This is a genomic window from Rhodanobacter sp. FW101-FHT13A11 (genome assembly GCF_058790335.1).
In genome coordinates this window covers 1-57,671 of the sequence record NZ_JBYTCN010000011.1, presented here as the reverse complement: position 1 = coordinate 57,671, position 57,671 = coordinate 1, and the positions used below count along the sequence as shown (strand labels likewise).

Genomic DNA, 57,671 nt, shown 5'->3' with positions numbered 1-57,671 from the left:
TCAGCCTGTTCCATTACCGCAACCACGGCGCCGACCACGGCCGCATCCTGGTCGGCATCCAGGTACCGGCGGCCGAGCAACCGCTGTTCCGGCGCTTCCTCGCCACGCTCGGCTATCCGCATGTGGACGAGAGCGCGCACCCGGCCTATCGCCTGCTGCTGCGCGAATGAGCGCCACGAGCGGTGCCGCGATCGCCGGAGCGCGGGGCGGATGCCGCTGGCCCCGTCTGCATGAAGTGACCGGCGACGCCATCCGGCCATGGCCGGCACGCTAAACTCGGCGGATGGCTCCCTCTTCCCGCAAACACCAGCGGCGCAGCGCCGCGCCTTCACCCGCCGCCCGGCCACGACCCGCCGCCCGGCCGGCGCGCCCGGCCGACAGCTCGACCCGTGCCACGCGGGTGCTGGGCTGGCTGCTGCAGAAGCTGCCCGCGGGCCAGCGCGAGAAGGCGCTGGACTACCTGGTGCTGACCCGGATGGACCGCCCGATCGGCGCGCTGCTGCTGCTGTGGCCGACCTGGTGGGCGCTGTGGCTGGCCGCCGCCGATTTCCCGTCATGGAAGCTGCTGCTCATCTTCACCCTCGGCGTGTTCGCGATGCGCGCGGCCGGCTGCGCGATCAACGACTACGCCGACCGCAAGCTCGACCCGCAGGTGGCGCGCACCGCCGGCCGCCCGCTCGCCAGCGGGCGGGTGACGCCGCGCGAGGCGCTGCTCGTGTTCGCCGCGCTGCTCGCGTTCGCGTTCGTGCTGGTGCTGTTCACCAACAAGCTGACCCTGCAGCTGTCGTTCGCCGGCGCCGCGCTGGCAGCGATCTACCCGTTCACCAAACGCTGGACCTACCTGCCGCAGGTGGTGCTTGGCGCCGCGTTCGGCTGGTCGGTCCCGATGGCGTTCGCCGCGGCGACGAACACGGTACCGCCGCTGGGCTGGCTGTTGTTCATCGGCAACATCCTGTGGTCGGTGGTCTACGATACCGAGTACGCGATGGTCGACCGCGACGACGACCTCAAGGCCGGCGCGAAATCCACCGCGATCCTGTTCGGCGACGCCGACCTGCCGATCCTCGGCATGCTGATGGGCACCTTCCTGCTGGCGATGCTGTTCGTCGGCCAGCGCGCCGCGCTGGGCTGGCCGTACTGGCTGGCGCTGCTGGCCGCCGCCGGCCTGTTCGGCTACCAGCTGTGGCTGATCCGCGGGCGCGCCCGCGACGCCTGCCTCGCCGCGTTTCGCCACAACAACTGGCTGGGACTGGCGATCTGGATCGGCATCGCGCTGGCGCTGGCGTTGCGCTGAACGGCACGTGCCGCCAGCTCCGCATGACGCCGGCGTGCCGGAATACGCCATTTGGACGTCTAAATTTCAGCCCTGTCATGCCACCAGGCACCTAACTGTCACAGGCCGTCCCTAGGCTGCACGCCCATCAGAGCCTGTGATGGAAGCAGCGCATCCATAGGCAAGGACGCTTCTGCACGAGACAGCTACCGGCGATGCCGCGCCACCGCGGCGGGAAGGCCTCGCCGTCGTTTCGCACGCATTCCCCGCACGGCTCCGCGATTTCCCATCCTCCCCGGAGCATTCAACTTGCGTATTTCCCTCATCAGCCGATCCATCGGCATCGCCCTGCTTGGCAGCCTGGCGCTCGGCGTCGCCCTTTCCGCCCAGGCACAGGACAGCACCGCCACCCCGCCGGACACCGCCACGGCAAGCACCGACAAGGCCAGCACCGACAAGGCCAGGAACCTCGACAGCGTGGTGGTCACCGCGCGTTCCGGCGTGGCGACGCGGACCAAGGCCGAGACCAGCTATTCGATCACCACCATCGACGAGGATCGCCTGCGCATGCAGGCGCCGACTTCGGTCACCGAGGCGATGAAATCGGTGCCCGGCTTCTGGGTCGAGGCCTCCGGCGGCGAGGCCAGCGGCAACATCCGCGCACGCGGCATTCCGGTCGACGGCTTCGGCTCGGTCAACCTGCTGGAGGACGGCATCCCGGTGCAGCATGACCCGGCGCTCGGCTACCTCAACGCCGACCAGGCGTTCCGCCTGGACGAGACGATCGAGCGGATCGAGGTGGTGCGCGGCGGCCCGTCGTCGGTGTTCTATTCGAACGCGCCGGCCGGCGCGATCAACTTCATCCCGCGCCGGGTCGGCGACACGCCGGACGGCCTGGTCAAGTACACCGTGGGCGACTACGGGCTGAACCGCGCCGACTTCTGGTACGGCACGCCGGTCGGCAACGGCTGGAAGCTCGGCGTGGGCGGCTTCTACCGCGTCGACGACGGCATCCGCGACCCGGGCTTCCGCGCCAACGACGGCGGCCAGATCCGCCTGAACCTGGCCAGGGATCTCGAACACGGCCGCTTCAGCGTCGACGTCAAGCACATGGACGACAAGGTCGCGCTGTACCTGGGCATCCCGATGCGTACCTACCCGAACGGCAAGATCAAGGCGGTGCCCGGCTTCGACGGCAACTTCGGCACGCTGGCCGGGCCGGAGACCGAGCACGTGCTGATGAAGCAGGGCAACGGCAGCCTGTACAACTTCGACAACAGCGTGGGCACGCACGTGAAGCGCGACCAGCTGACGCTGAAGTTCGACCACGATCTCGGCGCGGACTGGAAGCTGGCCGAATCGATGCGCTACAGCGATACCAAGACCCAGCGCAACGGCATGTTCCCGAATTCGCTGATGGGCGCGAATGCCTTCCTGACCCGGGCGAAGCCGTTCCAGCCGGCTGGTGCGGCCGGCCTGCAGCTGCGCTACGTCGACAACCCCGCGCAGGTGTTCGACAACCAGAACCAGAACGGCAACGGCCTGGTGGTGATCGGCGGCCTGCGCGGCGTGACCATGCCGGTACAGGAATTCATCAACGATACCCGGCTGCTGCGCAAGTTCGACCTCGGTGGCCAGAGCCACGACGTCACGCTGGGTTACTACCACGCGCACTTCAACCAGGACTTCAGCCGCTACTCCTCCACCGCCCTGCTCGACGTGCGCGACAACGCGCGCCTGCTCGACCTGGTCGCGGTGGATGCCTCCGGCCAGCCGCTGGGCACGCTCACCGACCACGGCATCTACCGTTACGGCTACGAGTGGGAAAACGCCAGCGGCAGTTCGTCGACCGATGCGCTCTACCTGTCCGACGAGTGGCAGGCGACCGACGCGCTGCGCATCGACGGCGGCGTGCGCTGGGAGCGCGTGAACACCAAGGGGTGGGTCGAGCAGAAGCAGACCGTGAACCTGGGCACGCTGGCCACCTCGCAGATCCAGACCGGCACCGGCCGCACCGTGTCGTACGACCACAGCTTCAGCAAGCCGGGCTGGACGCTGGGCGCCAACTGGCAGTTCTCCGAACGCTCCGGCGTATTCGCGCGCTGGACCTCGGCGTTCCGCCTGCCGAACCTGAGCAGCTACATCACCAACGCGACCGCCACGCCGATCATCCAGACCATGAAACTGGGCGAGGTGGGCTACAAGTATTCCGACCGCCAGGTCGACCTGTACGCCACCGCGTTCTACACCAAGTACGACAACGTCGGCTTCAGCAACTACGTGTTCAACCCGAACAACAACACCTCGGTCGCGCAGCAGGGTTACGCCAGCACCAAGACCAAGGGCCTGGAACTGGAAGGCACCTGGTTCCCGACCAGCTGGTTCGACGTGCAGCTCACCGCCACCTGGCAGGACCCGCAGTACGAAGGGCTGCGCTACACCGACAAGGGCAGCACCGGCCCGGTCCTGCGCAACTACACCGGCAACCAGCTGATCCGCGTGCCGAAGCTGAGCTACCGCGTGGTGCCCGGGGTGAACCTGCTCGACGGGCAGCTGCGGCTGCAGCTGTCCTACGAACATGAAGGCCAGCGCTTCGTCGACACCGCCAACTCGGTGCGGCTGCCGTCGTACGACGTGCTCGGCGCCAGTGCGCGCTACGACGTGTCGCCCGCGTTTTCCGTGTACCTGTACGCCGACAACCTCACCAACTCGCTGGGCCTGACCGAGGGCAACCCGCGTGCCGGCGAGCTGCAGAGCGCGGACGCCGGGGCGAACACGTTCATCGCGCGGCCGGTGCTGGGCCGCTCGTACCGTGCCGCGGTGATGTACCGCTTCTGACCCCGCGCGGCCGGGCGGCATGCCGCCCGGCCGCTGCCGGAGTGTCGCCCGCACCCGACGGCCGCCGCCGACCCGCCACCGGCCGCGGCCGCACGCCATCGCACCCCCGCCACCGACCGCCATCGGAAATCCGCCATGAATCCGCGCCTGCGCCACCGCCTGACCCACCTTCTCGCCGGCCTGCTGCTGGCTGGCCTGATGCTGTTGCTCGGCATGGTGCAGGCCGCCACCAGCCGGGCCGGGCACGCGCAGCCCGACCTGACCTTGCATGGCGAACTGGACGGCACGGACAACCAGACCTACCGCATGCTGCCGTTCGAGGTGCCCGCGGGCACCAGCCGCATCACCGTGCAGTTCGACTACAGCGGCCACGACGACGAGCGCACCACGATCGACCTGGGCCTGCTCGGCCCGGACGGCTTCCACGGCCAGGACGGCTTTCGCGGCTGGAGCGGCGGCTCGAAGCACGTGTTCACCGTGTCCGCCACCGACGCCACGCCCTCCTACCTGCCCGGTGCGATCCGCCCGGGCCGCTGGAGCCTGCTGCTGGGCATCCCCAACATCCGCCGCAACAGCCGCTCCCGCTACACCGCGAACATCTGGTTCGGCCGGCCGGACGACCCCGCGTGGGAACCGGCCGTGCTGAATCCGCCGCTGCGCCGCGACGCGCGCTGGTACCGCGGCGACCTGCACATGCACGACGCGCACAGCGATGCCAGCTGCGCCAGCCAGTCCGGCCAGCGCGTGCCCTGCCCGCTGTTCCTCACCGTCGAGGCGGCGGCGCGGCAGGGCCTGGATTTCATCTCGATCACCGACCACAACACGGTGTCGCAGGCGAACCCGATGCGCGAGCTGCAGCCGTACTTCGACCGCCTGCTGCTGATCCCCGGCCGCGAGATCACCACCTTCAGCGGCCACGCCAACCTGTTCGGCAGCACCGCGCCGGTGGACTTCCGCGTCGACGGCCGCGAGGTGAAGGACTGGAACACCCTGCTGCAGCGGATCGCGCCGCTGCACGGCCTGCTCTCGATCAACCACCCGGTCCGCCCCAGCGGCGAGAACTGCATGGGTTGCGGCTGGACCGCCGTGCCGCCGGTCGACATGGCGCAGGTGCAGGCGATCGAGATCGTCAACGACGGCGACGCCGGCACGCCCCTCTCCGGCGTGCCGTTCTGGGAACAGCAACTCGCCCGGGGCTACCGGCTCACCGGCATCGGCGGCAGCGACAACCACGATTCCTCGCTGACCGCGGCGAAACCCGGTTCCAGCCTGGTCGGCCGGCCCACCACGGTGGTGCACGCCGCGGAACTGTCGATGCCGGCGATCCTGGCCGGCATCCGCGCCGGTCACGTGTTCGTCGACGTGGAAGGCAGTCGCGACCGGCTGCTGGAACTCGACGCGCGCAGCGGCGGGCAGCACGCCACGATGGGCGACGCCCTGCGCGCCGACGCGGGCGCGCAGGTCCACTTCGAAGTGCATGTCGTCCAGGTATCCGGGAAAAGGCTTGCCGTGCTGCTCGACGGCAAGCCGTTCGCCCCGGCCGTCGATGCCGCCATCGGCGATGCCGACCAGCGCATCGGCTTCGACTGGACCAGCGACGGCCGCGCGCACTGGCTGCGCGCTGAGGTCCGCGACGACGCCGGCAAACCCCTGCTGCTCGGCAACCCGGTCTATCTCAACCCTGCGCGCCGCTGACCCGCGGCGACGGCGCCCGCGCCAGCGCCCATACGTCCACCCGCTGCACGCCGGCGCGGCGCAGCACGCGGGTGCATTCGGCGAGGGTGGCGCCGGTGGTCATCACGTCGTCGAGGATCGCCACGTGCGCAGGCAGCACCACGCCCTGACGCAGGGCGAACGCGCCGTGCACGTTGCGGCGGCGACCGATCGCGTCGAGTTCGGTCTGCGCGCCGGTGGCTCGATGGCGCTGCAGCGCGTCCGGATGTACCGGCACGCCGAGCGCGCGCGCCAGCGGCCGGGCCAGTTCCAGCGCCTGGTTGTAGCCGCGCCGGCGCAGGCGGCTGCGATGCAGCGGCACGGCCAGCAGCAGCTGCGGTGGCTTGAGCGGCAGCCGTTCCCCCAGCCACAGCTGCGCCAGGACGCGGCCGGCAGCCAGGTCGGCCTGGAACTTGTAGCGCGATTCCAGCCGGTCCAGCGGCCAGCCGTAGCGGAACGGCGCCCATGCCGCATCCCATGGCGGCGCGCGGCGCTGGCACTCGCCGCACCATGCTGCCGGCGTGGCCAGCGGCAGGGCGCAGCGCGCGCAACAGCTGCGGTTGCGCGGCAATTCGTTCGCGCAGGCGGCGCACAGGTCGATGCCGTCGCCATGATGGCCGCCGCACAGCAGGCAGCGCGGCGGCAACACGAAGCGCTGCAGGCGCCGCCAGGCTGTCACCAGTGCATCCATGCCGGGCTCCGGCTCAACGGCCCGGCTTGTACAGCGCCGCGTCGAGGATCGACCACAGATGGATCAGCCAGCCGAGCAGGACGATCCACAGCGCCGCGGCCAGCACGAACATGACGACCGCCATCAGCAACCGCCCCTGCACCAGCTGGCCCAGCCCCGGGATGAAGAAACTGCAGATCGCCGCGATCACGTTGCCGGTACTGCCCTGTCCTTCGCTCATCTGGCCGACTCCCTCGGGTGGTGTGGTGGTTCGAGCGGCGATGGTAGCGGCAGGGATGCACCCGTGTCCCGTCAACCATTCGCACAAGTATCCAGTTGACACGCCCCGGAACGGCTTCCACACTTTCGCGCTTCCTGCAGGGAGTACCCGTTCCATGGCCGACACTGCCATCCGCCACGACTGGAGCCGCGCCGAAGTGGCTGCGCTGTTCGCGCTGCCGTTCAACGAGCTGCTGCATCGCGCGCACACGGTGCACCGCGAACACCACGACCCGAACGCGGTGCAGGTATCGACCCTGCTGTCGATCAAGACCGGCGGCTGCCCCGAGGACTGCGCCTACTGCCCGCAGGCGGCGCGCTACGACACCGGCGTCGCCGCGCAGAAACTGATGGATGCCGACGATGTGCTGGAACGCGCCCGCGCCGCGAAAGCCGCCGGCGCCAGCCGTTTCTGCATGGGTGCGGCATGGCGCGGCCCGAAGGACCGCGATATTCCCAAGGTGGCAGCGATCGTGCGCGCGGTGAAGGATCTGGGCCTGGAGACCTGCGCCACCCTGGGCCTGCTCGGCGACGGCCACGCGCAGGCGCTGAAGGACGCCGGCCTCGACTACTACAACCACAACATCGACACCGCGCCGGAGTTCTACGGCGAGATCATCCACACCCGCGACTACCAGGACCGTCTGGAAACACTGGAACAGGTGCGCGACGCCGGCCTGAAGACCTGCTGCGGCGGCATCGTCGGCATGGGCGAGACGCGCGAACAGCGCGCCGGCCTGCTGCAGGCGCTGGCCAACCTGCCCGAGCACCCGCATTCGGTGCCGGTCAACCAGTTGGTGCCGGTGCCCGGCACCCCGCTGGGCGACGCCGAGCCGCTCGACCCGTTCGAATTCGTGCGCGCGATCGCGGTGGCGCGGATCCTGATGCCGCGGTCGGTCGTACGGCTGTCCGCCGGCCGCCAGCAGATGGACGACGCCGTGCAGGCGCTGTGCTTCTTCGCCGGCGCCGGCTCGATCTTCTACGGCGAAAAGCTGCTCACCACCGGCAACCCGGACGTGGAGGCGGACCGCGCGCTGTTCCGCCGGCTCGACCTGCATCCCATGGAGGTGGTCGCGCCAGCGGGCACGGTGCACGCCGACCTTCTCGAAAACGACGCTGCCGGCTGCGGGCAGGACTGCGGCTGCAGTGCCGCGGCCTGACCTGCTCGAACGCATGGCCGTCCAGACGGCTGAACGTTCCCACGCCAACCTGTTGCGCCGGCTGCGCACGATCGACCACGCCGACGGCCCGTGGCTGGAAAGCGGCAGCCAGCGCCTGCTGTCGTTCTGCAGCAACGACTACCTCGGCCTGGCGCAGCACCCGCAGCTGGTCGCCGCGCTCATCCGTGCAGCGCGGGAGGAAGGCGTCGGCAGCACCTCGGCGCACCTGATCTGCGGCCACCGTACCGCGCACGCGGAGCTGGAGGAAGCGCTGGCCGCCTGGACCGGGCGCGAGCGAGCGCTGCTGTTCTCCACCGGCTACATGGCCAACCTCGGCGTGCTGCAGGCGCTGCTGGCGCGCGGCGACGCCTGCGTGCAGGACAAGCTCAACCACGCCTGCCTGCTCGATGGCGCCAGGCTCAGCGGCGCCGAACTGAAGCGCTATCCGCACGCCGACGTGGCGGCGGCGGCGCGCCGACTGGCGGCGAATCCCGCTGCGGCCGCGCTGCTGGCCACCGACGGCGTATTCAGCATGGACGGCGACGTCGCGCCGCTGCGCGAACTGGCGCAGCTGTGCGCGCGCGAGCGCGCCACCTTGATGGTCGACGACGCGCACGGGCTCGGCGTGCTCGGCGGGCACGGCGCCGGCAGCCTCGACGCGGCGAACCTGGGCCAGCACGAGGTGCCGCTGCTGATGGCCACGCTGGGCAAGGCGCTCGGCTGCAGCGGCGCGTTCGTGGCCGGCCCGGCGGCGCTGGTCGAGGGCCTGGTGCAGTTCGCGCGCCCGTACATCTACACCACCGCGATGCCGCCGGCGCTGGCCGCCGCCGCGCTCGAAGCGGTGCAGCTGGCGCAGTCCGAAGCGTGGCGGCGCGAAAAGCTCGCCGTGCTGATCGGGCGCTTCCGCCGCGGCGCCGGCGAACTCGGCCTGCCGCTGGCGGCCTCGCCCAGCGCGATCCAGCCGCTGCTGCTGGGCAGCGCCGACGCCGCGCTGGAGGCCGCGCAGGCACTGGAACGGCAAGGCCTGCTGGTGACCGCGATCCGCCCACCGACCGTGCCCGCCGGCCAGGCGCGGCTGCGCATCACGCTGTCGGCGGCGCACGAGGAGACCCACGTCGACCGGCTGCTGGGCACGCTGGAAACGCTGCGTCTGCCGCCGGCGCGGCAGGCATGACCGGACGACCACGTATAATCGCCGCCTGCTCTGCCGATTCCCCCGCATGTCGATCGTCAACATCTCCGCCTACAAGTTCACCAGCCTGGACGACCTGCCCGCGCTGCGCGAACGGCTGCTCGCGCGCTGCGAAGCACTGGCATTGAAGGGCACGATCCTGCTGGCGCCGGAGGGCATCAACCTGTTCCTCGCCGGCAGCCGCGCGCAAATCGACGGCTTCATGGCCGCCCTGCACCGCGACCCGCGCTTCGCCGACGTCGCGCCGAAGGAGTCGCTGTCCGACGTGGTGCCGTTCGGCCGCCTGCGCGTGCGCCTGAAGCGCGAGATCATCACCATGCGCCGGCCCGCGATCCGCCCCGAAGGCGGCCGCGCGCCGGCGGTGGACGCGCCCACCCTGCAGCGCTGGCTGGACCAGGGCCACGACGACGACGGCCGCGAGGTGGTGCTGCTCGATACGCGCAACGACTACGAGACCGATGCCGGCAAGTTCCCGCAGGCGGTCGACTATCGCCTCGCCAGTTTCACCGGCTTCCCCGCCGCGATCGCCGCCGACCGCGAACGCTACATGGGCAAGACCGTCGTCTCGTACTGCACCGGCGGCATCCGCTGCGAGAAGGCCGCGCTGCACATGCAGGACCTCGGCATGCAACACGTCTACCAGCTCGACGGCGGCATCCTGAAGTACCTCGAACAGACCGACGGCACGCACTGGCAGGGCGACTGCTTCGTGTTCGACGGGCGCGGCGCCGTGGATGCAAACCTCGCCCCTACAAATTCACCCCCTCTCCCCTACGCGGAGAGGGCGGGGGTGAGGGGGCACGCTGGCGATGTCGCCCACTCGATGCTCGCTCCGAGCGGTTTTCCCGCAAGCACCTGCCCCTCACCTCAATCCTCTCCCCAAAGGGGAGAGGAAGCGAACGTAAAAAGCGCCTCACTCCATTGGAGCGAAGCATGAGCCTGTACGTCGACCGGCGCGGCCACGGCCCCGTCCCGCTGGTGCTGCTGCACGGCTGGGCGATGCACGGCGGTGTGCTGGCGCCGCTGGTCGAGGCGCTGGAAGACCAATGCACGATGTACGTGGTCGACCTGCCGGGCCACGGCCGCTCGCGCGGTTGCGGCCTGCCGCTGGAGCCGCACGCCTGCGCCGCGGCGATCGCCGGGGTCACGCCGCCGGCGGTCTGGCTGGGCTGGTCGCTGGGCGGCACCATCGCGCTCACCGCCGCGCTGGAACTGCCGCGGCAGGTGCGCGCCCTGGCGATGCTGTGCGCCACGCCGAAGTTCGTGCGCGACGCGGGCTGGCCGCACGGCGCCGACGGCCAGCTGGTGCACCAGTTGGCCAGCGACCTGGAAACCGACTACCACGACACCATCGAGCGTTTCCTCACACTGGAAGCGATGGGCAGCGCCGACCCGCGCGGCGAACTGCGCCACCTGCGCGAACTGGTGTTCGCCCGCGGCGAACCGGACCTGCGCGTGCTGCAGGAAGGCATCCGCATCCTGGAAACCAGCGATCGCCGCGCCGCCTTGCCGGACCTGCGCGTGCCTAGCGCCTGGATCAGCGGCCGGCGCGACCGGCTGGTGCCGCCGCAGGCGATGCAGTGGTCGGCCAGCCAGTGCGGCGGCGGCTACACCGAGATCCAGCAAGCCGGCCACGCGCCGTTCTTCGGCCACGCCGACGCGGTGGCGCAGGCACTGCAGCCGCTGCTGGCGACCACCCAACTTGAGCAGGCGCGATGAGCGACTTCCAACTCGACCCCAGGCAGGTGCGCCGCCACTTCGGCCGCGCCGCCACCAGCTACGAACAACACGATGCGCTGCAGCGCGAGGTGGGCGATGCCCTGCTCGAACGGCTGGGCTTCTACCTGGAGACGCCGCTGCGCGTGGTCGACGTCGGCGCCGGCACCGGCCGCGGCACCGCGCTGCTGAAGCAGCGCTACCCCAAGGCCGAGGTGATCGCGCTCGACCTGGCGCTGCCGATGCTGCGCACCGCGAAGCAGCACAGCAGCTGGCTGAAGCCGTTCATGCGCGTGTGCGCCGAAGCCACCCATCTGCCGCTGGCCGACCACAGCGTGGACGTGCTGTATTCCAACCTGTGCTTCCAGTGGGTCGACGACCTGTCCGCGCTGTTCGGCGAGTGCATGCGCGTGCTGAAACCCGGCGGCTTCATGGCGTTCTCCAGCTTCGGCCCGGACACCCTGAAGGAACTGCGCGCGGCCTGGGCCGAGGCCGACCAGCAACCGCACGTGGGCCGCTTCCTCGACATGCACGACGTCGGCGACGCGATGCTCAACGCCGGCTTGCGCGACCCCGTGCTGGACGTGTTCCGCTACACCCTCACCTACAGCGAACCGCGCAAGCTGCTGGAAGAACTGCAGGGACTCGGCGCCACCAACGCCGACCGCGCACGCGCGCGCGGCCTCACCGGCAAGGGGCGCTACCGCCGCATGCTGGCCGCCTACGAGGCGATGCGCACGGACGGCCGCATCCCGGCCAGCTGGGAAGTGGTGAGCGCCCATGCCTGGGGCCCGCCCGTGGGCCAGCCGCGCCGCGTCGGCGGCACCGAGATCGCCAGTTTCTCGATCGACCAGCTGCGCGGCTCGCGACGGCGCTGACCCGGCGACGCCATAAAAAAAGCTCCGTGCACATGCACGGAGCCGGATGGACCGAAGTTCCCGGGCCGACCTTCGCGGCGCGCCATTGCGGCGGGCCGCGGGGTCGTCCGCGGTTTCCTCAGAAGCTGTACTTCAGCGACGCGCCCACGCCATAGTCCGGGCTGCCGTTGGCGAAACCGCCGAGCACGTAGGCCTGCAGGCGCAGGCTGTCGTTGAACTTGTGGTTCCAGTAGCCGGTCAGCTCGCTCTGCGGAGCGCCGCCGGTGGCGATCCGCTCGCGGTAGTAATAGTACGCACCGATGTCGTCGCTGCCGCCGAGCTTGTAGCCCATGCCGACGTTCGCGTTGAAACCGTTCTTCAGCTGGATGTACTGCGAGCTGGTGTACTTCATCCAGCCGACGCCGCCGAACGCGGTCCAGTCGCCCATCACCTTGTAGGTGTCGAGCGAGATACCGTAGTCGTTCTTGCCGGTGCCCAGGCCCTTGTTCTCGTCGGCGGTGCCGAACTTCACCTTGCCGGTGAGATCGAGCCCGGCGGTCCGGTCCGCGCTGGTGAACAATTCGTAGCCGGCCGAAGCGACGATGTCGCCGAGGCCCGATGCCGAACCGCTGGCGGTCGTGCCGGTGCTGCCGCCACCGCCGGGAAGGACGCCACCGATCACATGGCCGAGACCGCGACCACGCGGATTGCCATTCTTGACCTTGCCCACGCCGGGGATCACGTTGTCCGAGCCGCTGATGTTGATGTACGGCACGACCAGCTTGAACGTCCAGCGGTCGACGTCGTACTCGGCGGTGACCGGCACCGACCAGATGTCGGTGGTGTTGCTGGTTCCGTACTTGCCGCTGCTGTAGTTCGCGCCCGCGCTGAGGCTGAACTGGCCGCTGTCCGACGTGGCGGCATGGGCCGCCGGTGCGCCGATCAGCAGCAGGCCGCCGGCGAGCATCCATTGGTGAGAGTTGCGCATGAACAGGATTTCCTTGCGATGGTGGGAAATGGCAGCAGGCCCGGCTTCACACCGGGCCTGCAAAGACTAGCGTGTCCGGAGCGGATGGGCTCAGCCGCCCGGACGGCCGGTGTGGTCGGGATGCTCGGGGCGCTCCGGCTTGTTCGGGCGCTCCGGGCGCTCCGGGCGATCGGCCTTGGCCACGTGCTCGGGCTTGCCCGGGCGATCGACGTCATGGCCCTTGGCCTGCTCGACCCGTTCGACCTTCACGTGGGTATGCGCATGCGCGTCCGCCTTCGGCGAACGCATCACGTCGCCGAGCTTGAAACCCTCGGCCTTGGCGATCTGACCCCAGCCTTCGCCGGCGGCACGTGCGGCGAGGATGCCGTCGAGCTTGATGCTGGTGCCATTGGCCAGCACCAGGGTGCCGCCGTTGAGCGCGGCCTGCATCTCGGCGGCGGTCGGATCGGTGATGCCCGCCTTGGCCAGGCTGGCCTCGGCCAGCGACAGCGCGATCTTCACGTTGCCGTAGCCCATCGGGCCGGTGGCGGGCGTGAAGGTGGTGGACACCGTGGTCGTGGTCTTGACGCCGGTGGATGAGGTGGTGGTGACCGGCTCGCTGAGCGTGATCGCGGTACCGTCGCGCAGGCCCTGCACCAGCGACTGCGAGTTCGTGGTCGAACCGGCGAACGTGCTGAACTGGTTGCCCAGCGTGACCGATTCATGGGAGGTCGTGGTGGTGGTCGTCGTGGTCGTCGTGGTGCCGGTGGTCTGCGCCAGCACCGGCGACGCGGCCAGCGCGGTAAGTACGGCGGCACTGACCAGCTTGAGCATGAGGTGACGTGATTTCATTGAGTGCCTCCGAAAGTGTTGCGGTCAAAGATGACTGGACGTGGCCAGATGCGTTGCTATCCCCTGCGATGCTTCGATGCACGTCGCCACGCCCTGTGAATGCAACGAACGACCGGCCTCGACCTGCGCAGCTTCCATCGCGGAACAGGGAATTCACAAGTGCGCGCGCCATTCCATTCAGCACGCGTTTTGCCCGCATCACGGCAAGCGTTCAAATATGTCGCGTTAGTGTGAAAGAACGCACATTTTCCGCGCTGCGCGATGACTCGGCACGCAATTTCCTGCAGGGCAGGCAACGTCGCGATCACACCTGCCGGTGGCGGAAACAACCCGTCAGATGGTCGTTGACCATCCCTGTGGCCTGCAGCAGCGCGTAGCAGATGGTGCTGCCGACGAAGCGGAAGCCGCGCTTTTTCAGCGCCTTGCTCATGCGGTCGGACTGCTCGGTGCTGACCGGCACCTCGGCGCGGTCGCGCCAGCGGTTGCGCAGCGTCCTGCCGCCGACGAACGACCACAAATAGACGTCCAGACTGCCAAACTCGCCAATCACCCGCTGCGCGGCGACCGCGTTGTCGCGGACGGCCGAGATCTTCAGCCGGTTGCGGATGACGCCGGGATCGAGCAGCAGCCGTTCCAGCTCGCGGTCGCCCATCGCGGCGACCCGGTCGATCTCGAAGCGGTGGAAGGCCTTGCGGTAGTTCTCGCGCTTGGCCAGCACGGTGCGCCAGGACAAGCCGGCCTGGGCGCCTTCGAGGCAGAGGAACTCGAACAGGGCGCGGTCGTCGTGCAGCGGCACGCCCCACTCGGTGTCGTGGTAGTCGCGCATCAGCGCGTCGCTGCCGGTGGCCCAGTGGCAGCGCGACGGCTCGGTGGTCGTGGTCATCATGGCTGGCGAATGGTCGAAAGGGGCGCCACAAGCTAACCCACGCCGCTAGACTTGTCGCCTCTCCCCGGCCCGGCTTCCCATGTCTCCCTCGCCATCACGCGGCGCCCTGATCGCGCTGCTCGCCACCATCCTGATCTGGGCCTACAGCTGGGTGGTGATGAAACAGGTGCTGGCGTACGCGGGGCCGTTCCATTTCGCCGCGTTGCGCTACCTGCTCGGTGCGGCGGTGCTGTTCGCCGCACTGCTCTTGACGCGGCAGTCGCTGCGGCCGCCGCCGCTGGGACCGACGCTGCTGATCGGCCTGTGCCAGACCGCCGCGTTCCAGGGGCTGGAACAATGGGCGCTGCTCGGCGGCGGCGCCGGCCACGTGGCGCTGCTGGCCTACACCATGCCGTTCTGGGCCGTGCTGCTGGCGTGGCTGCTGCTGGGCGACCGCCCCACCCAGCGGCACTGGCTGGGGCTGGCGCTGGCCGCGTTCGGACTGGTGTGCATCATCGAACCATGGCACGACATGGGCAGCGTACTGAGCACCACCCTGGCGATCGCCGGCGGCGTCGCCTGGGCTGCCGGCACGGTACTCAGCAAGCGACTGTTCCACCGGCATGCACCGTCGGTGCTCAGCCTCACCGCCTGGCAGATGCTGCTGGGCGGCATTGCGCTCGGCGGTGCCGCGCTGGCGGTGCCGGAGCGCGCGATCGAGTGGAACTGGATCTTCATCGGCGGGCTGACCTACAGCGTGCTGCTGGCCTCCAGCCTGGCCTGGTGGCTGTGGTCGATCGTGCTGCAGCGGCTGCCGACCACGGTGGCCAGCGTGTCCAGCCTGGGCGTGCCGATCGTCAGCGTGCTGCTGGCCTGGCTGATCCTGCACGAGCGGCCGTCGCCGATGGAGGGGCTCGGCATCGTGTTCGTGCTGCTGGGACTTGCCGCGGTCAGCGGCGTGGGCGCGCGCCGGCGCAGCCGAGCCGGTTCGGGCTGAGCCGGTTCAGCCTGCGGACCCGGCAGCGGCGATAGAATGCGCCCCTACCGGATTCGCAGAAAAGCCGATGTTCGATCTCTCCCTGTGGTGGGCTCACCTGGTCAGCTGGCTGAGCGGCCATGCCGTGGTGCCGGTGCTGGATGCGCTGCGTCTGGACGGACTGACCGGCGACCCGCGCGACATCGCCGCCGCGCTGCTGATCGCCGCGCTGCAGATCGCCATCATCGGCTTCGTGTTCCGGCCGCTGGAGACCTTCTTCCCGGCGGAAAAGTGGGCGGACCGCAAGCTCACCCTGGTGGACCGCAACTACACGCTGCTGATGCTGCTGGGCATCTTCCCGCTGTTCACCTACCTGGTGCTGATGCCGTTCAGCCACCTGTTCGGCGGCGCCGACCCCGGCGCCACGGGCACCGGCTCGCCGCTGGCGCTGAAGGCGCTGGTGCCGTGGTTCAACGACCATCCGTATACGCTGTTCGCGGTGTACTACGTGGTCTACGACTTCACGTACTACTGGATGCACCGCACCCAGCACGCGCTGCCGTGGTGGTGGGCACTGCACAGCATGCACCACAGCACGCGCCAGATGAACTGCTGGACCAACGACCGCGGCAGCCTGGTGGACGGCTTCATCCAGTCGATGATCCTCGCCACGGTGGGCCTGGCGATCGGCGTGGACCCGGACGAGTTCGCCTGGCTGATGCTGATCGGCGAGCTGGTGCAGAACTTCTCGCACACCAACACCCGCGTCGGCTTCGGCCGGATGTTCCAGCGCGTGTTCGTCGACCCGCGCTTCCATCGCCTGCACCACATGCTGGTGGATCCGGAGCGGCCCGGCCTGCACAACTGCAACTTCGGCCAGGTGCTGTCGGTATGGGACGTGCTGTTCGGCACCGCGCTGTACGGCGAGCCGGCGCGCCCCACCGGCGTGGGCGATCCGGTGGTGGACGCCGACAACAACTACGGCCTGGTCGGCCTGCACTGGGCCGCGCTGAGGCGCTTCTGGGGCGCGGTGCGCACGCTGGACGGCTGGAAGCCGGGCGAGGTGGCGTTCGATCCGGTGAGCTATCGCCCGATCCCGGTGGCCCAGCTCGACCTGCACGCGCTGGCGCACCACCTGCCGGGCGGCAGCGCCCACCCCGCCCCGGCCGGAGTGGCCGCGGGCAACGCGGCCATCGAGGAATCCGCCACGGCCTGAGCGCCCGGATTCACCACGGCAGCGCGTCGAGATCCACGTTGCCGCCGGTCAGCACCAGGCCCACGCGGCGGCCGGCGAAGCGCTCGCGCTGCTGCAGCACCGCCGCCAGCACGGTGGCGCTGGACACTTCCACCACCTGCTTCAGCTCCGACCACAACAGGCGCATCGCGGCGACGGTTTCCGCGTCGCTGACGGTGATCGCTTCCACGCGGTGCGTGCGCAGCGCGTCGAGATTGCGCTCGCCGACCAGCGCGCGCAGGCCGTCGCAGACCGTGTCGGGCACCACGCGGGTGACCCGGCTGCCCTGCGCCAGCGAGCGCGCCGCATCGTCGGCACCGAGCGGCTCCGCGCCGAACAGCGCCAGCGCCGGGTCGACGCCGTGCGCGGCGATCGCCACGCCGCTGGCCAGGCCGCCGCCGCCGACCGGGGTGACCAGCGCGTCCAGCCCCGGCACCTGCTGCAGCAGCTCCAGCGCGAGGGTGCCCTGGCCCGCCATCACGCGGGTGTCGGCATACGGGTGCACCAGCTCGGCGCCGGTGGCGCGCTGCACCTCGGCGCACTTCGCCTCGCGCGCGGCCTGGGTCGGCGCGCAGCGGTGCAGCACCGCGCCGGCGCGCTCGATCGCCTCGAGCTTGGCGCGCACCGCGCCTTCCGGCACCACCACGTGCGCGGCGATGCCGCGGGTGGCGGCGGCCAGCGCCAGCGCGTTGCCGTGGTTGCCGGAGGAGTGGGTGACCACGCCGCGCGCGGCCTGCCCGTCGCTGAGCGACCACACCGCGTTGCAGGCGCCGCGGAACTTGAACGCGCCGCCGCGCTGCAGGTTCTCGCACTTGAAGTGCAGCTCTGCGCCGCTCAGGGCGTCCAGCATTGCACTGCGCAGCACCGGCGTGACACTGGCGTACGGCGCGATCCGCGCGGCGGCGTCGAGAATCTGCGCGAAATCGGGCAAGGCATCCATCACGAAACGATCTCCACGCCACAACGGAAGCGGCGCTCGGCGCCGGGTTCGAGCCGGACCGCCGCCGCGCACTCGGGCCGGTTGAACGCGTCGGCCATGCACTCCATCGGCTCCAGCGCGACCGCGCGCCGCGCATCGCGGCTCACCGTGTCGGCGGTGAACGCGTGCAGCACGCCGCGCTCCTGCCACACCGCGATGCCGAAGCCGCTGGCGGGGTCGCGCAGGCGGGTGCGGACGCGTCCGTCGGCATCGGCTTCGAGGTCGGTATAGCCCTGATCGATGATGCTGTCGCCGATCCGCCGCGGCTCGCGGAAATCCAGCGCCGGCGCATCGTCCAGCGCCACGTACGCTTCCGTCCCGTCCAGCGCGATCAGGTCGGCGCCGGTGCGAATCAGGGTCTGCGCGGGAATCTGCAGCTGCCAGTCGTCGACCTCGCCGTCGGCCACGCGGAAATACGGATGCCAGCCGAAGAAACACGGCGCAGCGCGATCACCAACATTGCGCATGCATGCCTCAAGGGTGAGGCCGCCGTCATCCAGGGTGAACGTCACGGCGAGGTCGATCGCATGCGGGTAGCCGGGCTGCGGGCGGATCGCGCGGGTGGCCAGGGTGGCCTGCGCGCGGCCGTCGTCCGCGTCCAGCGCCGCGATGTCGAAATCCACGTCGCGCACGAAGCCATGCCGACTGGCCCGCGCGGCGCCGGTCACGCCGGGCTGCAGATCCTGCAGTTGGCCATCGAAGCGGTAGCGCGCATCGGCGATGCGCCCGGCGAACGGCGCCATGATCGCGAAGCGCGAGCCCGCGCGGGCGGCGACTTCGGCCGCATCGCGGTAGCCGTCGGCGAGATCGCGCGCGACTCCGGCAACGTTCGCCTCGAAGCTGAGCAGGGCCGCTCCGCGTCGCGCGATGCGCACGCGCCGGCCGGCGCCGGCCTCGGCCAGCACCACGATTTCCCGCTCGCCGAGACGGTCATGTCCGGCGGCATATCGCGTCGCATCCACGGGGGTTCTCCGGCGGCTGAAACACCCCATGTTACCCTGACCAGTCCCCATTCCTCCGTGTTCTCCCCCCATGCATGCACTGCCGCAACCAGCCACTTCGGGCCTGATCCGCCTCCGCGACTACCGCGCGCCCGCCTGGCGGGTCGAGGCGGTCGAGCTGGAGGTCGACCTCGGCATCGACGCCAGCGAAGTGCTGGCGCGCCTGCAGCTGCGCCGAGACCCCGCGCAGGACACGCCGCTGCGGCTGGACGGCGAGGGCCTGCAGCTGCTGTCGATCGCGCTCGACGGCAGGCCGTTGCCCGCCAGCGCGTACCGCTACGACGGCAGCGTGCTGGAAGTGGACGGCGCCCGCGACGGCAGCGTGCTGGAGACCCGCGTGCGGCTGCGCCCGGCGGCGAACACCGCGCTGGAGGGCCTGTACCTGTCAGGCTCGCGCGAGACCGGCTTCCTGCTGACCCAGTGCGAGGCCGAAGGCTTCCGCCACATCACCTTCTTCGCCGACCGGCCCGACGTGCTGTCGCGCTACACGATCACCCTGCGCGCCGACCGCACCCGCTTCCCGGTGCTGCTGGCCGGCGGCAACCCGGACGGCGCCGGCGAGCTGGAGGGCGGCCGGCACTGGGCGCGCTTCGTCGACCCGCATCCCAAGCCAAGCTACCTGTTCGCCCTGGTCGCCGGCCGTCTGGAAGTGATCGAGCGCGACTACGTCACCGCCGACGGCCGCGCGGTCACGCTGAAGATCTGGGCCGAGGCCGACGCGATCGGGCGCTGCCACTACGCGATGGATGCGCTGGAGCGCGCGATGCGCTGGGACGAGCAGGCCTACGGCCGCAACTACGACCTCGACGTGTTCCACGTGGTCGCCACCCACGACTTCAACATGGGCGCGATGGAGAACAAGGGCCTCAACATCTTCAACGCGAAGTGCCTGCTGGCCGCGCCCGACTCGACCACCGACGAGGAGTACCGTCACGTCGAGGCGGTGGTGGCGCACGAGTACTTCCACAACTGGAGCGGCAACCGCGTCACCTGCCGCGACTGGTTCCAGCTCAGCCTGAAGGAAGGACTCACGGTGTTCCGCGAGCAGAGCTTCTCGGCCGACATGAACTCGGCGCCGCTGAAACGGATCGAGGACGTCGCCCTGCTGCGTCGCGCGCAGTTCCCCGAGGACGCCGGCCCTCTGGCGCACCCGGTGCGTCCGGCGCAGTACAGCGAGATCAACAACTTCTACACCGCCACGGTGTACGAGAAGGGCGCCGAGCTGGTGCGCATGCTGGCCGGCGCGCTGGGCCGGGACGGCTTCCGCCGCGGCATGGACCGCTACTTCGAGCGCAACGACGGCCGCGCCGCCACGTTGGAGGATTTCCTCGGCGCGCTGGGCGAGGCGAACGGCACCGATCTCACGCCCTACCTCGCCTGGTACGCCCAGGCCGGCACGCCGCGGCTGAAGGCGCAGGGCCGCTACGACGCGGCCAACCACACCTACACGCTGACGCTGGCCCAGCACATGGCCGGCGTAGCCGCGACCGAAGCCCGGCCGCCGTTGCCGATCCCGGTGAAGCTGGCGCTGTTCGCGCCGCACGGCGGCATGCTGCCGCTGCATCTGGACGGCCAGACGTCCAAATCCGTCACCGAGCAGGTGGTGGTGCTGGACCGGGCCGAGCGGAGCTTCGTCTTTACCAACGTCGCCACCGCGCCGGTACCGTCGCTGCTGCGCGGCTTCTCCGCGCCGGTGATCCTGGAATGCGACTACACGCCGGACGAACTGGCGCTGCTGCTGGCCCACGACGTCGACGGCTTCAACCGCTGGGAGGCGGGCCAGCAGCTGGCCACGCGCGCCTACGAGAACCTGCGCGACGGCAGCGACGACACCGCCCTGCAAGCCTGGTGCGATGCACAGGCCCGGCTGTTCGGCAACGCCGTCATCGACGACGCGTTGCTGGCCGACCTGCTCACCCCGCCGGGCGAGATCGAGCTGGCCGAACGCGAAACCGCGATCGACCCGCAGCGCATCCATCAATTGCGCCAGGAATTGCAGCGGCGGCTGGCCGAGCGGCTGGGCGCGGAAGCCTTGCGCCGACGGTATGCCGCGCTGGCCGCGCACACCGGTATCGAGCTCGACGCATCGAGCCAGGCGCGCCGCCGACTGAAGCGCCGCATGCTGGAACTGCTCGCCCTGGTCGACCACGCCGGTGCCGGCGAACTGGCCGCCGCCCAGTACCGCGACGCGCCTGGCATGACCGACCGGCTGGCCGCGCTGGCCGTGCTGGTGCGCAACGACGCGCCGCAGGCCGCCGCGGCGCTGCGCGACTACCGCGAGCGCCACGCCGGCAACGCGCTGGCGCTGGACAAGTGGTTCGCGGTGCAGGTGCAGTTGCCGGGCGAGCCGGCGCTGGAGCGCGTGCGGATGCTGGAGCGCGATGCCGCGTTCACGCTGAAGAACCCGAACCGGGTGCAATCACTGCTGGGCGCGTTCGTGCGCAACAACCCCAGCGGCTTCCACCGCATCGACGGCGCCGGCTACCGCCTGCTGGCCGAGCGGCTGGTGGCGCTGGATGCCCTGAACCCGCAGGTGGCGGCGCGGCTGGCCACGGCGTTCAATGGCTGGCAGCGGCTGGAGCCGCGGCGGCGCGAAGCGGCGCATGCGGCGATCGCGGAACTGGCCCGGCACCATGGACTCTCCCGCAACCTGGCCGAGATCGTCGACAGCGTGCTGAACCACTGAGCGGCCGCGGCGCCATCGGGCCGCTGCGCAGGCCCGTGGCGCCCCGCTCACCCATGCGGCGGATGGCCGGATTCAGACGGCCAGATGATCGAGGGCGTCGAGCAGGCTCTGCATGCGCGACTCCAGGTCCGGCTGCAGCGCGTTGCGCTCGCTCTCCTCGCGCCCGCCCAGACCCTCAATGGCCATCTCGACCTGGCCGAGTTCGACCAGCAGGTCGTGGTACGGATAAACCGGTTGGAAATCGCGGCTGGTGTCCATGGCGAACCCTCGCTAGGCTGACGAGGAAACGGATGCAACCGCCGTGCCATCTGTGACGTCCATCACGACCCGTCCGCGCTATTCATCACGCGACTGACGCAACACGTCATCAGCTGCCGCGATCGGGCAGAAAATCCCTTTTCAGTCACCCCATGTTCACGCATTCGCGGCGATTATCGCTTCCACGTTCCGCGGCAATACGGCGGTGCGCGCCAGCAGATTTCCGGTTTCTGGCGCTCGGCAATACGGTCATCCTGGATTCCCCCTGTTCCTGAGACCGCCGGGCGCCAGATCTACAAGCACGAGGCCCCGCGGCTGCCAAGCCGCGGGGCCTCGTCTTTGTGGCGTTTGCCGGATTCTCCGGCGGCACAAAATGGCGACGGCACCCCGAAGGGTGCCGTCTTGCTTCCTTTCCTGGTACGCGATCGAACCCCTGTCCGTCCGATCTCGGCGCGCGTGGTCGCGCAGCGTCTGCCCATGAAAGTGCTGACTTCCTTGAAGCAGGAAGCGTGCCAGTTGCCCGGATCAGCTCGCAAGACCTTGATGGCGCTACCATGGCGCCCCGTTTCGTCACTTTTTGCACGCCCAGGTCAGCCCGATGCGCCACCCGACCCACTACGACGTCATCGTGATCGGCGGCGGCCACGCCGGCACCGAGGCCGCGCTGGCCGCCGCGCGCGCCGGTGCGCGCACGCTGCTGCTCAGCCACAACATCGAGACGATCGGCCAGATGAGCTGCAACCCGGCGATCGGCGGCATCGGCAAGGGGCACCTGGTGAAGGAAATCGACGCGCTGGGCGGCGCGATGGCGCACGCGGCCGACCGCGCCGGCATCCAGTGGCGCACGCTGAACGCGTCGAAGGGCCCGGCCGTGCGCGCCACCCGCTGCCAGGCCGATCGCGCGCTGTACAAGGCGGCGATCCGCCGCATGGTGGAAACCCAGCCGAACCTCGAACTGTTCCAGCAGGCGGTGGACGACCTGGCCATCGAGGGCGGCCGCGTCTGCGGCGTGGTCACCCAGATGGGACTCTCGTTCGGCGCAACCTGCGTGGTGCTCACCGCCGGCACCTTCCTCGCCGGCAAGATCCACATCGGCCAGGCGCAGTACGCCGGCGGCCGCGCCGGCGATCCGCCGGCCAGCACGCTGGCGGCGAAACTGCGCGAGCTGCCGGTCGCCGCCGACCGCCTGAAGACCGGCACGCCGCCGCGTATCGACCGGCGCAGCATCGACTTCAGCGGACTGGAAGAGCAGCCCGGCGACGCGCCGGCACCGGTGTTCTCCTACCTCGGCGCGCGCGACGAGCACCCGCGCCAGGTCAGCTGCTGGATCACCCACACCAGCGAACGCACCCACCAGATCATCCGCGGCGCGCTGGACCGCTCGCCGCTGTACACCGGCCAGATCGAGGGCGTCGGCCCGCGCTACTGCCCCTCGATCGAGGACAAGGTGGTGCGCTTCGCCGAGAAATCATCGCACCAGATCTTCATCGAGCCGGAAGGGCTGGACACGTTCGAGATCTACCCGAACGGCATTTCCACCTCGCTGCCGTACGACGTGCAGCTTGCGCTGGTGCAGTCGATCAGGGGCTTCGAGCACGCCCACATCACCCGCCCCGGCTACGCGATCGAGTACGACTACTTCGACCCGCGCGGACTCCACCCGTGGCTGGAGACGAAGGCGATTACCGGCCTGTACTTCGCCGGCCAGATCAACGGCACCACCGGCTACGAGGAGGCCGCCGCGCAGGGCCTGGTCGCCGGCCTCAACGCCGCGCTGGCGGTGCAGGGCAAGGCGCCGTGGCATCCGCGTCGCGACGAGGCGTACATCGGCGTGCTGATCGACGACCTCACCAGCAACGGCACCATCGAGCCGTACCGCATGTTCACCTCGCGCGCCGAATACCGGCTGCACCTGCGCGAGGACAACGCCGACCTGCGCCTCACCGAAAAGGGTTTCGAGCTGGGCGTGGTGCCGCAGGTGCGCTTCGACGCGATGCGCGCCAAGCGCGACGCGGTCGAACGCGAACTGCAGCGCCTCGGCGCGTTGTGGGTGGCCCCGGCGAACGCACGCGGCGCGGCGGTCGAGCGCCGGCTCGGCATCGCGGTCAGCCGCGAGACCAGCGCCATCGACCTGCTGCGCCGGCCCGAGCTCGATTACGCCAAGCTCGCCGGCGTGCCCGAGCTGGGCCCGGCGGTCGAGCGCGACGACGTCGCCGCGCAGGTCGAGGTGCAGGCGAAGTACGCCGGCTATCTCGAGCGCCAGCGCGAGGAGATCGAGCGCCAGCGCCGGCACGAGCACCTGGCGATTCCCGCCGGCTTCGACTACGACAAGGTGCGCGGCCTGTCGGCCGAAGTGCTGCTGAAACTGAAGCGCGCGTTGCCGGCCACGGTCGGCCAGGCCGCGCGTGTCGGCGGCGTCACCCCTGCCGCGATTTCGCTGCTGCTGGTGCACCTGAAGCGCCGCGACGCCGCCTGAGCCGCCCGCGCGGCAATCCGCTCATGGCATCATGCGCACCTTGACCAACACGGGAACGCACGCATGGAAATCTGGATCGGCCGCGACGGCGAACGGCATGGCCCGTACAAGGAAGACGACGTGCGCCAGTGGCTGCGCAGCGGCCAGCTGAGCCCGGCGGACCTGGCCTGGCACGAAGGCCTCGCCGACTGGCAGCCGCTGTCGGTGCTGTTCCCCGACGCGGCCGCCGCGACGCCTGCCGCCGCCAACCCCTACGCCGCACCGGCCGTCCCCCTGCTGCCGCAGACCACCGCCGTCGCGCTGGAGGACCATGCCGGCTTCTGGAAGCGCGCGGCCGCCTACATCCTCGACGCGATCGTGCTGTACATCCCGCAGGTGCTGATCGAGAAAGCCTTCGGCGGCGATGCCGCCAAGGCGGCGCTGCAGCAGGCCACGCTCGACGCAGCCGGCAACGCCGACGCCATGATGGCGGCGAACATGCACTACTACTCCGCGATGTGGCCGGCCATGCTGCTGATCCTCGTGCTCGGCGTGCTGTATTTCGCCGTGTGCGAAAGCTCGGCCTGGCAGGGCACGCTGGGCAAGCTGGCGCTGGGCATCCGGGTCACCGACCTGGAAGGGCGCCGGATCAGCTTCCCGCGCGCACTCGGCCGCTACTTCGCCAAATTCCTCAGCGCCATCATCCTGGGCGTCGGCTTCCTGATGGTGGCATGGACCCAGCGCAAGCAGGGTCTGCACGACATGATCGCAGGCACGCTGGTGCTGAACGGCCGCGCCAGCGAGTTCAAGCCGAACCAGGCCGCGTCCGGCAACGGCAACTCGTTCAGCGCCTGATCCGGCGAGCCCCCATCACGGCGCCGCGGTCGATCCGCGGCGCCGTTCTCGTTTGTGCGACGGCGCGCCCGCAACCACTTGTTATTATCGACGGCTTGACCCTCTTCACCCGACGCCACGCACGGCCGCAAGGAATCGAAAGCCACTCATGCTCAGCATCGAACAACGCATTGCCAACGACATCGCCGCGAAGACCGAACAGGTGCGGGCGGCGATCGGCCTGCTCGACGGCGGCGCCACCGTGCCGTTCATCGCGCGCTACCGCAAGGAGGTCACCGGCGGCCTCGACGACACCCAGCTGCGCCTGCTGGAGGAACGCCTGCGCTACCTGCGCGAACTGGAAGAGCGCCGCGCCGCGATCCTGGCCAGCGTCGAGGAACAGGGCAAGCTCGGCGATGCGCTGAAGGCCGACCTGCTCGCCGCCGACACCAAGGCGCGGCTGGAGGATCTGTACCTGCCGTACAAGCCGAAGCGCCGCACCAAGGCACAGATCGCCCGCGAGGCCGGGCTGGAGCCGCTGGCGCTGGGCCTGCGCGAGGACCCCACGCGCGCGCCGGAAACGTTCGCCGAAGCCTTCGTCGATGCGGACAAGGGTGTCGCCGACGTGCGCGCCGCGCTGGACGGCGCCCGCGCGATCCTGATGGAGGCCATCGCCGAAGACGCGCACCTGGTCGGCGAGCTGCGCGACTGGCTGTGGGCGCAGGGGCAGATCCGCGCCAAGGTGGTCGAAGGCAAGGAGAGCGAAGGCGCCAAGTTCCGCGACTACTTCGACCACGTCGAGCCGATCGCGAAGATTCCCTCGCACCGCCTGCTGGCGCTGATGCGCGCGCGCAACGAGGGCGTGATCGAACTCGAACTCGCGCCCGCCGCGGACAGCGAGCAGGGCCACGCCGAGGGCGAGGGCCGCGTGGCCGCGCACGCGGGCATCCATGATCGCGGCCGCGCCGCGGACGCGTGGCTGCGCGAGGCGGTGCGCCTGACCTGGCGCGTGAAGCTGCACCTGCACCTCACGCTGGACCTGTTCGGCCGCGTGCGCGAAGGCGCCGAGGACGAGGCGATCCGCGTGTTCGGCGACAACCTGAAGGACCTGATGCTGGCCGCGCCGGCCGGCGCGAAGACGGTGATGGGGCTGGACCCCGGCATCCGTACCGGCTGCAAGGTCGCGGTGGTCGATGCCACCGGCAAGCTGCTCGCCACCGACACGATCTACCCGCACGAGCCGCGCCGGCAGTGGAACGAATCGCTGGTGTCGCTGGCGAAACTCTGCCGGCAGCACGGCGTGGACCTGATCGCGATCGGCAACGGCACCGCCTCGCGCGAGACCGACAAGCTGGCCGGCGAGCTGATCAGGAAGCTGCCCGAGGCGAAGCTGTCGAAGATCGTGGTGAGCGAGGCCGGCGCCTCGGTGTATTCGGCTTCCGAAACCGCGGCGAAGGAATTCCCCGCGCTCGACGTGAGCCTGCGCGGCGCCGTCTCGATCGCGCGCCGGCTGCAGGATCCGCTGGCCGAGCTGGTGAAGATCGAGCCGAAGGCGATCGGCGTGGGCCAGTACCAGCACGACGTCAACCAGGTGAAGCTGGCGCGCGCGCTGGACGCCAAGGTCGAGGACTGCGTCAACGCGGTGGGCGTGGACGTGAACACCGCTTCGGCCGCGCTGCTCTCGCGCGTGGCCGGCCTGTCGTCGTCGGTGGCCGAGAACGTGGTGAAGCACCGCGACGCGAACGGCCCGTTCCCGAACCGCAAGGCGCTGCTGAAGGTGCCGCGCCTCGGCGACAAGGCGTTCGAGCAGTGCGCCGGCTTCCTGCGCGTGCCGAACGGCGACAACCCGCTGGACGCCAGCGCGGTGCATCCGGAAGCCTACCCGGTGGTCGAGCGGATCATCGCGCAGTGCGGCCGCGAGGTGCGCCACATCATCGGCGACAGCGGCTTCCTGCGTGGCCTCAAGCCCGAGCAGTTCACCGACGACAAGTTCGGCGTGCCGACCGTACGCGACATCCTCAAGGAACTGGAGAAGCCCGGCCGCGATCCGCGCCCGGCGTTCGTCGCCCCGAGCTTCGCCGAGGGCGTCGAGGACGTGAAGGACCTCAAGCCCGGCATGATCCTCGAAGGCCGCGTCACCAACGTGGCCGCGTTCGGCGCGTTCGTCGACATCGGCGTGCACCAGGACGGCCTGGTCCACGTCTCCGCGCTGTCCCACACCTTCGTCAAGGATCCGCGCGACGCGGTGAAGGCCGGCGACATCGTCAAGGTCAAGGTGATGGAGGTGGACCTGCCGCGCCAGCGCATCGGCCTCAGCATGCGGCTGGACGACGAACCGGGCCGGGCGCGCGGCGGCCGGCCGGGCAGCGGCGATGCCCACGGCGGCCAGCGCGACGGTCGCGGCCCGCGCCCGGGCGGCACCGCCCCGAAGCCCGCGCCCATCCCGGCCAACAGTGCGTTCGCCGATGCGCTGACGCGCGCGATCAAGCGCTGAACCCGCCGCGCAGCCTCGCGCACGGCGGCGATGCACTGCAGCATGCGGTTCCGTATGGAATGCCGTAACGTAACATCCAGCTAACAGGATCATCCCGGTCCAGGAGTGTCAGCATGCTACGTACCCGCCATCTGGCTGGCGCCATCGCCACCGCCCTGCTGTTCAGCACGGCCGCTGCGGCCGCCGATTTCAGCAACGTCATCGTCTTCGGCGACAGCCTCAGCGACGGCGGCAACATCTCGCTGGCCTCCGCGCCCGGCATCCAGCCACCGCTGCGCTTCACCACCAATCCGGGCCTCACCGCGGCGGAAAACGTGGCAGCGGGCCTCGGCTTCACGCTGAAGCCGTCGGTCGCCGGCGGCACCGACTTCGCCTGGGGCGGCGCCGGCTTCGTCAACAACGTGGCCGCCGTGCCGACCATCCCGCAACAGCTGCAGATGTACCTGGGCGCGAGCGGCGGCAAGGCCGACTCCCGTGCCCTGTACCAGGTCTGGGGCGGGGCGAACGACATCTTCTACCTGAGCGGCGCGCTGACCGACCCGAACGCGATCGCCGCCGGCGCCGTCAAGGCGGCACAGACCGAACTCGGCCTGCTCAACGGCCTGCAGGCCGCCGGCGCGAAGTACGTGGTGGTCTACAACCTGCCCAATCTCGGCTTGACCCCGTCGGCCGCCGCCGGCGGCCCCGCCGCACAGGCCGGGGCCACCCAGCTCGCCGTGCTCTACAACGGCGTGCTCAGCAGCGGCCTCGGCCAGCTCAGCGGCAACGGCCTGAACGTGATCCCGGTGAACACCTACGCGCTGCTCAACGAGGTGGTCGCCAACCCGTCCGCCTACGGTCTCAGCAACGTCACCGCCCCGGCCTGCGGCGCCGGCTCCAGCTCGGTGCAATGCGGCCCGCAGGGCTCGGGCCTGCCGTACACCTATGCGCCGGGCACCAACCAGACCTACCTGTTCGCCGACGGCGTGCACCCGACCGCCGCCGTCCACGCGATGCTCGGCCAGTACGTGCTCGCGACGATCCACGCGCCGGAGCAGATCTCGATGCTCGGCGAGGCGCCGCTGTCGTCCACCACCGTGCAGGGCCGCGTGGTGCGCAAGCAGATGCTGATGGACAGCACCGGCGGCGAGACCCGCGCCTTCGTCAACATCGACTACGGCATGCAGCGCTTCGATGCCAGCAACAGCTCGCCGAAGACCCGCAGCGACAACTTCAACCTCACCCTCGGCGCGGACGCCCGCGCGAGCGACAACCTCTCGGCCGGCCTCGCGCTCGGCATCGGCCGCAACAACGCCGATTTCTCCGGCGGCCGCGGCGGCTACACGATGCAGGACATCAGCGCGCTGGGCTATCTCACCTACCACGTCGGCGGCGGCTACATCGGCGGTTACGCGGATTTCGGCCAATCCAATTTCAAGAACATCAATCGCCACATCGACGTCGGTACGGCCCGGCGCACCGAAAGCGGCAAGACCGATGGCACGCACCTGGGCGGCGGCCTCACCGGCGGCTGGTGGTTCGACGTGAGCAGCCTGCGCACCGGCCCGTTCGCCACCGTCGAGTGGCAGACCGTCAAGGTCAGCGGCTACAACGAGAGCGGCAACGACAGCAGCGCGATGTGGTTCGGACGGCAGCAGCGCGACGCGCTGATCGCCACCCTCGGCTGGCGCCTGCAGGGCGACTGGAACGTCGGCAACACCGTGCTTTCGCCGTTCGCCGAGCTGGCGTGGAACCACGACGACAAGGCCGGTCCGCGCATGGTCAGCGCCGGCCTGAACAGCATGAACGGCACGTTCGCCCTGCCCGGCTTCACGCCGGACCGGAACTGGGGTTCGGTCGACCTCGGCCTGTCCGCCAAGCTGACCCCGAGCGTCACCAGCTGGATCGGCTACAACGGCCGCTTCAGCGACGGCAGCCAGAAGTACAACAGCTTCAACATGGGCTTCAAGGTCATGTTCTGAGCCGGCCGACCCGCAACGAAAAAGCCGCCGGGAAACCGGCGGCTTTTTGTTGTCCGGAGGTCAGGACGGCTTACTTGTTCTTGCCGCCGGTGGCCAGGCTGAGAATCTCCATGGCCTGCTTCCTCATGGTCGCCGCGGCGGCGTCATCCAGCGCCTGCACGCCGCTGCCGGCCTGGTGCTGCTTCAGCACCAGCGAGCCGTCCTCGCTCCAGCCCGCACGATCGGTCGCGCTCGGCTTGCCATCGCGGCTGGCCTTGGTCTCCTGCACGATCACCCACGGGTTGCCGTTCTTGTACGCGTAGTCGGTGCTGGTGTAGCCCTTGTCGCCGTAGTCGACTTCCTCGCGGATGAACTTCACCTCGCCAGCCTGGCGGAACAGCTGCCAGCCGCGCGAGTCGTTGCTCTCCAGCTTGGTGCCGTGGCTGATCTTCATGCCGCCGAGCTGCGCCTTCACTTCATTGAACCCGGCCATCAGCTTCTCGCTGGGCGTCTGCTCGGCGGCCAGTTCGATCGCCACGCCGTCGTTCTTGCTACCCTTGGCCAGCACTGGCGCCTGGATCGGCATCACGTACTTGCGATCGCCGTCGGTGAGGGTTGCCTGGATCACGTACAGGTCGCTCGACTTCACCTCGGCCGGGTTGAAGGTCAGCGTGAACGACTGCGGGAAGGTACCGGCCGGTGCCGTCTTGCTGGCCAGCGGGGCGGAACCCACGGCGGTGGACGAGACGTCGACCAGGTTCACCACCAGGGTGGCCTTGTCCGAAGGCGTCGGCGAGCCGGCGCGCAGCGAGATCGTGCCGCTTACCTGGCTGGGCACCTGGGCGGTCGCGCCGGCCGTGTTGGCGGACGCGGGCGCCTTGGACTCCGCCGGCTGCGTCGAGTTGGACGCGTTGTTGCAGCCAGCCAGCGCCAGTGCAGCAACGGACATCAGCGACAAAAACGTCTTGCGCATGGGAAACCTCAAATCTGGGTGAAAACAAGCACGAGATCGTTCAGGCGCTCTGCGCCACGACATCTACGCGGGGGAAGTTTCTAGCATAGCCCAAAAATGGCGACACGGAAAAGTCAACCCATCCGATGGCCTGCCATGCGCCGGCGTACGCAACGCGCGACGCCGCCCGCGGGCAGGCCGGGTCAGCGGCGGCGCAAGGCCAGGTGCGCGATGTCGCGGCGGCAGAATGCGCCGTCGTAGCGGATGCGGCCGATCGCGGCGTAGGCACTCTCGCGTGCCGCGGCCAGGTCGCCGCCCAGCGCACACACGGTCAGCACGCGGCCTCCGGCGGTGACCGTGCGGCCCTGCCCGTCGAGGCGGGTACCGGCGTGGAACACCTTCACCTCGGCATCCATCGGCGCGTCGAGGCCCTCGACCACGTCGCCCATGCGCACCCGGCCCGGATAGCCGCCGGCCGCCATGACCACGCCGATCGCCGGGCGCGCATCCCAGCGCGCCGCGGTCTGCGCCAGCCGGCCGTCCAGCGCCGCGTCGATCAGTTCGACCAGGTCCGATTTCAGGCGCAGCATGATCGGCTGGGTTTCCGGATCGCCGAAGCGCACATTGAACTCGATCACCTTCGGCGCGCCCGACTTGTCGATCATCAGGCCGGCGTAGAGGAAGCCGATGAAGGGCGCGCCCTCGGCCGCCATGCCGCGCAGGGTCGGCTCGATCACTTCCTCGAGGATCCGCCGCTCGACTTCCGGCGTGACCACCGGTGCCGGCGAATACGCGCCCATGCCGCCGGTGTTCGGGCCGAGGTCGCCCTCGTCGCGGCGCTTGTGGTCCTGGCTGGAAGCCATCGGCAGCGCGTGCTGGCCGTCGCTCATCACGATGTAGCTGGCTTCCTCGCCGTCGAGGAATTCCTCGACCACCACCCGCGCCGAGGCGTCACCGAAGGCGTGCGCGCCGAGCATGTCGTGCAGCGCCAGCTCCGCATCGGCCGGGGTCAGCGCCACCACCACGCCCTTGCCGGCGGCAAGGCCGTCGGCCTTGATCACGATCGGCGCGCCATGCTTGCGCACGTAGGCCAGCGCCGGAGCCAGTTCGGTGAACACCGCGTAGTGCGCAGTGGGAATGTTGTGCCGCTGCAGGAAATCCTTGGCGAACGCCTTGGAGCCCTCCAGCTGCGCGGCAATCGCACGGGGCCCGAAGATGCGCAGGCCGGCGGCACGGAACTTGTCGACCACGCCGGCCACCAGCGGCACCTCGGGGCCGACCACGGTCAGGCCGACCTTCTCGCGCCGGGCCAGCTGCAACAGGCCGTCGATGTCGTTCATCGCGACGTCGGCATTGCGCATCTTGGGCTCGCGCGCGGTGCCGGCGTTGCCGGGCGCCACGATCACCTCGTCGACCTGCGGCGACTGCCTGAGCTTCCACGCCAGCGCGTGCTCGCGCCCGCCGCCGCCGATGACCAGAACCTTCATGCCTGCACTCCGGGAATTCGCGCACCGCCACGCGGCGCAGTCGCGCATTGTAGCGGCTGCGCCGCACCGCCCGCGAAACCGCGGCGCGCTCAGTCGTGCCGGTGCAGCAGCTCCAGCAGCGCCGCGCGCGGCAGCTTGCCGGTCTCGTTGCGCGGCAGCGCCGGCACCAGTTTCAGCGGGCGCGGCAGGAACAGCGGGTCGATCGCGCGGCGCAGCGCATCGAGGATGGCGTGCTCGTCCAGCCCCGGCGCGACCGCCAGCGCGGCGATCCGGTGCACGCCCAGCGCATCGCCGTCACCGAGCTGGAACACCACGCCGTCCTGCACGCCGGGAATCGCCAGCAGGCGCCGGGTGAGGTCGCCCAGCGAGGCGCGCTTGCCGGCGATCTCCAGCATGTCGGCATGGCGGCCGCGCAGGCGGAAGCGGCGCCCGTCGCGGGACAGGCTGACGATGTCGGCCAGGGTGACCGGCGTGGCCAGTTGCGGTGCCTCCACCATCGTGCCGTCCGGCTGCGGATGCAGGCTGGCACCGTCGTACAGCGACCAGTCCTCGTCCACGGTGGGGCGACGGCTGGCGAACACGCAGGTCTCGGTGGAGCCGAACACTTCCAGCAGCGGTGCGCCGAACCGCCGTTCGGCGGCCTGCGCCAGCTCCACCGGCAGCGGCGCGGTGGCCGACAGCATGGCGGCGACCGGCGGCAGCGCGATGCCGGAGTCGACCAGCGCACGCAGGTGCACCGGCGTGGTCACCAGCACGCGCGGCACCGGCACCTCGGCCAGCGCAGCGGCCACGTCGGCCGGAAAGAACGGCCGCCCGGCATGCACGCCTACGCCACCCAGCAGCGGCAGCAGCACCGACATCTCCATGCCGTACATGTGCTGCGGCGGCACCGTGGCGACCACTTCGAAATGCGCACCGGCAGCGCCACGCAGCATCGCCAGGTTGCCGGCGTTGCTGGCGTGGAAGCTGGCCCAGGTCTTCGGGTTCGCGTTGGGCGTACCGGTGGAACCGGAGGTGTAGCCCACCGCCACCACCTGGCCGGCCGCGATCGACGGCCACGCCGCATCGAGCTCGAGCGGCGACGCGGCTTCCAGCGGCGGCAGCTGCCGGTAGCCCCGCGGGGCCGGATCGAGCGCCTGCTCGCCCAGCGCGTAGCAGCCCGGATGCGCCGCCATCACCTCGTCCACCGCCTGCGGTGCGCGCGAGGACGGCAGCAGGTTGGCCTGGCCGCGCAGCGCGATGGCGCAGAACGCGACCAGGAACGCGTAGCGGTCCTCGCACAGGTTCACCGCGGCGGTCGCGGTCGGCAGCACGGCGGCCACGGCGCGCACCTGCGCCAGGAAGCGCGCGGCATCGACCGGGGCGCCACTGCGCCAGGCCACGATCCGCGCGGGATCGACCGCGCCCAGCAGCGGCAGCCGCGACGGCGCCTCGCGCTGGTAGGTGTCGTAAACGATGGCCAAACTGCGGTCTCCCTGATCTTCGATTCGTCACGGCCGGCAGCATCGCGCCATACGATGAACGGCGGCATGAACGGCTGCCGCCGACGTCTTACGGCGGTTCAGCTGACGCATGGGCCTGAGCGCTCCCCCGAGCGCTCAGGCGCGGATGATAGCGCCCGATAGCGCATCGCGGATCACCGTGGGGCTGGCCTGGCCGCCCAGCGGGGCATCCAGCAGGCCGTCCAGCGCGTCATCGAAATAGTCCGCCACGGTCTGCGCCGCGCGCGCCGGCGGCCGGCCATGCGGGTTCGCGCTGGTCGACACCAGCGCACCGCCGAACGCGCGGCACAGCGCGGCGGCGGGCTCGTGCGCGGTGACCCGCAGCGCGATGCCGGCATGCGCGCCGGCGACCCAGGCCGGCACCGCGGCCGAGCGCGGGAAGACCCAGGTATGCGGGCCGGGCCAGCTCGCGCGCACCTGCGCGAGCACCTCGCCCGGCACCGCCGCCAATTCGATGTAGCGCTCGACCTGGGCGAAATCCGCGGCGATCAGCAGCACGCCCTGGGTCGCCGGGCGCTGCTTCAGCGCGAACACGCGCGCGAACGCGGCCTGGTCGTGCGGGTCGCAGCCGAGCCCGAACACCGCTTCGGTGGGATAGGCCAATACGCCGCCGCCATGCAGCAGCGCGGCGGCGGCATCGACCTCGGCGAGCGTGAAGCGCTGCAGCACTCAGGCCTCGGCCTTGCCGCCGGCGGGCTTCTTCGCGACGGCCTTTTTCGTGGCGGCCTTCTTCGCGGCCGTCTTCTTCGCCGCGGCTTTCTTCGCCGGCGCCTTCTTGGCAGGAGCCTTCTTCGCCGGCGCGGCCTTTTTCGCGGCCGCTTTCTTCACGGCGGTCTTCTTGCCGAAGCGGCCCTTGCGCACCGGCGCGGCGGCGAGCAGTTCCAGGCACTGCGCCTCGGTCAGTTCCTTCGGCTCCTGCTCCTTCGGGATGCGCGCGTTCTTCTCGCCGTCGGTGATGTAGGCGCCGTAGCGGCCGTTGAGCACCTGCACGCCGTTGCCGAAGTCGAGGATGACGCGGTTGGCCAGCATCTCGATTTTTTCCTGCACGATCTGCACCGCGCGCGGCAATTCGATCGTGTACGGATCGTCCTCGGGCTTGAGCGAGGCGTAGGTGCTGCCCTGCTTCACGAACGGGCCGAAGCGGCCGACGCCGACGCTCACCTCGTCGCCGTTGTCGGCCTGGCCCAGCTTGCGCGGCAGTTTGAACAGCTCCAGCGCCTCGGCCAGGGTGATGGTGTGCATGCTCTGCCCGCCGCGCAGGCTGGCGAACTGCAGCTTCTCGTCCTGGTCCTTGTCGCCGATCTGCGCGTACGGCCCGTAGCGGCCCAGCCGCACCGAGACCGGCTTGCCGGTCTTCGGGTCGCTGCCCAGCTCGCGCGCGCCGGTGGCCTCGCTGCGGTCGACCGATTCGGTCTTCTCGTCCACCTGCTGCTTGAACGGCTGCCAGAAGCGCTCCATCAGCGGCACCCAGGCTTCCTCGCCGCGGCTGACCGCATCGAGTTCGTCCTCCATCTTCGCGGTGAAGTCGTAGTCGACGTAGCGGGTGAAGTGCTGGGTGAGGAACTTGCTGACCGCGCGGCCGACGTCGCTGGGCTTGAAGCGGCGGCTGTCGAGGAACACGTACTCGCGGTTCTGCAGCACCTGGATGATGCTGGCGTAGGTCGACGGCCGGCCGATGCCGTGCTCTTCCAGCGCCTTGACCAGGCTCGCCTCGGAGTAGCGCGGCGGCGGCTCGGTGAAGTGCTGGTCGGCGACGATCTCGTGCAGCGGCACCGCTTCGCCCTTCTCCAGCCGCGGCAGCCGGCGGCCTTCGTCGTCGTCCTCGGCGCTCTTCTGGTCGCGGCCCTCCTCGTACACGGCAAGGAAGCCGGGGTCGACCACGGTGGTGCCGCTGGCGCGGAACGCGGCGTCGCCGCCGGCCACGTCGCGCACGGCGAATTCCGCGGTGACGGTGTTCAGCGTGGCGTGGATCATCTGGCAGGCGACGGTGCGCTTCCAGATCAGTTCGTACAGCTTGCGCTGGTCGTCGTTGAGGAAGGACGCCACCGATTTCGGCGTGTGCAGCGCCGAGGTCGGGCGGATCGCCTCGTGCGCTTCCTGCGCGTTCTTCGACTTGGTCTTGTACACCTGCGGCGCATCCGGCAGCGCCTGGCCGCCGAAATCGCGCGCGATCAGCTGGCGCAGCTCGGCCACGGCGTCGTCGCCGAGCATGGTGGAGTCGGTACGCATGTAGGTGATCAGGCCGACGTTGCCCTCGCTGCCCAGCGCCACGCCTTCGTACAGGCCCTGCGCCACCTTCATCGTGCGGCTGGTGGTGAAGCCGAGCTTGCGCGCGGCCTCCTGCTGCAGGGTGGAGGTGGTGAACGGCGCGGCCGGGCGGCGCTTGCGTTCCTTCGAGCTGACCTCGCTGACCGTGAGGCGGCCGCGCGCGGCCTGCTTCAAGGCGTCGCGGGCGGCTTGCGCGTCGGCCTCGTTGGTGAGGTCGAACTGCTCGAACTTCTTGCCGTTGAGCTTGGAGAGGCGCGCGCTGAAATCGCCGTCAACGTGTTTCAGCTGTGCCTCGATGGTCCAGTATTCGCGCGCCTTGAACGCCTCGATCTCTTCCTCGCGCTCGACGATCATGCGCAGCGCCGGCGACTGCACGCGGCCGGCGGAGAGGCCGCGCTGCACCTTGCGCCACAGCACCGGCGACAGGTTGAAGCCGACCAGGTAGTCCAGCGCGCGGCGGGCCTGCTGCGCATCGACCAGGTCGTGCGACAGCTGGCGCGGCGCGGCCACCGCGGCCTTGATCGCCTTGGGCGTGATCTCGGAGAACACCACCCGGTGCAGCTGCTTGCCCTTGGTCAGGCCGCGCTCCTTCAGGATCTCGCTGATATGCCAGCTGATCGCCTCGCCCTCGCGATCCAAGTCGGTCGCCAGGTAGATGTCGTCGGCCAGCTTCGCCGCCTTGGCGATCGCGTCCACGTGTTTCTCGTTGCGCTCGATCACCTCGTAGGCCATCGCGAAATCGTGCTCGGTGTCGACCGCGCCCTCCTTCGGCTTCAGGTCACGCACGTGACCGTAGGAGGCAAGTACCTGGAAGTCCTTGCCGAGGTATTTGTTGATCGTCTTGGCCTTGGCCGGCGATTCGACGATGAGCAGGTTTTTTGCCATGAAACAGGGTATCCAGAGGTGAACCACCGGCGCTTCCGTGCCGGGCATATATATAGTTGAAACCACGCCGCGCCAGCGGCTGTCAAGCAAACCGCGCCGCGCGGCTCAGCCGCCGGGCAATCGCTGGTAGCGGTTGCCGGGCAGGCATTCGACCCGCGCCTCCAGCTCCAGCATCAGCAGCATCGAGGAAAGCGCAGCCGTCGATTGCCCGGTACGCTGCACAAGTTCGTCCAACGTCGTCGGCGCATGACCAAGTTCAGTCAAAAGCCGCCGATACCCGGGGTCATCGCCATGCCCGTCGAGCCCGTGCGAGGCACCGGCCACGCTGCCGGAACGGATCTCCCCGCCGCCAGCCTCACGCAGCCGCGCGGCCAGCTCACCGCCCAGCATGCGCGCAGCCGGCGTCAATGTCTCGACAATTTCCGCGGCGTCCTCGACCAGCCGGGCGCCGTCGCGGATCAGCCGATGGCAGCCGCGGGCCAGCGGATTATGGATGGAACCGGGCAGGGCGAACACCTCGCGCCCCTGTTCGGCGGCCAGCCGGGCGGTGATCAGCGAGCCGGAACGCAGGCCCGCCTCGATCACCAGCGTGCCCAGCGCCAGGCCCGCGATGATCCGGTTGCGGCGCGGAAAATGATCGGCACGCGCGGGCGTGCCGGGCGGGAATTCGCTGACCAGCGCGCCGTGCGCGGCGATCCGCCGGGCCAGTGCCTGGTGCTTGCGCGGGTACACCTGGTCCGGGCCGGTACCGACCACGGCCAGGGTCGGCGCCTCGGCGTCCAGCGCCGCCACGTGGGCGGCGCCGTCGATGCCGTCGGCCATGCCGCTGGTGATCGCGAAGCCGGTCGCGGCGAGCACACGGGCGAACGTCCGCGCATGCGCCAACCCCGCCGCGCTGGCGCCGCGCGCGCCCACGATCGCCACCTGGGGATGCAACAGCAGGCTGGCGTCGCCGGCCACGAACAGCACGGCCGGCGGCTGCGGGATGTGTTCCAGCTGCGGCGGAAAATCCGCCTCCGTGCAACGCAGCAGCCGGTGTCCCGGCTCGGCCAGCCAGGCCAGGTCGGCGGCCAGGCGCGCCTCGTCGGGTCGCGCCAGCCAGGCCTGCGCCGGCTCGCCCAGCCGCGCGGCATGGCGGCGCAGCTGCACCAGCGCCGCGCGGATGTCGCTGCCGGCCGCGTCCAGCCGCTCGCGCAGCCCGCCCGGGCCGAGGCCGGGCGTGCGCAGGGCGATCAGCCAGGCGCGCAGTTCATCGGGATCGTCCATGGTCATGGCGGCAGTTTACGGAGCGGGCCGCAAAGGAAACGGCGCGGTGGAAGCCGCGCCGTCCTGTAGGCAGATGCCGCAACGTCGGTCGCGGACGCCTATTCCGGCATGACCAGGCGGGAACCGACGTGCACCGGCCGCAGGCCGTCCATCACCAGGCCGTAGCTGACCCGGTCGAAGGTGCGGAACACCATCACGTGGCCGATGTACTCGTCCGGCAGCTTCACCGTCTCGCCGACGCCGCGGTTCCAGCTGTTGCTGGCCACGTCGTCGTGGACCGTCTCGCCGGGCTGGAACATCGCGAAGGTCTGGCCGTTGTCGACGCCGTCCTTCGCGCCGACCGACAGCAGCACCACCTGGCGCGACCCGGCCGCGTCCATCGCGTCGGCGAAGCCGATCACCTTGGCATTGGCCGGCACCGACTTCGGCGGGTGCGGGTAGTAGTAGGCGTCGTACGGCGCGTCGTCGACCGGCATGATGCGGTCGCCGCTGCGGATCTCCTGGGTGGCGCCGAGCAGCAGCAGCGTGGCCGGATCGCCGGTGCGCAGCGTCTCGGCGGTGCCGATCACGCTGACCTCGACGCCGAGGTCGTCGCCCTTGCCGTAGTGGCCGTCGTTGCGGGAATCCTCGCGCCACGGCGCGCGGACCATCGCCGCGTTGCTGTCCAGGTCATGTGCGACCAGATCGGCATGGGCCGCATCGTTCTGGTCGAAGCCGCGGAACACATGGCTCGGCCGCACGATCGCCCAGCGCTGGCCCGGCTCGCCCTGCAGGCCGCGCACATAGATGTTCTGGCCGACGGCGCCGCGCAAGCGGGACTCCTCCAGGCCGACCACGTACGGCGCGGAACTGACCGCCTTCGAGTCCATTACCCGCATGTCCTTGAGGAACATCCTCAACTCGGACAGCGGGATCGCCGGCACCGCCTCGCCCTCGCGATGCACGCTCGGCTGCAGGCCCAGGCGCGGACCGTTGATGAAGGACAGGTTGAGCACGTCGCCGGGGTAGATCAGGTGCGGGTTGCGCACCTGCGGATTGGCCTGCCAGATTTCCGGCCAAAGCCACGGCTTGGACAGGAACTTGGCGGAGATGTCCCAGAGGGTGTCGCCACGACGCACGGTGTAGCTGTCGGGATGATCGGCTCGCAGTTGCGCACCCGCCGCATACACGGCCACGGTGACCAGCATGCCGGCGAGCAACACGATAGTTTTTCGGATCATTGGCGGGAATCCCCCCTTCCCAGAACTCGGTCGAGTGTAACCGAATGGTTAACGTGCGCAACTGGCGCGGGTTGGCAAAAATCGTCTGTACTCGGACGCTTGCCGACGTACAATGAGGCACATTCTAGATGGCTCCGAGGGTGGCTTTTTACCAAATCGCCCGCATTTTCGGCGCCGAGGTGATTTCCATGTCCATCCTGTCCATTCTCGAATTCCCCGACCCCCGGCTGCGCACCCGCGCCGAACCGGTGACCGTGTTCGACGCGAAGCTGAAGCAGTTCGTCGCCGACATGGTCGAGACCATGTACGCCGCCAACGGCGTCGGCCTCGCCGCCACCCAGGTCAACGTGCACCAGCGCGTGCTGGTGGCCGACATGAGCGAAGGGCGCAACCAGCCGCTGGCGCTGGTCAACGCGCAGATCCTCGAAAAGGACGGCTCGCAGGTCTACCAGGAAGGCTGCCTGTCGTTTCCCGGCCTGTACGCCGACGTCACCCGCGCGCTGAGGGTGAAGGTGAAGGCGCGGGACGCGGACGGCAAGGAGGTCGTCGTCGAGGCCGAGGGCCCGCTGGCGGTGTGCATCCAGCACGAGATGGACCACCTGGAAGGCAAGGTGTTCGTCGACTACCTCTCGCCGCTGAAACGCAGCCTGCTGCTGAAGCGGCTGGAGAAGCACCGCAAGCAGGCGGCCAGCGCTTGAACCCACAGCCCCTGCGGCTGGTCTTCGCCGGCACCCCGGAATTCTCCGTGCCCTGCCTTGAGGCCTGCCGCGCCAGCGGCGCCGAGGTGGTGGCCGTCTATACCCAGCCCGACCGTCCCGCCGGTCGCGGCCGCAAGCTCGCCCCCAGTCCGGTCAAGCAGGCCGCGCTGGCCGCCGGCCTTGCGCTGGAACAGCCCGAATCGCTGAAGCCCGCCGAGGTGCAGCAGCGGCTCGCCGGCTATCGCCCCGACCTGCTGGTGGTGGTGGCCTACGGCCTGATCCTGCCGCGCAAGGTGCTGGCGATCCCGCGCCTGGGCTGCTGGAACGTGCACGCCAGCCTGCTGCCGCGCTGGCGCGGGGCCGCGCCGATCCAGCGCGCGATCCTCGCCGGCGACGCCGAGAGCGGGGTCGACCTGATGCGGATGGAAGCCGGCCTGGATACCGGCCCGGTGCTGCTCGAACGGCGCACCCCGATCGGCGGCGGCGACACCGGCGGCTCGCTGCACGACCGCCTCGCCACGCTGGGCGCGGACGTGCTGGCCGAAGGCCTGCGTCGCACGCTGGCCGGCGAGGTGCTGGCCGCCACGCCGCAACCGGACGACGGCGTGACCTATGCGCACAAGCTGGACAAGGCCGAGGCGAAGCTCGACTTCAGCCGCTGCGCGCCCGAACTGGAACGCCAGGTACGTGCGTTCGACCCGTGGCCGGTGGCCGAGGGCGAGATCGCCGGCGAGACGCTGCGGATCTGGGCGGCGCACGCACTCGAAGGCAATCACTCCGCCGCTCCCGGCAGCGTGCTGGCGACCGGCCGCGAAGGCATCGACATCGCCTGCAGCCAGGGCGTCTTGCGCATCACCGCGGTACAGCGTGCCGGCGGCAAGCGCATCGGTGCGATGGACTACCTCAACGCCCGTCCTGAATTGCGTCAGCGCCGATGAAGACCGATACCCGCGCCTTGGCCGCCAAGGGGCTCGCCGAGGTGGCCCTGCGCGGCGCCTCGCTGCGTGACGTGATGGAGCGTTCCGCGCCGCGACTGGCCGACCCGCGCGACCGTGCCCTGCTGATGGCCCTGCTCAGCGAAGGCGCGCGCTGGTGGCTGCGCTTCGATCCCGCGGTCGACGGCCTGCTGGAAAAATCCCTGCGGCCCAAGGACCCGGCGGTACACGCGCTGCTGGTGCTCGGCCTGGTGCAGTTGGAGATCCTCCAACTGCAGGACTACGCCGCGGTGGCCGCCACGGTCGAAGCGGTGCGTGCGCTCAAGCGGCCGCAGCTGGCCGGCCTGGTCAACGCCGTACTGCGGCGCTGGCAGCGCGAGCGCGAAAGCCTGCTCGCGAAGCTCGACGCCAGACCGCAGACCCGCCACGCGCACCCAGCGTGGCTGGCCGCCGCACTGCAGCGCGACTGGCCGCAGCAGGCCGAAGCGGTGATGGCCGCCGACAATCGCGAGCCGCCGCTGATGCTGCGGGTCAACCGCCAGCGCGGCGAGCGCGAAGCCCTGATCGCACAACTGCAGGCCGCCGGCTATACGGCAACCGCGCATCCGTGGCTGGGCGACGCGCTGGTGCTGCCGCACAGCACCGACGTCACCCGCATGCCCGGCTTCGACGATGGCCTGTTCGCGGTGCAGGACGGTGCCGCCCAAGTGGCCGCCGACCTCGCCGAGCTGCGCGACGGCCTGCGCGTGCTGGACGCCTGCGCCGCGCCCGGCGGCAAGGCCTGCCACCTGCTCGAACGCGCCGACATCGAGCTGACCGCGCTGGAGTTCGACGCCGCGCGCGTCGAACGCATCCGCCAGAACCTGATGCGCCTGCGTCTGGACGCGAAAGTGGTGGCCGGCGACGCCGGCGCGCCGAAGGGCTGGTGGAGCGGCCGGCCGTTCGATCGCATCCTGATCGACGCGCCCTGCTCGGCCAGCGGCGTACTGCGCCGCCGGCCGGACGTGCGCCTGCACCGGCGCGAAAGCGACATCGCCGCGATGCAGACGCAGCAGCGCCGCATCCTGGCCGCGCTGTGGCCGCTGCTGGCGCCGGGCGGGCGGCTGGTCTACATCACCTGCTCGGTGCTGCGTGCGGAGAACGAGGCGATCGTGGGCGAATTGCTGGCCACGCAGGCCGATGCGCAGGCTGTGGCGTTCACCCTGCCGGCCGGGCAGTCCGCCGCCGTCGGCTGGCAGATCCTGCCCGGCGACGGCGACCTCGACGGCATGTACTACGCGGTGTTGCAGAAGCGGGACTGAGGCAATCCCCGGCCGCTCGCGGCGGGCCGCCGCGCCGGCGCGAATGCCATCCACCTGCCGGGATATGATGCCGGCACCCCTGATCGCCGCCGCCGGAACGCCGACCGTGAAGCCCTGCCTCCCCCTGTCCCAAGCGCGTCCGCTGTGGCTGCGCAGCGCCCGCTCGGAGCTGCTGCTGTTCGGCGTGTTCGCGCTGCTGCTGCTCGGCCTGGGGCTGGGCCTGCGCGACCCGTGGCCGTCCGACGAGCCGCGCTTCGCGCTGGTGGCGCAATGGATGGTCGAGCACGGCCAGTGGCTGTTCCCGCATCGCGGCCACGAGCTGTACCCGGACAAGCCGCCGGTGTTCATGTGGCTGCAGGCGCTCAGCCATTTCCTCACCGGCAGCTGGCGCATCGCCTTCCTGCTGCCCTCGCTGCTCGCCGCGCTGGGCACGCTGGCGCTGGTCTACGACCTGGCGCGCCGGCTGTGGAACCACCGCAGCGCGCTGCTGGCGACGGCCACGCTGCTGGTCACCATCCACTTCACCTACCAGATGCGCAATGCACAGATCGACCCGCTGCTGCTGGGCTGGATCACCCTGGCCAACTACGGCCTGCTGCGCCACCTGCTGCTGGGGCCGTCGTGGCGCTGGTTCGCCGCCGGCTGCTTCTTCGCCGGGGTGGGCGTGGCGACCAAGGGCGTCGGCGTGCTGGCGCTGCTGATGCTGATCCCCTATCTCGTGGCGCGCCGCGGCCGCTGGCGCCAGCTGGCGCTGCCCACCGGCGGCTGGCGCTGGGCCGGCGCCCTGGCGCTGTTCTTCGTGCCGATCCTGGGCTGGCTGCTGCCGATGCTGCTGGTGGCGCATGCCGACGGCGACCCGCAGCACGCCGAGTACGTGCAGAACATCCTGTTCGGGCAGACCGTGCACCGCTACGCCACGCCGCCCGGGCACCTCCATTCGCCGTTCTACTTCCTCGGCATCATCGTCGCCGACTGGCTGCCGCTGTCGCTGCTGCTGCCGTGGGCGCTGCCGGCATGGTGGCGCCGGCTGCAGCGGCGCGACGCGCGCTTCCTGCTGCCGCTGGGCTGGATCGTGCTGGTATTGCTGTTCTTCTCGTTCAGCCCGGGCAAGCGCGACGTCTACATCCTGCCGGCGCTGCCGATGACCGTGCTGGCGCTGGCGCCGCTGCTGCCCGGCCTGCTGCGCCGGCGCGGCGTGCGCCTCGCGGTGTTCGCGCTGACCGCGCTGCTGGCCGGCGGCCTGGCCGTGGCCGCGGCCTGGGCGGTCCATCGCCATCCGGCCTGGGCGGTGAAGCTGGGCGAGAGCCTCGACCCGCGCATCTGGTGGATGCTGCTGGCCATCGGCGTGGCCGGCCTCGTCGTTGTCGCGTTCACCCGGGTGCGCCGCGCGCCGCTGGGCTGGCTGTTGTTCGCCGGCGTGCTGTGGAGCGTGTACGGCCTGTGGGGTTACCCGATGCTCAACGGCGACCGTTCGGCGCGCGACGTGATGGTGCGGGCGCGCGCCATCGCCGGCCCGGACACGACCATCGGCCTGCTCGCCTGGAAGGAGCAGAACTTGCTGATGGCGCAGGGCCCGGTCGCCGAGTTCGGCTTCCTGAAGCCGTGGCCGCAGCAGTACGCCGACGCGGTGGCCTGGCTGCGGGCCGATCCGGCGCAGCGCTGGATCTTCAGCCTCGACGAGGCGATGGGCGATTGCGTGGATCGCCGCCGCGCCACCTACGTCGGCCATGCCAACCGCCGCGAATGGTGGCTGTTCCGGACCGACGCGGTGCTACCCGGCTGCGTGCCCGGCGCGAGCGCGGAGCAGGATGCCGACGATCAGCCCTGAGACCGCGGCCCGCAGGGGCAGTAAGATGTATCGTTCACGGCGGCCATACACAACCCGGATGAACCTCCGCGGTACAGGGATGTGCCATGCAGGCCGCGTCGGTGGCGCCGCGCCGTTAGCATGAGCGGACAGGGAGTAGGTGTTGGTTCGACAGGTTCATCACGTGCGCGCACATCCGGTTTCATGGCAAGTCTGGACGGCATCATCGCTGCTGGCGGTGATGCCGCTTTGTTTCGCCGTCTCGAGCCGCCACAAGGCCGTGCCGATGGCGCTGCTGTTCGTCGCCGGCCTCGTGCTGCTGGCCACGCGCCCGGAATCCCGCCGCGCCTATCGCCTGGCGTGGCCGGTGGCCGCCGTCTGCGCATTGCGCCTGGTGTATGACCTCGGCAACTTCCTCGGGCATCGGCTCGACTGGCCCGCGATCGACCTGCCGGCGCAGACCCTGCTGTTCCTGGCGATCGCCGCCGTGTTCAGCCTGCCGCTCAGGCGGAGCGTGATCGACGTCGGGATCAGCCTGACCGCCCTGATACTCGGCGCGGCCGCCATCCACCAGCGTTACGTGCAGGGCGTCGACCGGCCCTTCGGGCTGAATGGCGGCGACTGGGCCGCGGTCGAGTTCGCGATGTTCCTGCTGATCATGGTGCTGCTTTCGACGCTGCAGGCGCTGCGCCCGACCACCCCGCGCCGGCTGCGCTGGCTGCACATCGCCGCGGTGGTGGTGGGCCTGTACGGCGCGGTGCTGACCCAGAGCCGCGGGCCGTTGCTGGCCTTCGCCCCGGTCTACCTCAGCCTGGTGGCGTGGTACTGCGCGCATTCGCGCCACTGGCGCCGCGCGCTCGTGCTGTTCGCGGTGACCGTGGCCGGCATGCTCACGGTCACCGCCACGCTGCACCGGGAGATGGTCGACCGGCTGGCCAATGTTCCGGCCGAAGTCGCCAGCTACGGCGATGGCGCCGCCAGCGCCACCAGCGGCGCGATCGGCGAGCGACTGGAGATGTGGCGCGTCGCCTGGCAGGCCTTCCGCGAGCATCCGCTGGCCGGCATCGGCCTGGACCAGTTCGGCGTGTACGCGCGCGAACAGGTCGCGGCCGGCAAGGCCAGCGCGTCGATCGCCGGCTACGTGCACCCGCACAGCGAGTACCTCGAGTCGATGGTGGCTGGTGGCATGCCCGCCCTGCTCGTGCTGCTGCTGCTGTTCGCCGTGCCGCTGGTCTTCTTCGGCCGCCGGCTCGGCCATCCGCAGGAGCCGGTCGCCGCCGATGCGGCGGCGGGGCTGATCGTGGTCGGCATGTATGTCCTGTGCGCGTTCAGCGACAACGTGCTGTACCGGGCCATGCCGCAGTCGCTCTACCTGTTCCTCGTACTGGGTCTGGCCGTCAGCATCGGCCGTCAGCTGCGCAACGCCCCGCCCCACTGACCCCGACCCGCCATGGCTCGTATCAATCTGCTCGCATGGGACAACCAGCGCGGTCTCAGCCACGACATCCGGCTGCTGTCCGACGCGCTGCGCGCGCTCGGCCACCAGGTCGAGGTGACCCGGCTGGGGCCGCGCCGGCACGACGGCCGCTGGCAGGCGTGGCGGATGCGCCTGCGCCTGTGGTGGCGGCGGCTGCGCCATGCCGACCGCCGGCTCGCGCTGTACGACGCGAACATCGCGCTGGAACACGTGCGCCCGGACTGGTTCGGGCTGGCCCGGCTGAACCTGCTGGTGCCGAACCCGGAATGGCTGTCACCGCGCAGCCAGCGCCACCTGGGCCGCTACGATGCGATCCTGTGCAAGACCCGCTACGCCGTCGAGCTGTTCACCGCGCGCGGCTGCCGCGCCCTGCACATCGGCTTCCGCAGCACCGACTGCCTGCAGCCGGAAATCCCGCGGCAGCCGACCTTCCTGCACTTGGCCGGCGCCAGCCGGATGAAGGGCACGCAACGGCTGCTGGCGCTGTGGCGGCGGCACCCGGAATGGCCGAAACTGCTGGTGTTGCAGTCGCCGCGCACCGCGACCCGCCTGACCGACCCCGTTCCCGCCAACCTCGAACACCGGATCGGCTACCTCGACAGCGTGGACGAGGTCCGGCGACTGCAGAACGCGCACCTGTTCCACCTGTGCCTGTCGGAAACCGAGGGCTGGGGCCATTACATCGCCGAGGCGATGAGCTGCAAGGCGGTGGTGATCACCTGCGACGCGCCGCCGATGAACGAACTGGTCACCGCGATGCGCGGCGCCTTGGTAAAGACCCGCGCCACCGGCACATTCAACCTGGCCGCCCGGCACCAGTTCGACGACGCGGCGCTGGAGGCCGAGGTCGAACGCCTGCTGGCGATGCCCGCGCAGGAGCGCGTGGCGCTGGGCGAGCAGGCGCGGGCGTGGTTCACCGCGAACGAGGCGGCCTTCGCCGCGCGGCTGGACGCGGTCCTGCGTCAGCTGCTCTGACCGGCGTCGCGCCCGCGCACGAGCTCGCGCAGGTCGACCGGCGGCACGGCAAACTCGGCCAGGTGCCGGTCGACGCCGAATTCGCAGCGCACCAGGCCGCGTGCGCGGGTGTCGTCCACGATGCGGTCGTTCGGGTTGCCGACCACGTGCTTGCGGGTGCGATGGTAGAGGTGCGTGGCCAGCCCGCTGAAACGCAGCTCGCGCCGCAGCAGGCCGGCATGGAACGCGCGCAGCGCCAGCTCGGTGTCCTCGCGGCCCCAGCCGGTCATCGTCTCGTTGAAGCCGTTCACGCGCAGCAGGTCGTCGCGCCAGAACGCCATGTTGCAGCTCTTGATGCCGCGCCGCTTGGTGCCGGGCCGGGCATACCAGCGCGCCAGCAGCGGCAGGCGCAGGGTGTGCCGGCGGCGCTCGATGCCGCGGCTGAAGAAGCCCGGCATCGCCACCTCCCGTTCCAGCATGCGTCGGGTCAGCGCGGCGTCGGTGAGCACGCGCGAGCCCTGCACGAAACAGCCGCGGCGCGCGAACGCGCGATGGTCGGCGACGAAGTGCGGCTCGGCCACCATGTCGCCGTCGAGCAGGATCACGTAGTCGCCCTGCGCGGCGGCGATCGCGCGGTTGCGCGCGCGGCTCATGCGCGCGCCGTCGTCCGGCTGCCACAGGTGCACCAGGCGCAGCGGATAGTCCCGCGCCATGCGCTCGAGCAGTTCGCGCGTGGCCGGTTGCGAGCCGTCGTCGGTGACAATCACCTCGTGGGGCAGCTCGGTCTGTGCCGCGAGCGCGCGCAACACCAGCGCCAGCGCCTCGGGCCAGTTGTAGGTGATGACGGCAACGCTGATGCGCATCGCGGCGATCCCGTCCGGCCTCATGACTCGTCGGGCGCGCGGCGGCGGCGCCACAGCGCCGACCACAGGATCGCCAGCGCGCGTTCCTGGTTGGCCAACCACGAGCCACGGCGCAGCCGCGCCAGTTTCGCGTAGCGCTTCGCCTCCTTCCAGGTCGGGTCCGGCTTGGTGCGGAACTCGAATTTGGCGCTTTCCACGCAGCGCTCGTCCAGGCCGATGCTTTGGGCGTAGGTCTCGATCAGGCAGCGCGAATGGAACCGGTTGAGGTAGCGGCTGGCCGGCGTCTGCCTGCCCCACCAGCCGTTCTTGCCGTGGATGCGGTAACGCACGGCGCCGGTGCGCAGGTAGTACTTGTGCGCGCCCAGCACGCTGGCGCCGAACACCAGGCAGTTGTCGGCGGACAGCCGCCAGGTGCCGATGAGATGCGCGGGCAGTTCCAGCGTGCGGCGCGCCCACGAGGCACGCATCGACAACGCCGAGGTCGGCGCGCCGTACCAGTGCATCAGCATGTAGGTGCTGATCACGGTGAAGCCGAGGTCCTGCGAGCGTCCGCCCCAGCCCATCCAGCGCTGCTCGTCGCCGAACAGCTGCATGTCGGAGAACACGAAGTCGATGTCGCGGCGCGCGTCGTAGAGCGCGCCGAGCTGCGCGAGATAATCCGGCTCCCAGCGGTCGTCGGCGTCGAGGAAGCAGACCACGTCGGCCCGCACCTGGGCCATGCCGCGCTGGAACGCGCTGAGCTGGCCGCCGTTGTCTCCGCACAGCAAGGTCACCCGCGGGTCGGCGCCGTAGCGTTCGCGCAGGTGGGCCGGGGTGCCGTCGGTGGAGCCGTCGTCCACCACGATGACCTGCATCGGTGCGCGGGTCTGCGCCAGCGCGTCGTCGATCGCCAGGCCGACGAACTCGCGGTAGTTGTAGCTGGTGATGACGACCGCAAAGCCGGTCATGCCGCCGCACCGTCCTGCAGCAGCCGGCGGAAGTAGCCGATGGTTTCCTTCAAGCCGTCCTCCAGCGCCACCGTCGGCTGCCAGCCGAGCCGGTCGCGGGCCACGCCGATGTCCGGCTGGCGCTGGCGCGGGTCGTCCGACGGCAGCGGCCTGTACACCAGCTTCGAGCGGCCGCCGGCCAGGGCGATCACTTTCTCGGCCAGTTCCAGCATGGTGTGCTCGACCGGGTTGCCGATGTTCACCGGGCCGGTGAAGCCGCGTTCGGATTCCATCATGCGCACGATCACCTCGATCAGGTCGTCGACGTAGCAGAAGCTGCGGGTCTGGCTGCCGTCGCCGTAGATGGTGATGTCCTCGCCGCGCAGCGCCTGCATGATGAAGTTGCTCACCACCCGGCCGTCGTTCGGATGCATGCGCGGGCCGTAGGTATTGAAGATGCGTACCACCTTGATGTCCAGCGCGTGCTGGCGGTAGTAGTCGAAGAACAGCGTCTCGGCGCAGCGCTTGCCCTCGTCGTAGCAGCTGCGGATGCCGATCGGGTTCACCCTGCCCCAGTAGCCCTCGACCTGCGGGTGCACCTCCGGGTCGCCGTACACCTCGCTGGTGGAGGCCTGCAGGATGCGCGCCTTCACCCGCTTGGCCAGGCCCAGCATGTTGATCGCGCCGTGCACGCTGGTCTTGGTGGTCTGCACCGGGTCGTGCTGGTAGTGCACCGGCGAGGCCGGGCAGGCCAGGTTGAAGATGCGCTCCACCTCCACGTACAGCGGGAAGGTCACGTCGTGCCGCATCAGCTCGAAGTACGGATGCGTGAGCAGATGCGCCACGTTGCGCTTGCTGCCGGTGAAGAAGTTGTCCACGCACAGCACGTCGTGGCCGTCGCGAAGCAGGCGATCACACAGGTGCGATCCGAGGAATCCGGCACCACCGGTGACGAGGGTTCGTTTCATGGCATGCCGATGATGGATGGGAGAACAGGCAGCGAGGCCCGGCCGGTCGCAAGTTGACAAATATTGTCATGAATTTCCCCGCGAGGATGCGACCGGCCCGGCTGAACGGGAAATCCGTCCCGCCCGGCGCGGCCGGAGCCGGCACGGGCTTCGGCTAGAATCCGCGCATGCCCACCCTGCCGCTGACCCTTGCCGTCATCACCCGCAACGAGGCCGGGAGCATCGCGCGCTGCCTGGACAGCGTGCCGTTCGCGGCCGAGAAGCTGGTGGTCGACTCCGGCAGCGACGACGATACCGTGGCGATCGCGCAGGCGCGCGGCGCGCGCGTGGTGCACCAGGATTGGCTGGGCTTCGGCGCGCAGCGCAACTTCGCCACCACGCAGTGCACGCACGACTGGATCCTGGTGCTGGACGCCGACGAATACCTCAGCCCGGAACTCGCCGCGGAACTGCAGCAGCGCCTGCCGGCACTGATGGCCGGCGCCGCGCCGGCGGCGTATCTGCGCCGCCGCACGATCTACATGGGGCGGCCGATGCGCTGGTACCGCCCGTCGGTGGGCGAGAAGCTGGCGCGGCTGTACCACCGCGGCCGCGCGCGCTGGAGCGACGCGCGGGTGCACGAATCGCTGCGTTTCGAGGGCGCCGCGCCGACCCTGCGCGCCCCGTTCGACCATGCCAACAACCCGACCCTGCCGCACAAGCAGCTGAAGGTGCTGCGCTACGCCGAGCTGAAATGCCGCGACTGGCTGGACAAGGGCAAGCCGGTGCGGATGTGGCAGGCGCCGTTCGTCTACCTGCTGGCCTTCGTCAAGGACTACCTGTTCCGGCTGGCCTTCCTGGACGGCTGGCGCGGCTTCCTGATCGCGCAGACCGCGGCCAGCTACGCGCTGTACAAGCGCATGCGCTACTACGAGATGGTCAACAACCCCAAATCGGTCGCGGATGCGACCGATTTATTGAACAAACATCACATAGATCGCTGAACACAAGTCCACCGCAATGCACGAGGCAACGAAACCGCACGGCACCTTCGCCTCCTCTCCCACCGGGAGAGGATTGAGGAGAGGGTGTCAGGGCTGGCCATAAACTGTGTCAAGCACACTTCACGATTCCAAATCCCGCGATGTCTTCCAAAAAGCACTACCTCCTCTACGGTTCCGAGCGCTATGCGCTGGCCATCCTGCGCCCGCTGCAGGAGGCGATCCGCGCCCGCGGCGACGAGGCCGCCTGGTTCTTCGACGGCCCCGGCGCGGAAGACCTGGTCGCCGGCGAGCGCCTGCTGACGGTGGCCGAGGTGCGCGCGTGGCGGCCGCTCGCGGTGATCACCTCGTCCAACGCGGTGCCGCATTTCTTTCCCGGCGTGAAGGTCGAGACCTTCCATGGCTTCGACGCCGGCAAGCCGCGGCACATCTACGTGCGCGGCTTCTTCGACCTGTACTGCACCACCGGCCCGCGCGACACCGCGCAGTTCCAGGCGATCGCCGACAAGGTGGGCCACTTCAGCGTCATCGAGACCGGCTTCCCCAAGCTCGACCCCTTCATGAAGGAGATCACCGGCCCGCTGCCGCCGGTGCGCCGGCCGCCGGTGATCCTGTACCACTCCACCTTCTCGCCCTCGTGGAGCGCGGCGGAGACGCTGTACGAGGAAGTGAAGCGGCTGTCGCGCGACGGCCGCTGGCGCTGGATCGTCACTTTCCACCCGAAGATGAACCCCGACACCACCGCGAAGTTCAAGGCGCTGCAGAACGAGTACCTCAGCTTCGCCGGGAACGACAACATCCTGGAGCTGTTCCCGCAGGTGGACATGATGTGCTCGGACACCTCCTCGGCGCTCAACGAGTTCCTGCTCACCGGCAAGCCGGTGGTGACGTTCAGGAACCGCCGGCCCGGCCCGCAGCTGATCGACATCGACGACCCGGCGCAGTTCGAGAGCGCGATCGAGCGCGCGCTGGCGCGTCCACCGGAACTGCTGCAGGCGATCCGCGGGTACGCCGACGCGATCCACCCCTACCGCGACGGCCGCTCCAGCGAACGCGTGCTGGACGCGATCGACAGCTTCGTTGCCGCCGGCGCGCGCAACCGCCGGCGCAAGCCGCTGAACCTGTGGCGCAAGCTGAAGATCCGCCGGCGCATCGGCTACTGGGGCCCGGCCTGAGCCGGGCGCCCGGGCCCGGTTGCCTTGCCGCCGCCTCGCGCAGTCTAGAATCCGTCTCCAGCCCGCCAAGAGCCTGCCCGTGTCATTGAGCCCCTCCTACAGCCGTTCCGAACAACTGCGCGCCGTCTGGCCCTGGCTGCCGCTGTGGGCCGCCGTGGCGTTGCTGGCGATCTTCTCGCACGGGCCGATGCCGCTGTATTCCACCCGCACCCTGGCGGTGGCCTGGGAGATGTGGAACCAGGGCCACTGGCTGGTGCCGCACATCAACGGCCAGCCGTACAGCGAGAAGGCGCCGCTGCTGTTCTGGCTGATCCATGCCGGCTGGTTCGCGTTCGGCGTCAGCGACGCGTGGCCGCGCGTGCTCGAGGTGCTGGTGGGCGGCGCGCAGCTGGTGCTGGCCTCGCTGCTGGCGCGGCGGCTGTTCCCGAACCGGCCGTGGATGGCCAAGGCGACGCCGTGGATGTTGCTGGCGTTCGGCTACGCGTTCCTGTTCGGCCTGCAGATCATGTACGACGTGCTGCTGGCCGCGTGGGCGCTCGCCGCCCTGCTGTGCCTGACCCCGAAGACGCAGCGGGCCGAGCCGCGCTGGCTGCTGTTCGGCGTGTGCGTGGGCCTGGGACTGCTGACCAAGGGACCGGTGATGCTGTTGCACGTGGCGTTTCCATGGCTGCTTGGCCCGCTGTGGAACGACTGGGCCGACCGCCATCGCGCGGGCTGGTACGGCCGCGGCGCGCTGGCGCTGCTGCTCGGCGGCGCGATGCTGCTGGCATGGGCGCTGCCGGCCGGCTTCTCCGGCGGCGAGGCGTACCGGCAACGGCTGTTCTTCACCCAGACCGCCGGCCGCGTGGTCGACAAGCTGGCCGCGGGCAAGGACCTGCAGAACCACGCCGAGCCGTTCTGGTTCTACCTGCTGTGGCTGCCGCTGATGCTGTTCCCGTTCAGCGGCTGGCCGCGGATCTGGGTGGCCGTGGCCGGCCTGCGCCGGCCGCTGGAACCGGGCCTGCGTTTTGCGCTGTGCTGGCTGCTGCCCACCTTTGTGGTGTTTTCGCTGATCAGCGGCAAGCAGCTGTACTACCCGCTGCCGGAACTCGCCGGCGCCGCGCTGCTGATGGCCGGCGCGATCGCCGTGCTGCGCGAGCGCCGGCCGCACCTGGCCGACAACGGCTGGCTCGGCACCTGGCCGCTGGGCGTGGGCGGCATCGCGTTCGCCGTGGCGCTGTTCATGCTGCCGCTGCTGGTGGCGAGCAACCGCCTGCACGGCGAGTGGGTCGACTCGGCGGCGCCGTACAGCCGCTACTTCAGCGTGGTGTTCCTGTTGCTCGGCGGCCTGCTGCTGCTGCGCGGCCGCGGCGAGCTGCGCCGGCTGGCGGTGGCCGGGCTGGTCGGCGTGCTCGCGCTCAACGCGCTGTTCACGCTGACCCTGTGGCCACGTTTCGACCTGCGCCCGATCGCCCACCTGCTCGGCGCCGCCGAACAGGCCGGCCACCCGCTCGCCTACACCGGCAACTACGAAGGCCAGTTCCATTTCGAGGGGCGGCTGACCCGGCCGATCAGCGAACTGTTCGGTGACCAGGCCATCCAGGATTTCGCCCGCGCCCACCCGGACGGCGTGATCGTGCTGCACGTGCACAGGCCGGACGCGAACGACCTGCGCTACGCCCTGCTGGCGCAGCCGTTCCGCTCCTCCTGGCTGGTGGCCTGGCCCGCCGTCTCGCTGGCCGACCTGCGCAGCGGCCACACCCCGCCCGAACCCGCGCAGCCGACCCGGGTCTACCCGACCGACGATTGGCGCTACCGCACCCAGCCATGAGCGCGAACCTGATCGCCAGCCTGCGCCAGCAATGCGGCGGCCCGCGCGACGGCGCGCTGCTGCGCTTCTCGCTGGGCAGCGCGCTGCTAGCCGAAGGCGACGCCGGCGCCGCGGTCGACGAACTGCGCCGCGCGCTCGGCTTCGATCCGACCTATTCGGCGGCATGGAAGCTGCTCGGCAAGGCCTGCCTGGCCCACGGCGACGAAATCGCCGCCGCCGACGCCTGGCGCAGCGGCATCGCCGCCGCCGCCCGGCGCGGCGACAAGCAGGCCGAGAAGGAAATGGGCGTGTTCCTGCGCCGGCTGGAGAAGGGCCAGCGGTAGCGCGCCCCGTCCACAAGGGACTTCCTTCGGTCGTGCGCGATGCCCTTGCCTTGGCTTCGCAGGGCGGACACTGTCCGCCGGCTCTTCGACGATGCGCCACGGCCGAGGGCGGCGGACAATGTCCGCCCTACGAAGCTGTAGGAGCGCACCTTGTGCGCGAATGCTTTTGAGGGTTGATTACAACCAAGAGCATTCGCGCACAGGGTGCGCTCCTACCCGTTCGGGCGGTCGTACGGGCTAACCAGGCCATCCGCCGAGTAGCGCTTGTACTGCCACTGGTACTGCGTGAAAGCCAGCTCCACGCATTCCTGCACGCCCCGGTTGAGCGCGCCGCAGGCCACGCCCAGGTCGGCGTCGGCCAGCCCGCCCGGCGCCGGCAGCAGGTGGATGCGGTAGCCGGCGCCGCGCGGCAGCCGTTCGGCGAACGCGTACAGCACGGTCGCCCCGGTACGCGCGGCCAGCCGCGGCAGCAGCACCATGGTCAGCGCGTCGCGGCCGAAGAACGGCGCGACCTGGCCCTCGCCCGCGCGCGGCTTCTGGTCCGGCAGGATGCCGACCGTACCGCCCGCGGCCAGCCGCTTGTACAGCGTGCGCACGCCGGCGCCGTCGGCGCGTACCTGCTCCGGCGCCAGCGCGCCGCGCACCTTGCGCAGCAGGCCCTCGATCGCGGCGATGCGCGGCGGCCGGTACAGGATCGCCATCGGCGTCTTGCGGCACAGCCAGTAGTTCAGCAGCTCCCAGCAGCCCAGGTGCGGCGCGGCGATGATCACGCCCTTGCCCGCGGCCAGCGCCGCGTCCAGCAATGCCTCGCCGCGCACCTCGCGCACCAGCGCCAGCGCGCGCCCGGCGCCCGCGCCCCAGACCTTGACGATCTCGCTGGCCGACTTGCCGCTTTCGGCCAGCACCTCGCGCAGCAGCGCCGCCCGCGCCGCGCCGTCCAGCTGCGGGCGCGCGATCGCCAGGTTCGCCGCGCTGTTGTGCACCGTGCGGCCGCCACGCCACAGCAACAGCCGGCCCAGGGCGGCGCCCAGGCCGTGCAGCACGCGCAGCGGCAGCAGCGCCAGCAGGCGCAGCAGCAGGTAGATGAGGTACATGTCGATGCGCATAGGGGCGCCAGTGTAGCGGGCCGCGCGCCGCCAGCCGTCCATCGCTTATGCTCTTGCGAATCCCGTATCCCGTATCCCGAATCCCGAATCCCGAATCCCGTATCCCGAATCCCGAATCCCGAACAGATGATTGCCCTGATCCAGCGTGTCCTGTCCGCCAGCGTCGGCGTCGGCGGCGAAACGGTCGGCGCGATCGGCCCCGGCCTGCTGGCCCTGGTGGCGGTGCAGCCCGACGACGGCGAGGCACAGGCGAAACGCATGCTGGAACGCCTGCTCGGCTACCGCGTGTTCGCCGACGACCACGGCAAGATGAACCGCTCGCTCGCCGACACCGGCGGCGGCCTGCTGCTGGTCAGCCAGTTCACCCTGGCCGCCGACACCCGTTCCGGCATGCGCCCCAGCTTCACCAGCGCGGCACCACCCGAACATGGCCGGCGCTGGTTCGAACGGCTGCTGGAGCTGGCCCGCGCCGCGTACCCCGGGGTGGAAACCGGGCGCTTCGGCGCCCATATGGTGGTCCAACTGGTGAACGACGGCCCGGTGACCTTCTGGCTCGACACCGGCTGAACGGCGGGTGGCGTGTTTCGCCAAGCCGAGGCCGGCGAGACATGGCAACACCGCGATCTGGCGCGATTTTTGCGTGTCCTCCCACGACCTTTTTCCACTTGAAAACTGGTCAAAAAAGCAGCACATCGCTATAATGTCCGGTTCTTGAACCCTGCGGCGGTCGGTGAATGAATAGCAAAGCTCCCCACGAGCAACAGTCTGAAATCAAGGCGCTCATCTCCAAGGGCCTGGAGCAGGGCTACCTGACCTACGCCGAGATCAACGACCACCTGCCCGACGACATCGTCGACCCGGAGCAGATCGAAGACATCATGGCGGTGCTCAAGGGCGTCGGCATCGAAGTGCACGACGCCGCGCCGGACACCGACCCGCTGGCCGACAAGGCCGGCAGCAGCACCGACGACGAAGCCGCCGCCGAAGAAGCCGTGGCGCTGCTCTCCGCGGTGGATTCCGAAGTGGGCCGCACCACCGACCCGGTGCGCATGTACATGCGCGAGATGGGCACGGTCGAGCTGCTCACCCGCGAGGGCGAGATCGCCATCGCCAAGCGCATCGAGGAAGGCTTGGGCCAGGTGCAGACCGCGCTGGCCAGCTTCCCGCTGACCATCGAGCTGCTGCTGGAGGAATACGACCAGCACCTGGACGGCAAGCGCCGCCTCAGCGAGATCCTGGCCGGCTTCCTGGACCTGGAGGAAGCCGCCGACCTCGCCCGCAAGGAGAAGGAAGCCGCCGCCCTGCTGGCGCCCGAGCCCGAGGTCGGTGACGACGACGACGACACCGACGACGACGACACCGCCACCGAGGACGAGGAAGAAGCCGGCCCCAGCGGTCCCGACCCGGAAGAGGTCAAGCGCCGCATGGAGCTGCTGCGCGAGCATTACGCCAAGTTCCAGAAGGCCGCGCCTAAAGCCGCCAGCATCACCGACAGGAAGATCGTCAAGCTGCGCGACCTGATGGCCGAGGAGTTCCTGAAACTCAAGCTGCCCAGCGCGCTGATCGACGGCTTCGTGCGCAAGCTGCGCGAGGTGGTCAACGACATCCGCCACCACGAGCGCGTGCTGATGGACATCTTCGTCAAGCAGGTGAAGATGCCGAAGGCCGAGTTCATCAAGGCGTTCCCCAGCAACGAGGGCAACCTCGAGTGGGTGGCCGAGCTCAGCCGCAAGCGCCAGAAATGGTCGCCGAACATCAAGGTCCACCGCGCGGCGATCGACGCCGAGCAGGAAAAGCTCGCCGCAATCGAGCGCAAGCTGTTCCTGCCGCTCACCGACATCAAGGACATCAACCGCGCCATGGCCAGCGGCGAGGCGAAGGCCCGCCGCGCCAAGAAGGAAATGGTCGAGGCGAACCTGCGCCTGGTGATCTCGATCGCCAAGAAGTACACCAACCGCGGCCTGCAGTTCCTCGACCTGATCCAGGAAGGAAACATCGGCCTGATGAAAGCGGTGGACAAGTTCGAATACCGCCGCGGCTACAAGTTCTCGACCTACGCCACCTGGTGGATCCGCCAGGCGATCACCCGCAGCATCGCCGATCAAGCCAGGACCATCCGCATCCCGGTGCACATGATCGAGACGATCAACAAGTTGAACCGCATTTCCCGCCAGATGCTGCAGCAGTTCGGCCGCGAGGCCACGCCGGAGGAGCTGGCCAAGGAGATGGACATGCCCGAGGACAAGATCCGCAAGGTACTGAAGATCGCCAAGGAACCGATCTCGATGGAAACCCCGATCGGCGACGACGAGGATTCCCACCTGGGCGACTTCATCGAGGACGGCAACGCCAGCTCGCCGATCGACTCGGCCACCGAAACCGGCCTGATGGAAACCGTGCGCGACGTGCTCGCCGGACTCACCCCGCGCGAAGCGAAGGTGCTGCGCATGCGCTTCGGCATCGACATGAACACCGACCACACGCTGGAAGAAGTCGGCAAGCAGTTCGACGTCACCCGCGAGCGCATCCGCCAGATCGAGGCCAAGGCACTGCGCAAGCTGCGCCACCCGAGCCGTTCGGAACAGCTGCGTTCGTTCCTCGACGTCGATTGATCACTGCTGCGTCATCGCAACATCGAAGAAGCCCCGCCGATGCGGGGCTTCTTCGTTTTCATGGGTACGCACTCAGCCGACGTCGTAGAAGAACTGCTCGCGCACGATCTTGCCGCCGTGCACGCGATACACGCAGATCTCGCTCATGTTCGTCCGGCCCCGGCCCTTCATCGTCACGTCCATCGCCAGCGCGATGCTGAACCAGTTCTCCGCGACCACCGGCTCGCTCACGCTGCCACCGTGCACCGCCTCGATCATCGCGCTGAACTGCCGCCCCTTCTCGTAGATCGCCGCCAGCCCGCGCACGTTGCCCAGCGCGCCCGGCGGCAGGCCATCCGGCTCGATGCTCACCGCATCCTCCGCATACAGCTCACGCTGCGCGTCCTCGTATTTGCCTTCACGGCACAACTCGACCAACCGTTTCGCGATCGCCTCGGTGTTCATGCGCATGCTCCGACCTAGGGGGGATGACCAGCCTACGCCCCGAGCCATCACGTCACCACACGACTTGCGGCATGTCGTCTTCGTGCACGACTGGCGCGCTACGGTAAACTTCCGCCCTTGCGCGGGCCTATAGCTCAATGGTTAGAGCAGAGGACTCATAATCCTTTGGTTCCAGGTTCGAGTCCTGGTGGGCCCACCACACATTTGTCCGAGAGTGCGACTTGTGCGGGAAACCATAAAGTGGCCACTTTGGCCACTTTATGATCTCGTTGGAAGCATAAAGTGGCCATCCATTGCGTAGAGCCACCAGAAGCTAGGCGATTGCAAGCAGCCGCCTTTCCGAGCGGATCAGAAGTATAAAATTAGGTGGTTGTACGGTGCTGGCCGTGAAGCGCCTGACCTTGCCCGCGAGAAACGTATCCCTTGCCGTGTGATTCAATCCACGCAAGGAGAACGACATGACGAAGACAACG

47 protein-coding genes, 1 tRNA gene and 1 pseudogene (1 of these 49 running past the window's edge) are annotated in these 57,671 nt (G+C 69.8%); 29 read left to right on the top strand and 20 right to left on the bottom strand.

All coding sequences use genetic code 11. The features are described 5' to 3' along the window. From ilvA to AC3WRN_RS13095, 4 genes are all read left to right on the top strand, one after another. Positions 1–170, top strand: the final stretch of a protein-coding gene (ilvA, locus tag AC3WRN_RS13110; RefSeq protein ID WP_492623304.1) for a threonine ammonia-lyase, biosynthetic. 1,384 nt of this gene lie to the left of the window's left edge; 170 of the gene's 1,554 nt are visible here — the last part of the coding sequence; its start codon lies off the left edge, out of view; the stop codon is at positions 168–170. Positions 171–400: 230 nt separating this feature from the next. Beyond that, positions 401–1,294: a 4-hydroxybenzoate octaprenyltransferase gene (gene ubiA / locus AC3WRN_RS13105; RefSeq protein ID WP_068094441.1), complete on the top strand. Its 894-nt coding sequence runs from the start codon at positions 401–403 to the stop codon at positions 1,292–1,294. 288 nt (positions 1,295–1,582) lie between these two features. Further along, complete coding sequence (locus AC3WRN_RS13100; RefSeq protein ID WP_492623303.1) at positions 1,583–4,111, top strand: TonB-dependent receptor; 2,529 nt, start codon at positions 1,583–1,585, stop codon at positions 4,109–4,111. A 135-nt stretch (positions 4,112–4,246) separates the two neighbouring features. Beyond that, positions 4,247–5,806, top strand: coding sequence for a CehA/McbA family metallohydrolase (locus AC3WRN_RS13095; RefSeq protein ID WP_492623302.1), 1,560 nt, complete (start codon positions 4,247–4,249; stop codon positions 5,804–5,806). On the opposite strand, the gene AC3WRN_RS13090 is transcribed toward AC3WRN_RS13095, so the two are convergent. Both AC3WRN_RS13090 and AC3WRN_RS13085 read right to left on the bottom strand, forming a co-directional pair. After that, positions 5,787–6,515: a ComF family protein gene (locus AC3WRN_RS13090; RefSeq protein WP_492623301.1), complete on the bottom strand. Its 729-nt coding sequence runs from the start codon at positions 6,513–6,515 to the stop codon at positions 5,787–5,789. The genes AC3WRN_RS13095 and AC3WRN_RS13090 overlap by 20 nt on opposite strands. Positions 6,516–6,528: 13 nt before the next feature. Next, positions 6,529–6,735 carry a hypothetical protein gene (locus AC3WRN_RS13085; protein ID WP_068094433.1) on the bottom strand — a complete coding sequence of 69 codons (207 nt, stop codon included), beginning with the start codon at positions 6,733–6,735 and terminating at the stop codon, positions 6,529–6,531. Between the two features lie 154 nt (positions 6,736–6,889). Here AC3WRN_RS13085 and bioB point away from each other — a divergent pair, with 154 nt between their 5' ends. The 5 genes and pseudogenes from bioB to bioC all read left to right on the top strand — a co-directional run bounded on the left by bioB (position 6,890) and on the right by bioC (position 11,719). Further along, the gene (gene bioB / locus AC3WRN_RS13080) at positions 6,890–7,933 is read left to right on the top strand and encodes a biotin synthase BioB (RefSeq protein ID WP_492623300.1); all 1,044 of its coding nucleotides are present in this window, start codon (positions 6,890–6,892) and stop codon (positions 7,931–7,933) included. Further along, positions 7,920–9,107: an 8-amino-7-oxononanoate synthase gene (bioF, locus tag AC3WRN_RS13075; RefSeq protein ID WP_492623299.1), complete on the top strand. Its 1,188-nt coding sequence runs from the start codon at positions 7,920–7,922 to the stop codon at positions 9,105–9,107. Before bioB ends, bioF begins: the two co-directional genes overlap by 14 nt. Positions 9,108–9,153: 46 nt before the next feature. After that, positions 9,154–9,897: pseudogene (locus tag AC3WRN_RS13070) on the top strand (sulfurtransferase); the annotation flags it as partial. A gap of 161 nt (positions 9,898–10,058) precedes the next feature. Continuing rightward, a complete protein-coding gene (gene bioH, locus AC3WRN_RS13065) occupies positions 10,059–10,844 on the top strand; it encodes a pimeloyl-ACP methyl ester esterase BioH (RefSeq protein ID WP_492623298.1) in 786 nt (261 codons plus the stop codon). Continuing rightward, positions 10,841–11,719 (top strand): malonyl-ACP O-methyltransferase BioC, encoded by an 879-nt coding sequence (gene bioC / locus AC3WRN_RS13060; RefSeq protein ID WP_068094420.1) that lies wholly within the window; start codon positions 10,841–10,843, stop codon positions 11,717–11,719. The genes bioH and bioC overlap by 4 nt, the downstream gene beginning before the upstream one ends. 118 nt (positions 11,720–11,837) lie before the next feature. On the opposite strand, the gene AC3WRN_RS13055 is transcribed toward bioC, so the two are convergent. The 3 genes from AC3WRN_RS13055 to AC3WRN_RS13045 form a co-directional block, all read right to left on the bottom strand. Further along, positions 11,838–12,686, bottom strand: coding sequence for a hypothetical protein (locus AC3WRN_RS13055; RefSeq protein ID WP_068094416.1), 849 nt, complete (start codon positions 12,684–12,686; stop codon positions 11,838–11,840). Positions 12,687–12,776: 90 nt separating this feature from the next. Beyond that, the gene (locus AC3WRN_RS13050; RefSeq protein WP_492623297.1) at positions 12,777–13,517 is read right to left on the bottom strand and encodes a hypothetical protein; all 741 of its coding nucleotides are present in this window, start codon (positions 13,515–13,517) and stop codon (positions 12,777–12,779) included. Positions 13,518–13,821: 304 nt separating this feature from the next. Continuing rightward, positions 13,822–14,400 carry a DNA-3-methyladenine glycosylase I gene (locus AC3WRN_RS13045; protein ID WP_492623348.1) on the bottom strand — a complete coding sequence of 193 codons (579 nt, stop codon included), beginning with the start codon at positions 14,398–14,400 and terminating at the stop codon, positions 13,822–13,824. A gap of 82 nt (positions 14,401–14,482) precedes the next feature. On the opposite strand from AC3WRN_RS13045, the gene AC3WRN_RS13040 reads away from it, so the two are divergent. Then, positions 14,483–15,379, top strand: a complete 897-nt coding sequence (locus AC3WRN_RS13040) for a DMT family transporter (protein WP_492623296.1) — start codon at positions 14,483–14,485, stop codon at positions 15,377–15,379. A gap of 67 nt (positions 15,380–15,446) precedes the next feature. After that, entirely contained in the window at positions 15,447–16,574 is a 1,128-nt protein-coding gene (locus AC3WRN_RS13035) for a sterol desaturase family protein (protein WP_492623295.1), read from the top strand. A 10-nt stretch (positions 16,575–16,584) separates the two neighbouring features. On the opposite strand, the gene AC3WRN_RS13030 is transcribed toward AC3WRN_RS13035, so the two are convergent. Beyond that, positions 16,585–17,532 (bottom strand): pyridoxal-phosphate dependent enzyme, encoded by a 948-nt coding sequence (locus tag AC3WRN_RS13030; RefSeq protein WP_492623294.1) that lies wholly within the window; start codon positions 17,530–17,532, stop codon positions 16,585–16,587. Then, positions 17,532–18,533 (bottom strand): aldose 1-epimerase, encoded by a 1,002-nt coding sequence (locus AC3WRN_RS13025; RefSeq protein WP_492623293.1) that lies wholly within the window; start codon positions 18,531–18,533, stop codon positions 17,532–17,534. The genes AC3WRN_RS13030 and AC3WRN_RS13025 overlap by 1 nt, the downstream gene beginning before the upstream one ends. A gap of 70 nt (positions 18,534–18,603) precedes the next feature. On the opposite strand from AC3WRN_RS13025, the gene pepN reads away from it, so the two are divergent. Beyond that, a complete protein-coding gene (gene pepN, locus AC3WRN_RS13020; protein ID WP_492623292.1) occupies positions 18,604–21,258 on the top strand; it encodes an aminopeptidase N in 2,655 nt (884 codons plus the stop codon). 72 nt (positions 21,259–21,330) lie between these two features. On the opposite strand, the gene AC3WRN_RS13015 is transcribed toward pepN, so the two are convergent. Continuing rightward, positions 21,331–21,516 carry a hypothetical protein gene (locus AC3WRN_RS13015; protein WP_492623291.1) on the bottom strand — a complete coding sequence of 62 codons (186 nt, stop codon included), beginning with the start codon at positions 21,514–21,516 and terminating at the stop codon, positions 21,331–21,333. Positions 21,517–22,114: 598 nt separating this feature from the next. On the opposite strand from AC3WRN_RS13015, the gene mnmG reads away from it, so the two are divergent. The 4 genes from mnmG (at position 22,115) to AC3WRN_RS12995 (ending at position 29,260) form a co-directional block, all read left to right on the top strand. Continuing rightward, entirely contained in the window at positions 22,115–23,992 is a 1,878-nt protein-coding gene (gene mnmG, locus AC3WRN_RS13010; RefSeq protein ID WP_492623290.1) for a tRNA uridine-5-carboxymethylaminomethyl(34) synthesis enzyme MnmG, read from the top strand. 63 nt (positions 23,993–24,055) lie between these two features. Beyond that, positions 24,056–24,826: an RDD family protein gene (locus AC3WRN_RS13005; RefSeq protein ID WP_068094394.1), complete on the top strand. Its 771-nt coding sequence runs from the start codon at positions 24,056–24,058 to the stop codon at positions 24,824–24,826. Positions 24,827–24,974: 148 nt separating this feature from the next. Next, positions 24,975–27,299 carry a Tex family protein gene (locus tag AC3WRN_RS13000; protein WP_492623289.1) on the top strand — a complete coding sequence of 775 codons (2,325 nt, stop codon included), beginning with the start codon at positions 24,975–24,977 and terminating at the stop codon, positions 27,297–27,299. A 113-nt stretch (positions 27,300–27,412) separates the two neighbouring features. Further along, the gene (locus tag AC3WRN_RS12995) at positions 27,413–29,260 is read left to right on the top strand and encodes an autotransporter outer membrane beta-barrel domain-containing protein (RefSeq protein ID WP_492623288.1); all 1,848 of its coding nucleotides are present in this window, start codon (positions 27,413–27,415) and stop codon (positions 29,258–29,260) included. 70 nt (positions 29,261–29,330) lie between these two features. Here AC3WRN_RS12995 and AC3WRN_RS12990 read toward each other — a convergent pair whose 3' ends face one another. From AC3WRN_RS12990 to AC3WRN_RS12960, 7 genes are all read right to left on the bottom strand, one after another. Next, on the bottom strand, positions 29,331–30,212 hold the full coding sequence (locus AC3WRN_RS12990) for a YbaY family lipoprotein (RefSeq protein ID WP_492623287.1): 882 nt from the start codon (positions 30,210–30,212) through the stop codon (positions 29,331–29,333). Between the two features lie 182 nt (positions 30,213–30,394). Continuing rightward, positions 30,395–31,678 carry a phosphoribosylamine--glycine ligase gene (purD, locus tag AC3WRN_RS12985; protein WP_492623286.1) on the bottom strand — a complete coding sequence of 428 codons (1,284 nt, stop codon included), beginning with the start codon at positions 31,676–31,678 and terminating at the stop codon, positions 30,395–30,397. 89 nt (positions 31,679–31,767) lie between these two features. Further along, entirely contained in the window at positions 31,768–33,141 is a 1,374-nt protein-coding gene (locus tag AC3WRN_RS12980) for an AMP-binding protein (RefSeq protein ID WP_492623285.1), read from the bottom strand. Positions 33,142–33,276: 135 nt separating this feature from the next. Next, positions 33,277–33,849, bottom strand: coding sequence for an L-threonylcarbamoyladenylate synthase type 1 TsaC (gene tsaC / locus AC3WRN_RS12975; RefSeq protein WP_492623284.1), 573 nt, complete (start codon positions 33,847–33,849; stop codon positions 33,277–33,279). Then, positions 33,850–36,333, bottom strand: coding sequence for a DNA topoisomerase I (locus AC3WRN_RS12970; protein WP_492623283.1), 2,484 nt, complete (start codon positions 36,331–36,333; stop codon positions 33,850–33,852). 105 nt (positions 36,334–36,438) lie between these two features. Beyond that, positions 36,439–37,605: a DNA-processing protein DprA gene (dprA, locus tag AC3WRN_RS12965; protein ID WP_492623282.1), complete on the bottom strand. Its 1,167-nt coding sequence runs from the start codon at positions 37,603–37,605 to the stop codon at positions 36,439–36,441. 92 nt (positions 37,606–37,697) lie between these two features. Next, complete coding sequence (locus tag AC3WRN_RS12960) at positions 37,698–38,819, bottom strand: LysM peptidoglycan-binding domain-containing protein (RefSeq protein ID WP_068094367.1); 1,122 nt, start codon at positions 38,817–38,819, stop codon at positions 37,698–37,700. Between the two features lie 188 nt (positions 38,820–39,007). Between AC3WRN_RS12960 and def the strand changes: the two genes are divergently transcribed. From def to AC3WRN_RS12930, 6 genes are all read left to right on the top strand, one after another. Further along, positions 39,008–39,517 carry a peptide deformylase gene (gene def, locus AC3WRN_RS12955; RefSeq protein ID WP_068094613.1) on the top strand — a complete coding sequence of 170 codons (510 nt, stop codon included), beginning with the start codon at positions 39,008–39,010 and terminating at the stop codon, positions 39,515–39,517. 11 nt (positions 39,518–39,528) lie between these two features. Beyond that, positions 39,529–40,455, top strand: a complete 927-nt coding sequence (gene fmt, locus AC3WRN_RS12950) for a methionyl-tRNA formyltransferase (RefSeq protein ID WP_492623347.1) — start codon at positions 39,529–39,531, stop codon at positions 40,453–40,455. Further along, positions 40,452–41,753, top strand: a complete 1,302-nt coding sequence (gene rsmB, locus AC3WRN_RS12945) for a 16S rRNA (cytosine(967)-C(5))-methyltransferase RsmB (RefSeq protein ID WP_492623281.1) — start codon at positions 40,452–40,454, stop codon at positions 41,751–41,753. Before fmt ends, rsmB begins: the two co-directional genes overlap by 4 nt. 106 nt (positions 41,754–41,859) lie before the next feature. Then, complete coding sequence (locus AC3WRN_RS12940) at positions 41,860–43,581, top strand: ArnT family glycosyltransferase (RefSeq protein ID WP_492623280.1); 1,722 nt, start codon at positions 41,860–41,862, stop codon at positions 43,579–43,581. A 163-nt stretch (positions 43,582–43,744) separates the two neighbouring features. After that, positions 43,745–44,998, top strand: coding sequence for an O-antigen ligase family protein (locus tag AC3WRN_RS12935; protein WP_492623279.1), 1,254 nt, complete (start codon positions 43,745–43,747; stop codon positions 44,996–44,998). 12 nt (positions 44,999–45,010) lie between these two features. Next, positions 45,011–46,012 (top strand): glycosyltransferase, encoded by a 1,002-nt coding sequence (locus tag AC3WRN_RS12930; protein ID WP_492623278.1) that lies wholly within the window; start codon positions 45,011–45,013, stop codon positions 46,010–46,012. On the opposite strand, the gene AC3WRN_RS12925 is transcribed toward AC3WRN_RS12930, so the two are convergent. The 3 genes from AC3WRN_RS12925 to AC3WRN_RS12915 are packed head-to-tail and all read right to left on the bottom strand — an operon-like array spanning position 46,000 to position 48,748. After that, on the bottom strand, positions 46,000–46,854 hold the full coding sequence (locus tag AC3WRN_RS12925) for a glycosyltransferase (protein ID WP_492623277.1): 855 nt from the start codon (positions 46,852–46,854) through the stop codon (positions 46,000–46,002). The genes AC3WRN_RS12930 and AC3WRN_RS12925 overlap by 13 nt on opposite strands. Before the next feature lie 20 nt (positions 46,855–46,874). Next, the gene (locus tag AC3WRN_RS12920; protein ID WP_492623276.1) at positions 46,875–47,801 is read right to left on the bottom strand and encodes a glycosyltransferase family 2 protein; all 927 of its coding nucleotides are present in this window, start codon (positions 47,799–47,801) and stop codon (positions 46,875–46,877) included. Beyond that, positions 47,798–48,748 (bottom strand): UDP-glucuronic acid decarboxylase family protein, encoded by a 951-nt coding sequence (locus tag AC3WRN_RS12915; protein ID WP_492623275.1) that lies wholly within the window; start codon positions 48,746–48,748, stop codon positions 47,798–47,800. The genes AC3WRN_RS12920 and AC3WRN_RS12915 overlap by 4 nt, the downstream gene beginning before the upstream one ends. A gap of 167 nt (positions 48,749–48,915) precedes the next feature. Between AC3WRN_RS12915 and AC3WRN_RS12910 the strand changes: the two genes are divergently transcribed. The 4 genes from AC3WRN_RS12910 to AC3WRN_RS12895 all read left to right on the top strand — a co-directional run bounded on the left by AC3WRN_RS12910 (position 48,916) and on the right by AC3WRN_RS12895 (position 53,036). Continuing rightward, complete coding sequence (locus AC3WRN_RS12910; RefSeq protein WP_492623274.1) at positions 48,916–49,731, top strand: glycosyltransferase family 2 protein; 816 nt, start codon at positions 48,916–48,918, stop codon at positions 49,729–49,731. Between the two features lie 140 nt (positions 49,732–49,871). Beyond that, positions 49,872–50,903: a CDP-glycerol glycerophosphotransferase family protein gene (locus tag AC3WRN_RS12905; RefSeq protein WP_492623273.1), complete on the top strand. Its 1,032-nt coding sequence runs from the start codon at positions 49,872–49,874 to the stop codon at positions 50,901–50,903. An 85-nt stretch (positions 50,904–50,988) separates the two neighbouring features. Further along, complete coding sequence (locus AC3WRN_RS12900; protein ID WP_492623346.1) at positions 50,989–52,713, top strand: ArnT family glycosyltransferase; 1,725 nt, start codon at positions 50,989–50,991, stop codon at positions 52,711–52,713. Beyond that, positions 52,710–53,036 carry a tetratricopeptide repeat protein gene (locus tag AC3WRN_RS12895; RefSeq protein WP_492623272.1) on the top strand — a complete coding sequence of 109 codons (327 nt, stop codon included), beginning with the start codon at positions 52,710–52,712 and terminating at the stop codon, positions 53,034–53,036. The genes AC3WRN_RS12900 and AC3WRN_RS12895 overlap by 4 nt, the downstream gene beginning before the upstream one ends. A 212-nt stretch (positions 53,037–53,248) precedes the next feature. Here the strand turns inward: AC3WRN_RS12895 and AC3WRN_RS12890 are convergent, their stop codons facing one another. After that, positions 53,249–54,142, bottom strand: a complete 894-nt coding sequence (locus tag AC3WRN_RS12890) for an LpxL/LpxP family acyltransferase (protein ID WP_492623271.1) — start codon at positions 54,140–54,142, stop codon at positions 53,249–53,251. 126 nt (positions 54,143–54,268) lie between these two features. Here AC3WRN_RS12890 and dtd point away from each other — a divergent pair, with 126 nt between their 5' ends. Beyond that, positions 54,269–54,709 carry a D-aminoacyl-tRNA deacylase gene (dtd, locus tag AC3WRN_RS12885; protein WP_068094340.1) on the top strand — a complete coding sequence of 147 codons (441 nt, stop codon included), beginning with the start codon at positions 54,269–54,271 and terminating at the stop codon, positions 54,707–54,709. Between the two features lie 167 nt (positions 54,710–54,876). Next, complete coding sequence (gene rpoD / locus AC3WRN_RS12880; protein ID WP_492623270.1) at positions 54,877–56,754, top strand: RNA polymerase sigma factor RpoD; 1,878 nt, start codon at positions 54,877–54,879, stop codon at positions 56,752–56,754. A gap of 72 nt (positions 56,755–56,826) precedes the next feature. Here rpoD and AC3WRN_RS12875 read toward each other — a convergent pair whose 3' ends face one another. After that, positions 56,827–57,198, bottom strand: coding sequence for a nuclear transport factor 2 family protein (locus AC3WRN_RS12875; protein ID WP_068094605.1), 372 nt, complete (start codon positions 57,196–57,198; stop codon positions 56,827–56,829). Between the two features lie 123 nt (positions 57,199–57,321). Between AC3WRN_RS12875 and AC3WRN_RS12870 the strand changes: the two genes are divergently transcribed. Continuing rightward, positions 57,322–57,397, top strand: a tRNA-Ile gene (locus tag AC3WRN_RS12870). The last annotated feature ends 274 nt before the right edge of the window (positions 57,398–57,671 follow it).

Bases quoted from the DNA above. Each gene is read 5' to 3' on its own strand.
- AC3WRN_RS12970 (WP_492623283.1), bottom strand. From the start codon at position 36,333: ATGGCAAAAAACCTGCTCATCGTCGAATCGCCGGCCAAGGCCAAGACG.
- mnmG (WP_492623290.1), top strand. From the start codon at position 22,115: ATGCGCCACCCGACCCACTACGACGTCATCGTGATCGGCGGCGGCCAC.
- AC3WRN_RS13085 (WP_068094433.1), bottom strand. From the start codon at position 6,735: ATGAGCGAAGGACAGGGCAGTACCGGCAACGTGATCGCGGCGATCTGC.
- AC3WRN_RS12890 (WP_492623271.1), bottom strand. From the start codon at position 54,142: ATGCGCATCGACATGTACCTCATCTACCTGCTGCTGCGCCTGCTGGCG.
- pepN (WP_492623292.1), top strand. From the start codon at position 18,604: ATGCATGCACTGCCGCAACCAGCCACTTCGGGCCTGATCCGCCTCCGC.
- AC3WRN_RS13040 (WP_492623296.1), top strand. From the start codon at position 14,483: ATGTCTCCCTCGCCATCACGCGGCGCCCTGATCGCGCTGCTCGCCACC.
- bioC (WP_068094420.1), top strand. From the start codon at position 10,841: ATGAGCGACTTCCAACTCGACCCCAGGCAGGTGCGCCGCCACTTCGGC.
- AC3WRN_RS12915 (WP_492623275.1), bottom strand. From the start codon at position 48,748: ATGAAACGAACCCTCGTCACCGGTGGTGCCGGATTCCTCGGATCGCAC.
- AC3WRN_RS12905 (WP_492623273.1), top strand. From the start codon at position 49,872: ATGTCTTCCAAAAAGCACTACCTCCTCTACGGTTCCGAGCGCTATGCG.
- AC3WRN_RS13030 (WP_492623294.1), bottom strand. From the start codon at position 17,532: ATGGATGCCTTGCCCGATTTCGCGCAGATTCTCGACGCCGCCGCGCGG.
- AC3WRN_RS13045 (WP_492623348.1), bottom strand. From the start codon at position 14,400: ATGACCACGACCACCGAGCCGTCGCGCTGCCACTGGGCCACCGGCAGC.
- AC3WRN_RS13050 (WP_492623297.1), bottom strand. From the start codon at position 13,517: ATGAAATCACGTCACCTCATGCTCAAGCTGGTCAGTGCCGCCGTACTT.
- AC3WRN_RS13095 (WP_492623302.1), top strand. From the start codon at position 4,247: ATGAATCCGCGCCTGCGCCACCGCCTGACCCACCTTCTCGCCGGCCTG.
- AC3WRN_RS13000 (WP_492623289.1), top strand. From the start codon at position 24,975: ATGCTCAGCATCGAACAACGCATTGCCAACGACATCGCCGCGAAGACC.
- AC3WRN_RS12930 (WP_492623278.1), top strand. From the start codon at position 45,011: ATGGCTCGTATCAATCTGCTCGCATGGGACAACCAGCGCGGTCTCAGC.
- AC3WRN_RS12920 (WP_492623276.1), bottom strand. From the start codon at position 47,801: ATGACCGGCTTTGCGGTCGTCATCACCAGCTACAACTACCGCGAGTTC.
- AC3WRN_RS13055 (WP_068094416.1), bottom strand. From the start codon at position 12,686: ATGCGCAACTCTCACCAATGGATGCTCGCCGGCGGCCTGCTGCTGATC.
- AC3WRN_RS12990 (WP_492623287.1), bottom strand. From the start codon at position 30,212: ATGCGCAAGACGTTTTTGTCGCTGATGTCCGTTGCTGCACTGGCGCTG.
- bioB (WP_492623300.1), top strand. From the start codon at position 6,890: ATGGCCGACACTGCCATCCGCCACGACTGGAGCCGCGCCGAAGTGGCT.
- purD (WP_492623286.1), bottom strand. From the start codon at position 31,678: ATGAAGGTTCTGGTCATCGGCGGCGGCGGGCGCGAGCACGCGCTGGCG.
- dprA (WP_492623282.1), bottom strand. From the start codon at position 37,605: ATGACCATGGACGATCCCGATGAACTGCGCGCCTGGCTGATCGCCCTG.
- dtd (WP_068094340.1), top strand. From the start codon at position 54,269: ATGATTGCCCTGATCCAGCGTGTCCTGTCCGCCAGCGTCGGCGTCGGC.
- AC3WRN_RS13035 (WP_492623295.1), top strand. From the start codon at position 15,447: ATGTTCGATCTCTCCCTGTGGTGGGCTCACCTGGTCAGCTGGCTGAGC.
- AC3WRN_RS12895 (WP_492623272.1), top strand. From the start codon at position 52,710: ATGAGCGCGAACCTGATCGCCAGCCTGCGCCAGCAATGCGGCGGCCCG.
- AC3WRN_RS13015 (WP_492623291.1), bottom strand. From the start codon at position 21,516: ATGGACACCAGCCGCGATTTCCAACCGGTTTATCCGTACCACGACCTG.
- AC3WRN_RS12875 (WP_068094605.1), bottom strand. From the start codon at position 57,198: ATGAACACCGAGGCGATCGCGAAACGGTTGGTCGAGTTGTGCCGTGAA.
- AC3WRN_RS12960 (WP_068094367.1), bottom strand. From the start codon at position 38,819: ATGATCCGAAAAACTATCGTGTTGCTCGCCGGCATGCTGGTCACCGTG.
- AC3WRN_RS12925 (WP_492623277.1), bottom strand. From the start codon at position 46,854: ATGCGCATCAGCGTTGCCGTCATCACCTACAACTGGCCCGAGGCGCTG.
- def (WP_068094613.1), top strand. From the start codon at position 39,008: ATGTCCATCCTGTCCATTCTCGAATTCCCCGACCCCCGGCTGCGCACC.
- rpoD (WP_492623270.1), top strand. From the start codon at position 54,877: ATGAATAGCAAAGCTCCCCACGAGCAACAGTCTGAAATCAAGGCGCTC.
- AC3WRN_RS13090 (WP_492623301.1), bottom strand. From the start codon at position 6,515: ATGGATGCACTGGTGACAGCCTGGCGGCGCCTGCAGCGCTTCGTGTTG.
- rsmB (WP_492623281.1), top strand. From the start codon at position 40,452: ATGAAGACCGATACCCGCGCCTTGGCCGCCAAGGGGCTCGCCGAGGTG.
- AC3WRN_RS13005 (WP_068094394.1), top strand. From the start codon at position 24,056: ATGGAAATCTGGATCGGCCGCGACGGCGAACGGCATGGCCCGTACAAG.
- AC3WRN_RS12910 (WP_492623274.1), top strand. From the start codon at position 48,916: ATGCCCACCCTGCCGCTGACCCTTGCCGTCATCACCCGCAACGAGGCC.
- bioH (WP_492623298.1), top strand. From the start codon at position 10,059: ATGAGCCTGTACGTCGACCGGCGCGGCCACGGCCCCGTCCCGCTGGTG.
- AC3WRN_RS12995 (WP_492623288.1), top strand. From the start codon at position 27,413: ATGCTACGTACCCGCCATCTGGCTGGCGCCATCGCCACCGCCCTGCTG.